General features: G+C 69.3%; 52 protein-coding genes and 1 pseudogene (1 of these 53 cut by a window edge). 23 read left to right on the top strand and 30 right to left on the bottom strand.

The window, feature by feature from the left end:
• Positions 1–1790, bottom strand: partial view of a glutamine--tRNA ligase/YqeY domain fusion protein gene (locus VES41_RS11565; protein ID WP_324816726.1) — the 5' portion only. The gene continues 16 nt to the left of window position 1, outside the view; the window shows 1790 of its 1806 coding nt (coding positions 1–1790); it begins with the start codon at positions 1788–1790; its stop codon lies beyond the left edge, outside the window.
• Positions 1791–1920: 130 nt separating this feature from the next.
• On the opposite strand from VES41_RS11565, the gene VES41_RS11560 reads away from it, so the two are divergent.
• Positions 1921–2301 carry a hypothetical protein gene (locus VES41_RS11560; RefSeq protein ID WP_324816724.1) on the top strand — a complete coding sequence of 127 codons (381 nt, stop codon included), beginning with the start codon at positions 1921–1923 and terminating at the stop codon, positions 2299–2301.
• A gap of 63 nt (positions 2302–2364) precedes the next feature.
• Here VES41_RS11560 and VES41_RS11555 read toward each other — a convergent pair whose 3' ends face one another.
• From VES41_RS11555 to VES41_RS11540, 4 genes are read right to left on the bottom strand one after another with little or no spacing between them, the layout of a single operon-like run.
• A complete protein-coding gene (locus VES41_RS11555; protein ID WP_324816723.1) occupies positions 2365–3222 on the bottom strand; it encodes a LytTR family DNA-binding domain-containing protein in 858 nt (285 codons plus the stop codon).
• A 31-nt stretch (positions 3223–3253) separates the two neighbouring features.
• On the bottom strand, positions 3254–4366 hold the full coding sequence (locus VES41_RS11550) for a sensor histidine kinase (RefSeq protein WP_324816721.1): 1113 nt from the start codon (positions 4364–4366) through the stop codon (positions 3254–3256).
• 46 nt (positions 4367–4412) lie between these two features.
• A complete protein-coding gene (locus VES41_RS11545; protein WP_324816719.1) occupies positions 4413–4724 on the bottom strand; it encodes a 2TM domain-containing protein in 312 nt (103 codons plus the stop codon).
• Between the two features lie 39 nt (positions 4725–4763).
• On the bottom strand, positions 4764–5339 hold the full coding sequence (locus VES41_RS11540; protein ID WP_324817023.1) for a DUF6622 family protein: 576 nt from the start codon (positions 5337–5339) through the stop codon (positions 4764–4766).
• A gap of 271 nt (positions 5340–5610) precedes the next feature.
• Here VES41_RS11540 and VES41_RS11535 point away from each other — a divergent pair, with 271 nt between their 5' ends.
• The 6 genes from VES41_RS11535 to VES41_RS11510 all read left to right on the top strand — a co-directional run bounded on the left by VES41_RS11535 (position 5611) and on the right by VES41_RS11510 (position 17125).
• Positions 5611–7125 (top strand): efflux RND transporter periplasmic adaptor subunit, encoded by a 1515-nt coding sequence (locus VES41_RS11535; RefSeq protein WP_324816718.1) that lies wholly within the window; start codon positions 5611–5613, stop codon positions 7123–7125.
• 46 nt (positions 7126–7171) lie between these two features.
• The gene (locus tag VES41_RS11530; protein ID WP_324816717.1) at positions 7172–10423 is read left to right on the top strand and encodes an efflux RND transporter permease subunit; all 3252 of its coding nucleotides are present in this window, start codon (positions 7172–7174) and stop codon (positions 10421–10423) included.
• A gap of 19 nt (positions 10424–10442) precedes the next feature.
• Positions 10443–13697, top strand: a complete 3255-nt coding sequence (locus tag VES41_RS11525) for an efflux RND transporter permease subunit (RefSeq protein ID WP_324816715.1) — start codon at positions 10443–10445, stop codon at positions 13695–13697.
• Positions 13698–13705: 8 nt separating this feature from the next.
• A complete protein-coding gene (locus VES41_RS11520) occupies positions 13706–15157 on the top strand; it encodes an efflux transporter outer membrane subunit (protein ID WP_324816714.1) in 1452 nt (483 codons plus the stop codon).
• Positions 15158–15226: 69 nt separating this feature from the next.
• Complete coding sequence (locus tag VES41_RS11515) at positions 15227–16051, top strand: undecaprenyl-diphosphate phosphatase (protein ID WP_324817020.1); 825 nt, start codon at positions 15227–15229, stop codon at positions 16049–16051.
• Positions 16052–16150: 99 nt separating this feature from the next.
• Positions 16151–17125 carry a porin gene (locus tag VES41_RS11510; RefSeq protein ID WP_324816713.1) on the top strand — a complete coding sequence of 325 codons (975 nt, stop codon included), beginning with the start codon at positions 16151–16153 and terminating at the stop codon, positions 17123–17125.
• Between the two features lie 22 nt (positions 17126–17147).
• Here the strand turns inward: VES41_RS11510 and VES41_RS11505 are convergent, their stop codons facing one another.
• The 12 genes from VES41_RS11505 to VES41_RS11450 form a co-directional block, all read right to left on the bottom strand.
• Entirely contained in the window at positions 17148–17948 is an 801-nt protein-coding gene (locus VES41_RS11505; protein ID WP_324816711.1) for an alpha/beta hydrolase, read from the bottom strand.
• 49 nt (positions 17949–17997) lie between these two features.
• Complete coding sequence (locus VES41_RS11500; RefSeq protein ID WP_324816710.1) at positions 17998–18825, bottom strand: proteasome-type protease; 828 nt, start codon at positions 18823–18825, stop codon at positions 17998–18000.
• Positions 18826–18847: 22 nt separating this feature from the next.
• Positions 18848–21526 carry a DNA mismatch repair protein MutS gene (mutS, locus tag VES41_RS11495; RefSeq protein ID WP_414719101.1) on the bottom strand — a complete coding sequence of 893 codons (2679 nt, stop codon included), beginning with the start codon at positions 21524–21526 and terminating at the stop codon, positions 18848–18850.
• Positions 21527–21570: 44 nt separating this feature from the next.
• Complete coding sequence (locus VES41_RS11490; protein ID WP_324816708.1) at positions 21571–23472, bottom strand: acyltransferase family protein; 1902 nt, start codon at positions 23470–23472, stop codon at positions 21571–21573.
• 67 nt (positions 23473–23539) lie between these two features.
• Positions 23540–24190: a flavin reductase family protein gene (locus VES41_RS11485; protein WP_324816706.1), complete on the bottom strand. Its 651-nt coding sequence runs from the start codon at positions 24188–24190 to the stop codon at positions 23540–23542.
• 138 nt (positions 24191–24328) lie between these two features.
• Positions 24329–24772: a GAF domain-containing protein gene (locus tag VES41_RS11480; protein WP_324816705.1), complete on the bottom strand. Its 444-nt coding sequence runs from the start codon at positions 24770–24772 to the stop codon at positions 24329–24331.
• A gap of 130 nt (positions 24773–24902) precedes the next feature.
• Positions 24903–25292: a hypothetical protein gene (locus VES41_RS11475; RefSeq protein WP_324816704.1), complete on the bottom strand. Its 390-nt coding sequence runs from the start codon at positions 25290–25292 to the stop codon at positions 24903–24905.
• Positions 25293–25351: 59 nt separating this feature from the next.
• Positions 25352–25714, bottom strand: coding sequence for a DUF1428 domain-containing protein (locus VES41_RS11470; protein ID WP_324816702.1), 363 nt, complete (start codon positions 25712–25714; stop codon positions 25352–25354).
• A gap of 73 nt (positions 25715–25787) precedes the next feature.
• Positions 25788–26093, bottom strand: coding sequence for a plasmid stabilization protein (locus tag VES41_RS11465; RefSeq protein WP_324816701.1), 306 nt, complete (start codon positions 26091–26093; stop codon positions 25788–25790).
• Positions 26094–26258: 165 nt separating this feature from the next.
• A complete protein-coding gene (locus VES41_RS11460; protein WP_324817017.1) occupies positions 26259–27335 on the bottom strand; it encodes a mechanosensitive ion channel family protein in 1077 nt (358 codons plus the stop codon).
• A gap of 5 nt (positions 27336–27340) precedes the next feature.
• Complete coding sequence (locus tag VES41_RS11455) at positions 27341–29569, bottom strand: FUSC family protein (RefSeq protein ID WP_324816699.1); 2229 nt, start codon at positions 29567–29569, stop codon at positions 27341–27343.
• Positions 29569–30627, bottom strand: coding sequence for an inositol monophosphatase family protein (locus VES41_RS11450; protein ID WP_324817015.1), 1059 nt, complete (start codon positions 30625–30627; stop codon positions 29569–29571). Before VES41_RS11450 ends, VES41_RS11455 begins: the two co-directional genes overlap by 1 nt.
• 111 nt (positions 30628–30738) lie before the next feature.
• Between VES41_RS11450 and VES41_RS11445 the strand changes: the two genes are divergently transcribed.
• Both VES41_RS11445 and cysE read left to right on the top strand, forming a co-directional pair.
• Complete coding sequence (locus VES41_RS11445) at positions 30739–31545, top strand: RNA methyltransferase (RefSeq protein WP_324816698.1); 807 nt, start codon at positions 30739–30741, stop codon at positions 31543–31545.
• Between the two features lie 38 nt (positions 31546–31583).
• Positions 31584–32360 (top strand): serine O-acetyltransferase, encoded by a 777-nt coding sequence (cysE, locus tag VES41_RS11440; protein WP_324817013.1) that lies wholly within the window; start codon positions 31584–31586, stop codon positions 32358–32360.
• Between the two features lie 21 nt (positions 32361–32381).
• Here the strand turns inward: cysE and VES41_RS11435 are convergent, their stop codons facing one another.
• Complete coding sequence (locus VES41_RS11435; protein WP_324816696.1) at positions 32382–32813, bottom strand: MarR family winged helix-turn-helix transcriptional regulator; 432 nt, start codon at positions 32811–32813, stop codon at positions 32382–32384.
• Between the two features lie 139 nt (positions 32814–32952).
• Here VES41_RS11435 and VES41_RS11430 point away from each other — a divergent pair, with 139 nt between their 5' ends.
• The 6 genes from VES41_RS11430 (at position 32953) to VES41_RS11405 (ending at position 39569) form a co-directional block, all read left to right on the top strand.
• The gene (locus tag VES41_RS11430) at positions 32953–34374 is read left to right on the top strand and encodes an FAD-binding oxidoreductase (protein WP_324816694.1); all 1422 of its coding nucleotides are present in this window, start codon (positions 32953–32955) and stop codon (positions 34372–34374) included.
• 22 nt (positions 34375–34396) lie between these two features.
• Positions 34397–35419 carry an ABC transporter substrate-binding protein gene (locus tag VES41_RS11425; protein WP_324816693.1) on the top strand — a complete coding sequence of 341 codons (1023 nt, stop codon included), beginning with the start codon at positions 34397–34399 and terminating at the stop codon, positions 35417–35419.
• Between the two features lie 60 nt (positions 35420–35479).
• Complete coding sequence (locus VES41_RS11420) at positions 35480–36823, top strand: cytosine deaminase (RefSeq protein ID WP_324816692.1); 1344 nt, start codon at positions 35480–35482, stop codon at positions 36821–36823.
• A gap of 136 nt (positions 36824–36959) precedes the next feature.
• Entirely contained in the window at positions 36960–37970 is a 1011-nt protein-coding gene (locus tag VES41_RS11415) for a porin (RefSeq protein WP_324816690.1), read from the top strand.
• Positions 37970–38944, top strand: coding sequence for a PDR/VanB family oxidoreductase (locus tag VES41_RS11410; RefSeq protein ID WP_324816689.1), 975 nt, complete (start codon positions 37970–37972; stop codon positions 38942–38944). Before VES41_RS11415 ends, VES41_RS11410 begins: the two co-directional genes overlap by 1 nt.
• Positions 38945–38993: 49 nt before the next feature.
• Positions 38994–39569, top strand: a complete 576-nt coding sequence (locus VES41_RS11405) for a hypothetical protein (protein WP_324816688.1) — start codon at positions 38994–38996, stop codon at positions 39567–39569.
• Between the two features lie 4 nt (positions 39570–39573).
• Here VES41_RS11405 and mog read toward each other — a convergent pair whose 3' ends face one another.
• On the bottom strand, positions 39574–40170 hold the full coding sequence (gene mog, locus VES41_RS11400) for a molybdopterin adenylyltransferase (protein WP_324816686.1): 597 nt from the start codon (positions 40168–40170) through the stop codon (positions 39574–39576).
• A gap of 26 nt (positions 40171–40196) precedes the next feature.
• Positions 40197–40850 (bottom strand): ribosome biogenesis factor YjgA, encoded by a 654-nt coding sequence (gene yjgA, locus VES41_RS11395; protein ID WP_324816684.1) that lies wholly within the window; start codon positions 40848–40850, stop codon positions 40197–40199.
• 84 nt (positions 40851–40934) lie between these two features.
• Here yjgA and pmbA point away from each other — a divergent pair, with 84 nt between their 5' ends.
• Positions 40935–42308: a metalloprotease PmbA gene (pmbA, locus tag VES41_RS11390; RefSeq protein ID WP_324816682.1), complete on the top strand. Its 1374-nt coding sequence runs from the start codon at positions 40935–40937 to the stop codon at positions 42306–42308.
• Positions 42309–42361: 53 nt separating this feature from the next.
• A complete protein-coding gene (locus VES41_RS11385) occupies positions 42362–42613 on the top strand; it encodes a helix-turn-helix transcriptional regulator (protein ID WP_324816680.1) in 252 nt (83 codons plus the stop codon).
• A 66-nt stretch (positions 42614–42679) separates the two neighbouring features.
• Here the strand turns inward: VES41_RS11385 and VES41_RS11380 are convergent, their stop codons facing one another.
• From VES41_RS11380 to rpsU, 3 genes are all read right to left on the bottom strand, one after another.
• Positions 42680–43150: an NUDIX domain-containing protein gene (locus VES41_RS11380; RefSeq protein ID WP_324816679.1), complete on the bottom strand. Its 471-nt coding sequence runs from the start codon at positions 43148–43150 to the stop codon at positions 42680–42682.
• A complete protein-coding gene (locus VES41_RS11375; protein WP_324816678.1) occupies positions 43150–43599 on the bottom strand; it encodes a GatB/YqeY domain-containing protein in 450 nt (149 codons plus the stop codon). The genes VES41_RS11380 and VES41_RS11375 overlap by 1 nt, the downstream gene beginning before the upstream one ends.
• Positions 43600–43706: 107 nt before the next feature.
• Positions 43707–43919 carry a 30S ribosomal protein S21 gene (gene rpsU / locus VES41_RS11370; protein ID WP_007833691.1) on the bottom strand — a complete coding sequence of 71 codons (213 nt, stop codon included), beginning with the start codon at positions 43917–43919 and terminating at the stop codon, positions 43707–43709.
• Between the two features lie 199 nt (positions 43920–44118).
• Here rpsU and VES41_RS11365 point away from each other — a divergent pair, with 199 nt between their 5' ends.
• Positions 44119–45219, top strand: a complete 1101-nt coding sequence (locus VES41_RS11365) for an MBL fold metallo-hydrolase (RefSeq protein WP_324816658.1) — start codon at positions 44119–44121, stop codon at positions 45217–45219.
• Positions 45220–45299: 80 nt separating this feature from the next.
• On the opposite strand, the gene VES41_RS11360 is transcribed toward VES41_RS11365, so the two are convergent.
• From VES41_RS11360 to VES41_RS24235, 4 genes and pseudogenes are all read right to left on the bottom strand, one after another.
• The gene (locus VES41_RS11360) at positions 45300–46505 is read right to left on the bottom strand and encodes an NAD(P)/FAD-dependent oxidoreductase (RefSeq protein ID WP_324816657.1); all 1206 of its coding nucleotides are present in this window, start codon (positions 46503–46505) and stop codon (positions 45300–45302) included.
• Entirely contained in the window at positions 46502–47326 is an 825-nt protein-coding gene (gene cobA / locus VES41_RS11355; RefSeq protein WP_324816655.1) for a uroporphyrinogen-III C-methyltransferase, read from the bottom strand. The genes VES41_RS11360 and cobA overlap by 4 nt, the downstream gene beginning before the upstream one ends.
• Positions 47323–48294: a DNA-binding protein YbiB gene (gene ybiB, locus VES41_RS11350; protein ID WP_324816653.1), complete on the bottom strand. Its 972-nt coding sequence runs from the start codon at positions 48292–48294 to the stop codon at positions 47323–47325. Before ybiB ends, cobA begins: the two co-directional genes overlap by 4 nt.
• A 35-nt stretch (positions 48295–48329) precedes the next feature.
• Positions 48330–48458, bottom strand: a pseudogene (locus VES41_RS24235) ((2Fe-2S)-binding protein); the annotation flags it as partial.
• A 114-nt stretch (positions 48459–48572) separates the two neighbouring features.
• Between VES41_RS24235 and tsaD the strand changes: the two are divergent.
• Complete coding sequence (gene tsaD, locus VES41_RS11345; protein ID WP_324816652.1) at positions 48573–49619, top strand: tRNA (adenosine(37)-N6)-threonylcarbamoyltransferase complex transferase subunit TsaD; 1047 nt, start codon at positions 48573–48575, stop codon at positions 49617–49619.
• On the opposite strand, the gene VES41_RS11340 is transcribed toward tsaD, so the two are convergent.
• Entirely contained in the window at positions 49570–50337 is a 768-nt protein-coding gene (locus tag VES41_RS11340) for an alpha/beta hydrolase (RefSeq protein WP_324816651.1), read from the bottom strand. The two genes, tsaD and VES41_RS11340, sit on opposite strands and share 50 nt — an antisense overlap.
• A gap of 322 nt (positions 50338–50659) precedes the next feature.
• On the bottom strand, positions 50660–51037 hold the full coding sequence (locus VES41_RS11335) for an Hsp20/alpha crystallin family protein (RefSeq protein ID WP_324816649.1): 378 nt from the start codon (positions 51035–51037) through the stop codon (positions 50660–50662).
• A gap of 127 nt (positions 51038–51164) precedes the next feature.
• Between VES41_RS11335 and VES41_RS11330 the strand changes: the two genes are divergently transcribed.
• Together VES41_RS11330 and VES41_RS11325 are read left to right on the top strand one after the other, a co-directional pair.
• On the top strand, positions 51165–52478 hold the full coding sequence (locus tag VES41_RS11330; protein WP_324817010.1) for a branched-chain amino acid ABC transporter substrate-binding protein: 1314 nt from the start codon (positions 51165–51167) through the stop codon (positions 52476–52478).
• 33 nt (positions 52479–52511) lie between these two features.
• Positions 52512–53669: a pyridoxal phosphate-dependent aminotransferase gene (locus VES41_RS11325; RefSeq protein ID WP_324816648.1), complete on the top strand. Its 1158-nt coding sequence runs from the start codon at positions 52512–52514 to the stop codon at positions 53667–53669.
• Between the two features lie 11 nt (positions 53670–53680).
• On the opposite strand, the gene VES41_RS11320 is transcribed toward VES41_RS11325, so the two are convergent.
• On the bottom strand, positions 53681–54244 hold the full coding sequence (locus VES41_RS11320) for an NAD(P)H-dependent oxidoreductase (RefSeq protein ID WP_324816645.1): 564 nt from the start codon (positions 54242–54244) through the stop codon (positions 53681–53683).
• Between the two features lie 117 nt (positions 54245–54361).
• Here VES41_RS11320 and soxR point away from each other — a divergent pair, with 117 nt between their 5' ends.
• Positions 54362–54835, top strand: a complete 474-nt coding sequence (gene soxR / locus VES41_RS11315; RefSeq protein ID WP_324816644.1) for a redox-sensitive transcriptional activator SoxR — start codon at positions 54362–54364, stop codon at positions 54833–54835.
• Positions 54836–54960: 125 nt separating this feature from the next.
• Positions 54961–55227, top strand: a complete 267-nt coding sequence (rpsO, locus tag VES41_RS11310; protein ID WP_324816643.1) for a 30S ribosomal protein S15 — start codon at positions 54961–54963, stop codon at positions 55225–55227.
• Positions 55228–55346 lie beyond the last annotated feature (119 nt).

The raw sequence follows: 55346 nt of genomic DNA, 5'->3' as shown, positions 1-55346 counted from the left end.
TCGCGCAGCGTGGCGGCGCGATTGAACACCAGCGGTTGGCCGTCCCGGCCGGCATGAGTGTCGAGCACGAAATAGCCGTGGCGCTCGAACTGGAAGGCCACGCCCGATCCGGCCTTCGCCAGCGCAGGCTCCGCGTAGCCGGCGCAGCGCGCCAGGCTGTTCGGGTTGAGCTCGTCCTTCAGTTCGCCGCCGCCCGGATGGGGCGCGGCGAACAGGCGCTCGTACAGGCGGACCTCGGCCGGCACGGCATCGGCCAGGGCCACCCAGGTGATGTTGCCCTTGACCTTGATGGCGTCCGCCCCGGGTGTGCCGCTCTTGGTGTCCGGCACCAGCTTCGCCTGCACTTCCACCAGGTGGCCGTTGGCGTCGCGCAAGGCGCCGGTGCACTCGATCACGTGGCCGTACTTGAGCCGGACCTTGTTGCCCGGGAACAGGCGGAAGAAGCCCTTGGGCGGCGTGTCTTCGTAGTCGGTCCGCTCGATCCAGATCTCGCGACCCAGCTTGAAGCGGCGAACGCCCATGTCCGGATGGTGCGGATGCACCGGCGCGCTGCAGGCGTCGAGCGCGTCGTCGCCGCCCATCAGTTCGCCCCAGTTGGTGATGTGCAGGCGTACCGGATCGAGCACGACCATCGCGCGCGGCGCGACCGGGTCGAGCGTGTCGCGCAGCGCGGCCTCGAGACTGACGTAGTCGATCCAGCCACCCACCTTGGTGACGCCCGATCGCTCGCAGAACAGCTTGAGCGCATCTGGCGTGTAGCCGCGCCGGCGCAGGCCGGCCAGGGTCGGCATGCGCGGGTCGTCCCAGCCGTCGACATGGCCTTCTTCCACCAGCTGGCGCAGCCGGCGCTTGCTGGTCACCACATGCGTGACATTCAGGCGCGCGAATTCGTGCTGGCGCGGCTGCGGCCGGGCGATCAGGCCGCCTTCGGCCAGGTGGTCCAGAAGCCAGTCGTAGAACGGCCGCTGGTCCTCGAATTCCAGCGTGCAGATGCTGTGCGTGATGTGCTCGAGCGCGTCCTCGATCGGATGCGCGAAGGTGTACATCGGGTAGATGCACCACTTGTCGCCGGTGTTGTGGTGCGTTGCCCGGCGGATGCGGTAGAGGGCCGGATCGCGCAGGTTGATGTTGGGGCTGGCCATGTCGATCCTGGCACGCAGCACGGCGGCGCCGTCGGCGAGCTTGCCGTCGCGCATCTCGCGAAAGCGCGCCAGGTTCTCGGCCGGCGTGCGGCTGCGGAAGCGGCTTTCCACGCCGGGCGTGCCGAAGTCGCCGCGGTTGGCCCGCATTTCGTCGGCGCTCTGCTCGTCGACGTAGGCCAGGCCGACGCCGATGAGGTATTCGGCCGCGCGGTACATGAAGTCGAAGTAGTCGCTCGCGAAGTACTGGTGCGAGTTGAGCGCACCCGGATGCGCCGGGTCGTCGGCGATCGAGGTGCCATAGCCCAGCCAGTGCACGGCTTCGCGGATGGCGTCGACGTATTCCTGCTCTTCCTTCTCGGGATTGGTGTCGTCGAAGCGCAGGTGGCACACGCCGCCGTATTGCTCGGCCAGCGAGAAATTCAGCCAGATGCTCTTGGCGTGGCCCAGGTGCAGGTAGCCATTGGGCTCGGGCGGGAAGCGCAGGCGCACGCGGGCCGGGTCGGGCATGCCTTGGGCGTGATGCGCGGCGTCGCCTGGCGAGCCGCCCCATTGACGATTGGAGAACGCGCCTCGGTCAAGGTCGCTTTCGATGACCTGGCGCAGGAAATTGCTGGGTTTGGCCGTTTCTTTGTCGGCAGCGGAATTCATTGTCGGATTCTAGAAGGCCGCGTCCCTTGTTACCTCTTCACACCAACTTCACGTTGCAGCGTGCACGGGATTTACACATGGCGCGTTCAATAGGAAACATGGGGTCTACGGGCCTCCAGGAGAAACCACCATGAAACTTTCTACTTCCTTCTTGAAGTGGTCGGCCGCCTCGCTGATCGCGGCCGGCGCGCTGGCTGCTGCCGGCACCGCATCGGCGGGCGTGGCCTGGTCCGTGGGCATCGGCGTGCCTGGTGTCGTCGTCGGTGCCGGGGCGCCCGGCTACTACGCACCGGCACCCGTCTACTATCCGCCCGCACCGGTCTACTATGCGCCGCCCCCGGTGGTGGTGCGCCCGGCGCCGGTCTACTACGGCGCGCCGCCCGTCTACTATCGTCCGGCGCCGGTCTACATCCGTGGCGGCGGGTATTACCGTGGCGGCGGTGGTTACTACCACGGTGGCGGCGGCCACTACCACGGCGGGGGTGGCCATCACGGCCGCGGCTACCGCTGAGCAACGCGGGCTCCGGTCCGCTCCGCAACGCCCCTCCTTGCGAGGGGCGTTTTGCTTGGGGCGTCACATGGCCCTGAACAGGTGCGCGTAGAGCCGGCTGACAGTGAGCTTTTCGGGCCGGCCCCGCAACTGGAGGAAGAGACGGCCCGATTCGTCGCGCTGCACCACCTCGATGGCATCGCTGCGCACGACCACGGCCCGGTGAACCTGCCAGAACGCCTGCGGATCGAGCTGCGGCAGCAACTGCTTGAGCGGCGTGCGGATCAGGTGCTCCTGCGTGGCCGTGAGCACGCGGACGTACTTGTCGGCGGCTTCGAAATACAGCACGTCCGCCACCGGCACCATGCGCACCGTCTGGCCGCCGGCGTCGCTCGCGGTGATGAACTTCAGCGGCGCCGAACCCGCAGCACCCGGCGCGACGCCGCCCGTGGCGCCGGCGGCGTCGATCACGCGGCGCCATTGGGTCAGCATGTGTTCCAGGGCGGCCTGTTCGCCGCCAGTCGCGCGCGCCGCTTCTGCATGAATGGCCGACTGGCTGCCCAGCGCCTGCTGCACCCGCGCGACCGTCTTGCGCAGCCGCTCGGCCTGGACCGGCTTGCGGACATAGTCGATGGCCTGCGCCTCGAACGCACGCACCGCGTACTCGTCATAGGCGGTGACGAACACCAGCTGCGGCATCGGGGCCTCGTCGACCGGCCAGCGATCGGCCAGCTCCATGGCCGCGCCCAGCCCGTCCAGCCCGGGCATGCGGATGTCCAGGAACAACACCTGCGGCAGCCGGTCCAGCGCCTCGCGCACGGCACTCTGGCCATCGGCCACGGTGGCCAGCACCTGCAGGTCCGGCCAGGCGGCCTGAAGTTCCATGCGCAGCGCCTGCGCCAGCAGGGGTTCGTCTTCGGCGATGAGGGCGGTGGCGTTCATGGGGCGATGCCTGGCATGGCCGGTGCGGTTGTCATGCGTTCTCCATGGGAATGTGGATCTGCGCCGCGGTGCCGCCTTCGGGGCGCGGCCGCAGGGTAAAGCGGGCGGCGGACCCGTAGACGGTGGTCAGCCGCTCCTGCACATGCGACAGGCCGAAGCCACCGTTCGCCACGTTGCCTGCGGCTTCCCACGGGATGGCGCCCGGCGTGCCTGCCGGCGCGTCTGCTGCAGGCAGGCCGATGCCGGTGTCGAGCACCTCCAGCAACAGGGCCGGTTTCGTGCATCCGTCGGCGCGTCCGATGGTGGCGCGCACCCGGATCTCGCCGCCCTCGATCTTGGGCTCCAGCCCGTGCCGGATGCTGTTCTCCACCAGGGGCTGCAGCAGCAGCGGCGGTATCTGCAGGTGCCGCGCCTCGGGCGGCAACTCGAGCGTGTAGCGCAGCCGCTCGCCCATGCGCACTTCCATCAGTGCCAGGTAGTCGCCCAGCCGCTCGAACTCGGCGTCCAGCGGATGCAACAGCACGCGGGCACCGGCGAGCGTTGCCCGCAGGTAGTTGTCGAGCCGGTCGAGCATGGCCACCGCGCGCGCCGGATCGAGACCGATCAGCACGCGCAGGTTGGCCAGGGTGTTGAACAGCATGTGCGGCTCGAGCTGCGATTCCAGCAGCTTCAGGCGCGCCTCGGAGGCGTCGCGCTCGGCGGCATTGACCCGTGCGGCCAGCGCGGCGCGGTGGCCGCGCGAGTAGAAGAAGTAGCTGCCGGCGATGCCTGCCGCGACGGTGATCAGCCACCCGATGCGCGACTCGCGGTCGATGCGCATCAGGGTCGCGTTGCCGTCGTTGAACAGCATGTCGCCCAGCGTGGAGCCGACGGCGAAACCGAGCACGATGCCAGCGGCGGTGAGTGCCACCCGGCGCCAGCCCTGGGGCCAGCCGCCCGGGTCGTCCGGCCGGCGCAGCGGGTAGCGGCCGAACTCGATGACGCCCCAGACGAGGCTGCCGATGAGCAGCGAGTAGCCCAGTTGCCGTCCGTAGCCCTTGTCGGGCCAGATCGCCGTGTTGATCGCCGCGATGGCAAAGCAGAACGCCACCACCTGGAGGTAGTGGCGCAGCACCTGGCGCCAGTCGATGCTGAAGGCTGTCATGGCGCCGATTGTGCGGGCATGCCGGGCGCGGTGAGCGGCGGGCGCCTCACCAGGGATCGCGCTGCCCCAGGCGCGACCGCTCCTGGTCGACCAGGCGTTGCAGCAGTGCGCCGCCCGGGGCCAGCAGCCAGACGGCGGCCGCGTGGATGGCCAGGCCCAGGCCCCAGCCGAGCAACGGGTAGATTGCCCAGTGCCGTCCGGTGGACAGCGACAGCACCACCAGGAAGGCGTTGACCGCCAGGAACACGGTGGCGTGCAGCAGCCAGCCCATCTTGGCGCGGGCGCGGCGGCGCGCCAGGCGGTCGAGGTCGGTATCCGGATCGCGAGACTGCGCGTACAGGCGGGTCGAGGTCTTCATGTCGGTTCTCCTTGGAGGTGGGAAGACAGCTGTGGCTGGTCAGTCGGCAGCCAGCGCCGGGGCCGGGGCATTGCCGCCCTGGGCGCCGAGCGCCAGGCGCCAGAGGCGCACGGCACGGCCCAGGAAGATGCCGCTGAAGGCGCCGTACAACAGGCCGACGGTCAGCGCCGGGATGTCCTGGTGAACCAGCGCGGGATGCATCACCGACAGCACGCCGACGACGTACTTGGTGAAGAAGATGCTCATCATCAGCACCAGCGGGACGGCGCTGCCGGGCATGTGGAACACGCGTGCCGCGCGTTCGAACCGCACGCCGGCGGGCAGCGGACGGCGCAGCACGAGCGCCGCGGCCGCCGCGGCCGCCAGGGGCCACGCCAGGAGCGCCAAGGGGCTGTGGCCGAAGGAGGAAAAGAGGCCGTACACGGACAGGCCGGTCATGGCCACCGGCATCACGGCCACGCGTCCCAGGCTGGCCTGGCCGGCGCGCAACTGGCGCCCGCCCAGCCACAGCAGCAGGGCGAAGAGGCCGAACACCCAGGTGGGCGTGTGCGAGAGAATCTGGATCAGCATGGAAGGCTCCTGTGCAAGGTTTTGGGGGAGGGAGGCGGCCCCGATGGCGCTGCCCTGAGCGAACTGTGGCGATGGCGGCCGGCCCGGGCCACCCGGATGCGACGAAATGCCGCCAGGCGGCGCGAAATGCGCCGGCACGGCATGGAACACAAAGGCTTTACCAGCCGTTTACGGACGGTAAGCGATCGCAGCTACGATTGCCGCGTCTACTCGACGACTGCTCGAAGCTGTCGCCGTCCGGTCTTGCGGCCGGCGCATCGGGCCCGGCGCACGCACAGCCGTGCCTGCACACAAGAACCCAAGCCAGCCATTGCCGATGTCCCAGCCGCCCAGCGCGTCACGCGAAGAATCCAACCCCGGCCCCGATGCCGGTGACGCCAGCGCGGTGCGCCGGCGCCGGCGGCGCGGCTGGGGGACCGCCATCGCCATTGTGCTGGCCGCGGCGCTGGTGGCCGGCAGCTGGTACCTGATCAAGCACCCCGCGAGCAGCCGCGGTGGTTTCGGTGGCCCGGGCGGGCCGGGCGGCTTCGGCGGCATGCCGACGGTCACCGTGGGCCATGCGGCGGTGCAGCGCATGCAGTTGCCGATCACGCTGGATGCGCTGGGCACGGTCACGCCGCTGGCCACCGTGACGCTCAAGCCGCAGGTCGGCGGCGTGCTCACCGAGGTGCTGTTCACCGAAGGCCAGCAGGTCAGGAAGGGCCAGTTGCTGGCCCGCATCGACCCGCGGCCCTACGAACAGGCGCTGGCGCAGGCACAAGGGACGCAGCAGCGCGACGAGGCGCAGTTGCAGGCGGCGCGCGTCACGCTGCAGCGCTACCGCACGCTGCTCGGCCAGGATTCCATTGCCCGCCAGGAGGTCGATACCCAGGCGGCGCTGGTCGGCCAGCTCGAAGGCACCATCATCACCGACAAGGCCAACGTGGCCAGCGCGCGCCTGAACCTGGAGTTCACCCGCATCGCGTCGCCCGTGGACGGTCGCATCGGGCTGCGCGCCGTCGACCCGGGCAACACGGTGGCAGCCAATGCCAGCACCGGCATCGCCGTCATCACGCAGATGAACCCGATCGACGTGCAGTTCGCCGTGCCGCAGGACCAGGTGCCGGCGATCCAGCGCCAGACCGGGGCCGGCGCGCAGATGCAGGTGGTGGCCATGGACCGTGGCCGCAGCGAGACGCTGGACACTGGCCGTTTCTCCACCCTGGACAACGTGGTCGACGTGAGCACCGGCACGGTCAAGGCCAAGGCGCGCTTCGACAATGCCGCGGCCACGCTGTTTCCCAACCAGTTCGTCAACGTGCGCATCACGCTGCGGGTGGTGGACGCGCTGGTCGTGCCGGTGACTGCCGTGCGCAACGGCCCGAAGGGTGCCTACGTCTACGTGATCGGCGAAGACCGCAAGGTGCAGATGCGCACCGTGCAGCGCGGCGAGACCACGGTCGAATGGGTGCAGCTGCGCACCGGCGTCAAGGAAGGCGACCTGGTCGTCACCGAGGGCGGAGACCGCCTGGACGATGGCACGCGTGTGCAGTTGCAGGGCGAGGCGCCGGCGCCGGGCGCTGCCAATGGCGGCAAGCGTGGCGGCCCGGCCGTGGCCGGCCAGCCGGCCGCGCGCAACGGCTCGGAAACGGCCGAGGCGCCGGCCCCGCGCCCGATCGCTCCGCCCACGGCCGAGCAGCGCCAGCGCATCCTGGATTCGGCCGGCGGCGACGCCGCGAAGCTGGCCGAGCGCAAGGCGTTCCTCGAGTCGATCGACCGGGGCGATCCGCAGGCCCTGGAGCGCTGGCAGCAGATGTCGCAGCGCCGCCGGCGCCAGGCGCCCAACCAATGACGCTGGCGGCCCGCATGCCTGCGAATCGCCGCCCGGAGTCCGCCCAGTGAGTCCCTCGCGTCCATTCATTCAGCGACCGGTGGCCACCGGCCTGCTCATGCTGGCCATCGTCCTGGCCGGCCTGGTGGGCCTGCGCCTGTTGCCGCTGTCGGCACTGCCGCAGGTCGACTATCCGACGATCCAGGTGCAGACGCTCTACCCCGGCGGCAGCCCGGAGGTAATGAGCCGTACCGTCAGTGCGCCGCTGGAGCGCCAGTTCGGGCAGATGTCCGGGCTCAACCGCATGAGCTCGATCAGCGCCGCCGGCGTGTCCATCGTCACGCTGCAGTTCGACCTCGACCAGACCCTCGACGTGGCCGAGCAGCAGGTGCAGGCGGCAATCAATGCCGGCGGTTCGTTCCTGCCGGCCGACCTGCCGGCGCCGCCGGTCTACGCCAAGGTCAATCCGGCCGATGCCCCGGTGCTGACGCTGGCGGTGCGTTCCGACACGATGCCGCTGACCGAGGTCCAGAACCTGGTCAACACGCGGCTGGCGCAGAAGATCAGCCAGGTCAGCGGCGTCGGCCTGGTCACGCTGGCCGGCGGCCAGCGGCCGGCGGTGCGCATCCAGGCCGACACCAACGCGCTGGCGTCGGCCGGCATCGGCATGGACACGTTGCGCAATGCGATCAGTGCCGCCAATGCCAACGGTGCCAAGGGCAGCTTCGACGGCCCGCTGCGCGCCTACACCATCAACGCCAACGACCAGCTCGTCACAGCGGCCGACTACAAGGGCCTGATCGTTGCCTGGAAGAACGGCGCGCCTGTGCGCCTGGCCGACGTCGCGCGCGTGGTCGACGGCGCCGAGAACACGCAGCTGGGTGCCTGGGCTTCCCTCAAGCCCGGAACCGACGATGCCAAGGCCGTGGCCGCGGCCGAACCGCCGCCGGGCCCCAAGGCGGCGAGCGCCCCCTCGGGGGGCAGCGAGGACACGTCAGTGCCGAGCGTGGGGGCCAACATCCACCCCGCGGTGATCGTCAACGTCCAGCGGCAGCCGGGCGCCAACGTGATCGCCACGGTCAACGCCATCCGGGCGCGCCTGCCCGAGCTGCAGGCCGCGTTGCCGGGTTCGCTGAAGGTGGAGGTCCTGTCGGATCGCACCACCGGCATCCGCGCCTCGGTGGAGCACGTGCAGATCGAGCTGGCCCTGGCGGTGCTGCTGGTGGTGCTGGTCATCTTCCTGTTCCTGCACAGCGTGCGCGCCACGCTGATCGCCAGCATCGCGGTGCCGATCTCGCTGATCGGCACCTGCGGCCTGATGTACCTGCTGGGCTATTCGCTCAACAACCTGAGCCTGATGGCGCTGACGATCGCGACCGGCTTCGTGGTGGACGACGCGATCGTCATGATCGAGAACATCGCGCGCTACATCGAGGAGGGCGAGGCGCCCTTCGCCGCCGCGCTGAAGGGGGCCGCGCAGATCGGCTTCACCATCATCTCGCTGACCGTGTCGCTGGTGGCGGTGCTGATCCCGCTGCTGTTCATGGAAGACGTGGTGGGGCGCCTGTTCCGCGAGTTCGCCGTCACGCTGGCGATCACCATCCTGATCTCGGCGGTGGTCTCGCTGACGCTGGTGCCGATGATGTCGGCGCGCTGGCTGCGCCACGAGGAAGTGTCCGGCCAGGGCCGCCTGGCGGTGGCGGTGCAGGGCTTCTTCGACAAGGTGGTGCGCCGCTACGACCAGCAGCTGCACTGGGTGTTGCGCCACCAGCCGCTGGTGCTGGTGGTGGCGGTCGGCACGCTGGCGCTCACGGCCTTGCTGTACGTCGCGATTCCCAAGGGACTGTTCCCGACCCAGGACACCGGCCAGTTGCGGGTGCGGGTGGAGGCGGCGCAGGACGTGTCGTACGCGCGCATGGCGCAGTTGCAGCAGCAGGTCGCCCAGGTCGTGATGGCCGACCCGGCCGTGCGCAGCATCAGCTCGGTGGTGGGGGTGGATGCGGCCAACAACACCATGCTCAACACCGGCAGCATGCAGCTGAACTTCGAGCGCGGCCACGGCAGCCAGCAGGCACTGATGGATCGGCTGCGCAGCGAGGTCACGCGCCAGGTGGCCGGCGTGCAGCTGTACATGCAGCCCACGCAGGACCTGACCATCGACGCCGAATCCGGCCCGACCGAGTTCCGCGTCTCGCTCGAAGGCGCAGACACCACCCAGGTCAACGAATGGGCCAACAAGCTCGTCGCCAGGCTGCAGGAGCCGAAGTTCGCGCCGTGGGTGCGCAATGCCACCACCGATGCCGGCGCGCAGGGGCTGGCCGCCTACGTGGACATCGAGCGCAGCACGGCGTCGCGCCTGTCGGTCACAGCCAGCTCGGTCGACGACGCGCTGTACAGCGCGTTCGGCCAGCGCATCGTCTCGACCATCTTCACCGAGACCAACCAGTACCGGGTCATCCTGGAGGCGCAGCGCAAGGGCCTCGACTCGGTGGACGGGCTGGGCAACCTGCAGCTCAAGACGGGCGGCGGTGCGGCGACGCCGCTGTCGGCCTTCGCCACCGTGCGCGAGCAACTGGCGCCGCTGCAAGTCACGCGGGTGGCGCAGTACCCGGCGGCCACCGTCGGCTTCGACACCGCGCCGGGCGCGGCGCTGGGGCGCTCGGTGGGCCAGATCCGCCAGGCGGCGCAGGACATCGGCGTGCCGGCGAGCATCACGCTGCGCTTCCTGGGCGCGGCCGGTGCCTACGAGAAATCGCTCACCAGCCAGCTTTGGCTGATCCTGGCGGCGGTGGTGTGCGTCTACATCGTGCTCGGCGTGCTCTACGAGAGCTACGTGCACCCGCTGACCATCCTCAGCACGCTGCCGTCGGCCGGCGTCGGCGCGCTGCTGGCGCTGTGGCTCACCGGCAATGACCTGGGCGTGATCGGGATCATCGGCATCATCCTGCTGATCGGCATCGTCAAGAAGAACGCGATCATGATGATCGACTTCGCCATCGACGCCGAGCGCAACGAGCACCTGCCGCCGCAGCAGGCCATCCACCAGGCGGCGCTGCTGCGCCTGCGGCCGATCCTGATGACCACCCTGGCCGCCCTCGGTGCCGCCATCCCGCTGATGCTGGGTTTCGGCGAAGGGGCGGAACTGCGCCGGCCGCTGGGCCTGGCCATCTTCGGCGGCCTGGTGCTGTCGCAGGCGCTCACGCTCTACACCACGCCGGTGGTGTACCTGGCCTTCGACCGGCTGGGGCGACGCGTCGGGCGCTGGCGGCGCGGTTCCTCCGGCAATGCCGAACCGGCGCTGGAGGATGCCCCGCGCTGAGGCGACGGGAGCCGCCGCCATGAACTTCTCGCGCCTGTTCGTGCTGCGACCGATCGCCACGGTGCTGCTCACCGTCGGCCTGGCGCTGGCCGGCATGATGGCCTTCTTCGTGCTGCCCGTGGCGCCGCTGCCGCAGGTGGACTATCCGACCATCTCGGTCAGCGCCAGCATCTCCGGCGCCAGCCCCAACACCATGGCCACCAGCGTGGCGACGCCGCTCGAGCGCTACCTGGGCGTGATCCCGGGCGTCAACGAGATGACGTCGAACAGCTCGAACGGCCAGACGCGCATCACGCTGCAGTTCGACCTTTCGCGCAACATCGACTCGGCCGCGCGCGAGGTGCAGGCGGCCATCAACGCGGCGCGGGTGGACCTGCCGGCCACGCTGCGCAGCAACCCGACCTACCGCAAGGTGAACCCGGCGGCGTCGCCGGTGATCATCCTGGCGCTGACCTCCAAGACGCGCACACCCGGGCAGGTCTACGACACGGTGTCCAACATCGTCAGCCAGCGGCTGTCGCAGGTCGAGGGCGTGGGCGAGGTGGAGATCGGGGGAGGCTCGCTGCCGGCGGTGCGGGTCGAGCTGGAGCCCTTCTCGCTCAACCGCATGGGCATCAGCACCGAGGACGTGCGCGCCGCCATCCAGGCCAACAACGCCAACCGGCCCAAGGGGGTGATCGAGAGCGACGAGCGCCGGCTGCAGATCTACACGCCGGCGCCCGGGCTGCGCGCCGCCGACTACCGCGACCTGGTGATCGCCTGGCGCAACAACGCGGCGGTGCACCTGTCGGACGTGGCGCGGGTCACGGACAGCGTGGAGAACACCCGCACGGTGGGCCTGTTCAACGGCGAGCCGGCGGTGATCGTCCTGGTGACCCAGCAGCCCGGCGCCAACATCATCGAGACCGTGGACGGCGTGCGCAACCTGCTGCCGGAACTGCGGGCCCAGCTGCCGGCGGATATCCAGGCGCATGTGGCTTCGGACCGCACCAACTCCATCCGCGCCTCGCTGCACGAGGTCGAGCTGACGTTGATGATCTCGGTGGCGCTGGTGGTGCTGGTGGTGGGGCTGTTCCTGCGTCGCGCGCGCGCAACCGTCATCCCGGCGGTGGCCACCGTGGTGTCGCTGATGGCCACCTTCGGCGTCATGCACCTGCTCGGCTTCTCGCTCAACAACCTGAGCCTGATGGCGCTGACCGTGGCCACCGGCTTCGTGGTGGACGACGCCATCGTGGTGCTGGAGAACACGCAGCGCCACATCGAAGCCGGCATGGGCCGCGTCGAGGCAGCGCTCAAGGGCGCGCGCGAGGTCGGCTTCACCGTGCTGTCGATCAGCCTGTCGCTGGTGGCGGTGTTCATTCCGCTGCTGTTCATGGGCGGGCAGGTGGGCCGGCTGTTCTCGGAGTTCGCCGTCACGCTGTCGGCGGCGGTGCTGATCTCGCTGGTCGTCTCGCTGACCACCACGCCCATGATGTGCGCCGCGCTCCTGCGTGCCGAGTCGCACTACCAGGCGCGTCCGCCCGGGCGACTGGCGGCGGCTGCCGAGCGCGGCTGGCAGTTCGTGCTGCGCACCTACGCCGGCAGCCTGGACTGGGCACTGGCGCACAAGGCGCTGGTGGTGGCCATCCTGCTGATCGTGCTGGGCCTGAACTACGCACTGTTCGCGGCCATTCCGAAGGGCTACTTTCCGCAGCAGGACAACGGCCAGATGATGGCGGGCATCCGCGCCGACCAGAGCATCTCGTCGACCGCGCTGACGGCCAAGCTCAAGCAGGCGGTGGACATCATCAACAAGGACCCTGCCGTGGACACCGTGGTGGGCTTCGGCGGCGGCTCGCGCGCCGGCGGCGGCTTCATGTTCGTCAACCTCAAGCCGGTCGGGCAACGCGACGAGAAGACGCAGCAGGTGATCGACCGGCTGCGTCCGCAGCTCAACAACATCACCGGCCTGAGGATCTTCCTCGGACCCGTGCAGGACCTGCGCATGGGCGGGCGGCGCAGCAACTCCACCTACCAGTACACGCTCAAGAGCGACAGTCTGTCCGACCTGCGAACCTGGTCGGCGAAGCTGACCGAGCGCATGGGCCAGTATTCGGAACTGACCGACGTGGACGGCGAGAGCTCGGACAACGGCGTGGAAACCTACGTGAAGGTGGACCGCGATGCAGCCGCGCGGCTGGGCGTCAGCTCGACCGCCATCAACAGCGCCATGTACAACGCCTTCGGCCAGCGCTCGGTCGCCACCATCTACAACGACCGAAACCAGTACTCGGTGATCATGGAGTGGGCGCCGCGCTTCCAGCCGTCGCCGGTGGTCTTGAGCGACCTTTGGGTGCCCTCGACCCTGAACGCCGCGAGCAGCGCCAGCGGCGCCAGCGTGCTGACGTCGGTCGAGCAGGACACCGACAGCAGCACCGGCACGTCGACCACCACTTCGGCCAACCCGGGCGCGCGCAGCTCGTCCGCCGGGCAGGCGCTGGCCACCGACACCACGCACATGGTGCCGCTGTCGGCCTTCGCGCAACTGGCCGAGCGGGCCGTGCCCAGCTCCATCAGCCACGACGACACCGAGCTTTCGAGCACCATCTCGTTCAACCTGCCCGAAGGCGTGAGCCTGCAGGATGCGCAGCGCGCGGTGAAGCAGGCCGAGGCCGACATCGCCATGCCGATCAATGTGCGCGGCAGCTTCGAGGGCACGGCGCGGGCCGCCAGCGAGACGGCCGGCCAGCAGGCGCTGCTGATCGTCGCGGCCATCGTGGTGATCTACATCGTGCTGGGCATCCTCTACGAAAGCCTCATCCACCCGATCACCGTGCTGACCACCTTGCCATCGGCCGGCGTGGGCGCGGTGCTGGCGCTGATGCTGCTGCGCATGGAGCTGTCGGTGATCGCCCTGATCGGCCTGTTCCTGCTGATCGGCATCGTCAAGAAGAACGCCATCCTGATCATCGACTTCGCGCTGGAGGCGCAGCGCTCGCGCGGCCTCGATGCCGCCGAGGCGGTGCGCGAGGCCTGCCTGCTGCGCCTGCGCCCGATCCTCATGACCACGCTGGCCGCCATGCTGGGCGCGCTGCCGCTGGCGATCGGCTTCGGCCTCGGCTCGGAACTGCGCCAGCCACTGGGCGTGGCGATCATCGGCGGGCTGCTGGCCTGCCAACTGCTCACCTTGCTGACCACGCCGGTGGTCTATGTTCTTCTCGACCGCCTGCGCCGGCGTACCGGCGACGAGCGCGCGCTCAGCCGTGCCGGCCAGGCCGACGCGCAGCAGGCCTGAATTTGCGTATGTTCCAGAACCAATCCCGTCCTCTCCTGTTCCCGCTGCTGCTGACGGCGGCATTGGCCGGATGCGCCGTCGGCCCGTCCTACCAGCGCCCCGACGCGCCGGTGTCGGCGGCCTGGAAGGAAATGCCCGTCGCCGCCGGCTGGGTACCGGCCACGCCCGCCGATGCCATGGCGCGTGGACAGTGGTGGCTTTTGTTCGACGATCCGCTGCTCGACCAGCTGGCCGACAAGGTGCAGGTGAACAACCAGAACATCGCCGCCGCCGCGGCTGCCTATGCGCAGGCGCAGGCGGCGGTACGCGAGCAGCGTGCGGCGCTGTTTCCGACGCTGGGCCTGTCGGCCAGCGCGCGACGCAGCGGCGAACGCGGCAACGGCAGTTCAAATGCCACCGGCAGCAACAGCGTGTCGCTCGGCGCGTCGTGGGAGCCGGACCTGTGGGGCCGGCTGCGCGAGTCGGTGGGCAGTGCCGAAGCCCAGGCCCAGGCCAGCGAGGCCGACCTCGCTGCCGCCCGCCTGTCCATGCTGGGCGAGCTTGCCACCGACTACTTCTCGCTGCGCGAGGCCGACGCCGAGCTGGCCGCGCTGTCCACCACCATCGACGGCTACGAGCGATCCCTCGCGATCGCGAGCAACCGCTACGAGGCCGGCATCGCCGCCCAGAGCGACGTGCTGCAGGCGCAGACGCTGTTGGCCAACACGCGCCAGCAGCGCGCCGCGCTGGTTCGCACGCGCGCGGCACTGGAGCATGCAATCGCGGTGCTCGTCGGCGTGCCGCCGGCGGAGTTCAGCCTGCCGACGGCCGATTGGAAGCCGGTGGTGCCGGACCTGCCGCCCGGCCTGCCGTCGGAGTTGCTGCAGCGCCGGCCCGACATCGCCGCCGCCGAGCGGGCGGTGTCGGCGGCCAACGCGCAGATCGGCATCGCGCGCTCGGCCTACTACCCGAGCTTCAGCTTCGATGCCTCGCTCGGCCGTTCCACGTCGCGTTTCTCAGACCTGTTCAACGCCTCGGACGCGCTCTGGTCGGTCGGCCTGTCGATGGCCCAGGTGGTGTTCGATGCCGGTGCCATCGGGGCACGTGTCGACCAGGCCAAGGCCTTGCACCAGGCGTCGGTGGCCAACTACCGCCAGACCGTGCTGGGTGCCTTCCAGGCGGTCGAGGACCAGCTGAGTGCGCGCGTCAGCCTGGCCGAGCAGCTCGGGCAGTCGCGCATCGCCTCGACGGCCGCCGACAAGACCGAGCAGCAGATCGGCAACCGCTACCGGGCCGGCCAGGTCGCCTACACCGAGGTCGTCGTGGCGCAGGCCTCGGCGTTGAATGCCCGGCGCAGTGTGCTGCAGCTGCAGGTCGCGCAGCAGGTCGCCGCGGTGGCGCTGATCCAGGCGCTGGGCGGCGGCTGGCAGGCGCAGTGGCTGGCGCCGCAGGCGGCCACGGAGGCCGCCGCGGCGCGCTGAGCGCATTGTCGGACAAGGCCCGACGCGGCCGGTGGCGATAATCCAGGCTCTTTCTCCAAGGAGCGCATGTTGGATCTGGTGTTGCTGGCCAAGGCCGCGGTGATGGGCATCGTCGAAGGCCTGACCGAATTTCTGCCCATATCGTCCACCGGTCACCTGATTCTCGCGGGCAGCCTGCTGGGCTTCGGCGGGGACAAGGCCAAGGTGTTCGAGATCGCCATCCAGACCGGCGCCATCTTCGCCGTGATCCTGGTGTACTGGAGCAAGATCCATTCGACCGTGGTGGCGCTGCCGCGCCAGGCCAAGGCCCGGCGCTTCGTGCTCAACGTGCTGATCGCCTTCTGCCCGGCGGTGGTGCTGGGCCTGGCATTCGGCAAGGCGATCCAGGCGCACCTGTTCACGCCCATCGTGGTGGCCACCACTTTCATCGTGGGCGGCTTCGTCATCCTGTGGGCGGAAAAGCGCCCGCCGGGTTCGGTGCGGGTGGAGAACGTCGACGACCTGACGCCCTGGGACGCGCTCAAGGTCGGCCTGGTGCAGTGTTTCGCGCTGGTGCCGGGCACCAGCCGCTCCGGGTCCACCATCATCGGCGGCATGCTGCTGGGCCTGTCGCGCAAGGCCGCGACCGACTTCTCCTTCTTCCTGGCCATGCCGACGCTGATCGGCGCGGGCATCTACAGCCTCTACAAGGAGCGCGCGCTTCTGTCGATGGCCGACCTGCCGCTGTTCGCCGTGGGCCTGCTGTTTTCATTCCTCAGCGCCTGGGTCTGCGTGCGCTGGCTGCTGCGCTACATCTCCTCGCACGACTTCGTACCCTTCGCGTGGTACCGGATCGTGTTCGGCCTGATCGTGTGGTTGACGGCCTGGAGCGGCGTGGTCGACTGGAGCCACTGACCCGCTTCGCCGGGCCGGGCGCGGCCGTGATGCGATGATCTACCCTCGTGACTGACGGCGCCGCCTACGAGCGCCAATGGAAACCAGAGGAGGAAATCAATGAAGCGTCACACCCTCGCCGCCGCCACGGCATTGCTCGGGGCCGCCGGCCCCGCGCTCGCCCAGTCGAGCGTCAACATCAGCGGCATGATCGACATCGGTGTCTACCGCGACACCAGCAAGACCTGGCAGGTCGGCCCCATTTCCCGCAGCAACATCGCGATCAGCGGGAAGGAAGACCTGGGCGGCGGGCTCGCCACCACGTTCAGGCTCAGCACCCGGTTCGAGACCGACACCGGCCAACTCGAGCAAACCGACAAGCCCTTCTTCCACGACGAGGCAACCGTCGGCCTGAAAGGCGCATTCGGCCACGTGCGCGTGGGTCGCATGCTCGACGCGATGTACAGCTTCGACTGGAAGTTCGACGCCTGGGGCAACTTCGACCGCATCGCCTCGCCGGCCTGGGACATCTGGCACTACAACTACCCGTCGGACCCGACCGCCAACGCCGGCACACCCGACTACGGCCGCATCAACAACGCGGTGATCTACGACTCGCCGGTGTACAGCGGCTTCTCGGTTCACCTGAGCACCGCGGCAAACGAGAACGTGCGCGGGCAGGGCCTCGAATCGCCCGAGCAGCCCTGGGGCGCCACGCTGCTGTACGAGGGCGACATGCTCGCCGCCATGGTGTCGAGCGAGCGCAACAGCCGCGGCGACGAGGACACCTTCGTCGGCTTGCGCGGCACGTTCGGCGACTTCAGCCTGTTCGGCGCCTACGACCGCAGCGAGTCGGGCCTGTCTGTGGCCAAGGTCTACACCGCCAGCGCCCAGTACGTGATCGACCGCATCACGCTGCGTGCCGGCTTCGGCCAGCTCGACCTGGACGAGGAACGTGCCGCCCAGCGCACCTACACGGCCAGCGTGGGCTACGCCTTTTCCAAGCGCACCAGCGTCTACCTGGACGTTGCGCGCAAGGACTACACGGACCGTGACGCCGACATGTTCGGCGTGGGCATCACCCACACCTTCTGACGGCGCGGGTCCGCGCCCGCGCTCAGAGCATGTTGCGAAGCGCCGCCTCGACGGCGGCGGCGGTGGCGATCGGTTTCTCCATGGGGAACAGGTGGCTGCCGTCCATCATGGTGATGCGCCCCTTCGTGACCTGCTGGGTCATGGCCAGGCCTACGCGTTTCATCTCGACCGACTGGCGTCCGCCGATGAAGGCGGCCTTGCACTTGAGCGGATGCCGGCGCAGCAGGCCGCCGAGATTGTGCGGCAGCGAGTCGTAGATGGCGGTTTCCACGTCGCGGTCGAAGCTCAGCAAACGGGTGTCCTCGTCGTCGAAGGTGCCATGCTCGATGTAGTCGCGCAGCACCTGCTCGTCCCACTTGGCGAAGGCCTTCTTGTTGCGGAAGTGCTCGAACACGGCCTCCCGGTGCTCCCAGCGGTTGCGCCGCTTGCGGCTGACGACGCCGGGCGACACGCTCTTCATGAGCGGCGTCCGCTTGACCAGTTCCAGGGCGCCGGCGCGCCAGCCGCCCAGCAGCGGCGAGTCGATGAGCACCACGCCGCAAGCCAGGTCCGGGTGGCGGGCCGCGCACATCAGGCTGAGGAAGCCGCCCAGCGAGTGACCGACAAGGAATACCGGGCCGCCGGCGAACTCGGCGCGCTCCTGCGCGAAATCGGCCAGTTGCTGCACCAGGTGCGGCCAGTTGTCGGTGACGGGGTACTTCGGATCGTGGCCGTACTTCTCGATCGCGTCGACGTCGAAGGCGCGGTTGCGCAGGCTGTCGAGCATGACGCGGTAGGTACTCGCCGGGAAGCTGTTCCCGTGAGAAAAGACAATGGGGGGCATGCGCATGCTGGGGCCGCGGCGCCGAAGGCGCGCGCGTTGTCTGCTGGCGTCAGATGAGTTTTTCGGAGGAGTTCGAGATCTTTCGCAGCGCGTTGTGGCGCGCCGCCGGCACGCGCAGCGGCGATGCCGCGGCGCTGCCGTCCCAGGCCGGGTCGTCCAGGCTGTCGAACGCCTCGCGCAGCTTCTCGCCCCAGGTGGTGTGAAGCATCCGGTAGTAGGGATTGTCGCCATCGACGCAGAACACCCGGTCGGTCTGCAAGGCGTCGGCCTCGTACACCACCAGGTCCAGCGGGAGGCCGACCGAGAGGTTGGACTTCATGGTGGAGTCCATCGACACCAGCGCGCACTTGGCGGCGGCGTCCAGCGGCGTGTTCGGCGTCAGCACGCGGTCCAGCACCGGCTTGCCGTACTTGGACTCGCCGACCTGGAAGTAGGGCGTCTCGGAAGTCGCCTCGATGAAGTTGCCGGCGGCATACACCATGAAAAGGCGCATGCCTTCGCCCCTGACCTGGCCGCCGAAGATGAAAGTGACGTTGAAGTCCAGCCCGGCCTGCTTGAGCGCCTCGCCGTCACGCTCGTACACGTGGCGCACCGCCGAGCCGAGCACGCGCGCGGCATCGAACATGCTGCGCGCGTTCCAGATCGTGATGGGCGGCGCGTCCTCGTGCTCGCGCAGTTCCTCGACCTGCAGCATCTCCCGCACCGACTGCGAAATGCTCAGGTTGCCGGCCGACAGCAGCACCATGAAGCGATCGTCAGGGCGCTCGTAGACGATCATCTTGCGAAACGTGCTGATGTGGTCGACGCCGGCATTGGTGCGCGAGTCCGACAGGAACACCAGTCCGGCGTTGATCTTGATGCCGACGCAATAGGTCATGTGAAGGTCCCGTGCACGCGGTTCAGTGTGGAATGGCTTGCGGCGCCGGCTGTTCGCGCTGGAGCAGCTTGCGCAGCGCATAGAGTGCCTCGAGCGCCTCGCGCGGGCTCATCGCGTCGGGATCGAGCGCGGCGAGCTGCGATTCTACGGCGCTGGCTGCCGGCGCCTCCTGCGCCGGCGGCGGCGCGAACAGGTCGACCTGGCGGCGCGACTCGTGCTGCTGCGCCTCCAGTGCGGAGAGCGCCTGGCGCGCGTGGTTCACCACAGCGGCCGGCATGCCGGCCAGCCGCGCCACCTGGATGCCGTAGCTGCGGCTCGCCGGGCCAGCCTGCACCTCGTGCAGGAACACGATGTCGCGGCCCGACTCGGTGGCGCTGACATGCATGTTGACCGCCTGGTGGTGCGTGGCCGGGAATTCGGTCAGCTCGAAATAGTGGGTCGCGAACAGCGTGAAGGCGCGCGAGCGGTCGTGCAGGTAGGCGGCGATGCCGGCCGCCAGCGCGAGGCCGTCGAAGGTGCTGGTGCCGCGCCCGATCTCGTCCATCAGCACCAGCGATTGCGAGGTGGCCGCGTGCAGGATCTGCGCCGCCTCGGTCATCTCCAGCATGAAGGTCGACTGGGCGTTGGCCAGGTCGTCGGCGGCGCCGATGCGGGTGTGGATGGCGTCGATCGGCCCGAGTCGGCAGGACTGCGCCGGCACGTACGAGCCGATGGAAGCGAGCAGCACGATGATGGCGATCTGCCGCATGTAGGTGGACTTGCCGCCCATGTTCGGGCCAGTGATCACCTGCATGCGCTGCTGCGGCGACAGGCGCGTGTCGTTCGCGATGAACGATCCGGCCGAGCGCTCGGCCAGCCGCGCCTCCACCACCGGGTGCCGGCCCTGCGCGATCTCGATGCAGGGATGGGCGGCGAACTCGGGCGCGTTCCAGCCCAGCGTGTGGGCCCGCTCGGCCAGCGCGCACAGCGCGTCCAGCGACGCCAGCGCGAGCGCCACGCCATTGAGGGTGGCCACGTGGACCTGCAGGGCGTCGAGCAGTTGCTCGTAGAGCCACTTCTCGCGGGCCAGCGCGCGCTCCTGCGCTGACAGCGCCTTGTCCTCGAAGGCCTTGAGTTCGGGCGTGATGAAGCGTTCGGCATTCTTGAGCGTCTGGCGGCGCCGGTAGTTCTCCGGTACCTTGCCCAGGGCGCCCTGCGAGACTTCGATGTAGAAGCCGTGCACGCGGTTGAACTGCACCCGCAGGTTGCCGATGCCGGTGCGCTCGCGCTCGCTGGTTTCGAGCGCCAGCAGGAAGGCGTCGCAGTTCTCGCTGATGGCGCGCAGCTCGTCGAGCTCGGCGTCATGGCCGGCGCCGATCACGCCGCCGTCACGCACCTGGGCCGCCGGGTCGGGCTTGAGCGCGGCGGCCAGCATTTCCGCGCAGCCGGCGGGCGGTTGCAGATTGGTGGCGATGCGCGCCAGCAGGCCGCCGGTCGACGAGGGCAGTGCCGGCGCCAGGGCCCGCGCCTTGTCCAGCGCGGCGCACAGCGCGACCAGTTCGCGCGGTTTGGCCTGGCGCAGTGCGATGCGCGCGGCGATCCGCTCGACGTCGCTCACGTTCCTGAGCTGCTCGCGCAGGGCGCGCCAGGCTGGGAGGTCGGCGGCGCCGCCCGGTGCCGACAGCGTGGCGATCGCGTCCAGGCGTTCGCGCGCCGCCGTGCGCTCGCGCCGAGGGGCCAGCAGCCAGCGCCGAAGCAGGCGGCTGCCCATGCCGCCCATGCAGGTGTCGAGCAGGGAGAACAGGGTGGGCGATGCCTCGCCGCGCAGCGTCTGCACCAGCTCGAGGTTGCGGCGAGTCGCGGCCGGCAACTCGATGAATTCGTCGTCCCGCTCGACCGCGAGGTGCTGGATATGCGACAGCGCGCGGCCCTGCGTGTGCTCGGCGTAGCCCAGCAAGGCAGAGGCGGCGCCGTGCGCCTGCGCCAGCCCGTCGGCCTGCCAGGCCGACAGCGAGGCCGCGCCCATCAGGCCGGCCAGGCGACGCTCGCCCAGGCCGGCGTCGAACTGCCAGGCCGGCCGCACGGTCAGCGTGAACGGCTGGTTGCCCGCCGTGCGCACCTCCTTAAGGCGCTGCTCGAAGGCCGGCGTGACGTCGGCGCCGTAGACCAGCTCGGTCGGCCCGACCCGGGTCAGCCAGGCCTCGAGGTCGTCGGTGGCGAACTCGGCCAGGTTGAGCTGCGCCGACGTGACGCTGAGCCAGGCCGCGCCGCAGACATTGCGCGGACCGGGGTGGACCGCCACCAGCAGCGCCTCGTTGCGATCGCCCAGCAGCTCGGCGTCGGTCAGCGTGCCGGGCGTGACCACCCGCATCACCTTGCGTTCCACCGGCCCCTTGCCCGCGCCGACTTCGCCGACCTGCTCGCAGATGGCGACCGATTCGCCCAGCTTGATCAGGCGCGCCAGGTAGGCGTCGACCGCGTGCACCGGCACGCCGGCCATGACCACCGGCTGGCCGGCCGACTGGCCGCGCTGCGTGAGGGTGATGTCGAGCAGCCGCACGGCCTTTTCGGCGTCGGCAAAGAACAGTTCGTAGAAGTCACCCATGCGGTAGAACAGCAGGGTGTCGGGGAAGTCGGCCTTGAGCTGCAGGTATTGCTGCATCATGGGCGTGTGGGCCGAAATCGTGGGGTCTGCAGGCTGTTGATTCGGCGCGCTCTTCATGCCCCGGATTATCGTGGACGGCTGCGCGGGGCCGCCGCCAGGGCTCATCGCCAGTTGGCGGTGGCGTCGAGGTACGAACGGGCGAACGCGCGGGCCGCGGTCGAGGTGGCGTGGTGTGCGTCCCAGTAGAGGCCGAAGCCGTCGCGCATGGCATCGCAGCTGACCGGGGTGCAGAAGTAGTCGGCGCGGTCGACGTAGACCACGTTGTCGTGACGACTGGCCACGGCCGCCAGGGCGGCGCTGATCTTCCGGGTTTGCGCGTCGAATTCCGACCGGGGAAGGCTGCAGGCGGACAGGTCGCCAGCCTGGATGCAACGCGGCACGCGGTCCTTCAGCGTGGGCGACGGACCCATCAGCAGGACGCGGCGCGCGATGCCGGAAGCCGCCGCCACGGTGGTGGCCACGCCCTGCAGGAGCTCGTCGCGGTAGGCGTAGCCGTCCCAGCGGGCCGTCATGATGAGGATGTCCGCCTTCCTGACCTGGGCGAAGGCGAGATCATTGAACTTGCGGCAGGTGTCGGATTCCAGCGGACGCGCGCGATTGACGTCGTAGCCGACGGCGGGCGGGCAGGCGTCGCGCGTCAGGTCCATCCACGGCATGTCTTCGCGCGATGCCAACGCCTGCGCGAACGGGCTCATCGCCCAGGCATGCGAGTCGCCCCAGATGATCACCGACGGCCGGTCGTCGACGCGCTCGCAACCCCTTTTCGGGAAAGAGGCGAGCTTGTCGATCGCATTGAAGTGGCAGCCATGCGGATCGCGTGGCCGGTCCCGGAGGACCACCTCGGACAGGCTGTGCGTCGCAAGCGAGGGCGGCGGCTCGACCAGCCTGGCCGTTGCCCAGGACATGCCGGACAGCGAGACGCACATCAGCAGCGAGGTGGTCACCAGGCGACGGTGGGAAATGGCCGGGTCGGGGCGGCGAAGTGGCGTTTCGATCAGGTGGTAGCCCAGCCACGCGAGGCCGACGGCGGCGACGCACAGGCCGGCCAGGGCGGTCGGCGGCACGGTGCCCGTGTGCATGGAGCGCCCAATCGCGAGCAATGGCCAATGCCAGAGGTACAGCGAATACGAAATGAGGCCGAGGAACACGGCGGGCCGCGACCGCAGGACCTCGCCGACCACCCCAAGCGGACTGCGCAGGTGCGTCGCCCGGATGAGAAGGGCGCAGCCCAGGGCCGCCAGCACGACGTTGACGGCCGCGAATCCCTGCGTCGGCGCAAGGATGGCAATGACAATCAGCGCCATTCCTGCCCAGGCGGCGCTGGCGCCATGTCCTCGCGGCCCGCCATTTCCGGCCCCGAGCGCGATCAGGCCACCTGCGGCCAGTTCCCAGAACCGGGTCGGCATGAGATAGAAGGCGGCGTGCGGGGAGATGATGCACATCGCGACGGCCAGTGACGCCGACGCGACGGCCACGGCCAGGACCACCGGGACGATCCTGCCCGGGCGCGTTCGCAGCAGCAGCGCCAGCATGAGCGGCCAGAGCAGGTAGAACTGTTCCTCGACCCCGAGCGACCACAGGTGCAGCAATGCCAGCCTTTCCGTGGTCGGGTCGAAATAGCCCCCGGTCGTTGCCTGGAAGTAGGCGTTGGCCGCGAAAAGGAGGGCGGCCGCGGCCGAGGCGGCTGTCTCGTGGAGCGCATCGCTGTCGAGCAGCAGCCACACCGCGACGAGCGTGCACAGCACCACGGTCACGAGCATCGGCAGGATCCGCCGCGCCCGGCGCGCATAGAAGGCGCAGATGTCCAGCGTCCCGGTGGCTTGCCACTCGGTGTGGAGCAGCCTGGTGATCAGGTAGCCGGAGATGACAAGGAAGATATCCACGCCCACGAACCCGCCGGGCAGAAAGCCGGGGAAGGCGTGGTAGATGACAACCGACAACACCGCCAGCGCGCGCAGGCCGTCCATTTCCGGGATATAGGCCTGGCGGTGGACGGTGCGCATGGGTGGGTCGGGGTCTGCCTTCGTCTATGGTATCAATTTGTTACGAAACTTGCTTGGCCGCCCCGCCTCAATCGAGCGAATCGATGCTGTTGACCTCGGCGGCCGTCTGCATCGAGAAGCGGTCGCGCGTGCGCACGTAGAAGCTCGCGCCGAAGCGCGCCACCGGGAAGTAGTGCTGCAGGTGCACGCGGTAGCGTTCCAAGTCGATCAGGCCTTCGCGCGCATGCAGCCACCGCACCTCGCCGATGAAGATATGCCGGCTGGCGGTCTCCAGCTTCTCGGAAAGATGGCACTCGAATGCCACCGGCGCCTCGGCGATGCGCGGTGGGCGGACCGTCCGCGAAGGGGCCGCGGTGAGGCCGACCGCGTCCAGCTCGCTCTGGCTGGCCGGCAGCTTGTCGCCGCAGCGATGCATCTGCTCGGCCATGGGCTCGTCGGCGATCTGCACCACGAACTCGCCGTTGGCCAGGATGTTGGCGGCGGTGTCCTTGAGCAGTTCGTCCTGCAGCTTGTTGATGCTGATCATCAGGATGGGCGGGTCCTCGCCCAGCATGTTGAACATGGAGAAAGGGGCTGCGTTGACCACGCCCTGCGCGTTGACGGTGGTGACCAGCGCGATCGGCCGCGGCACGATCAGGCTGGCCATCAGCTTGTAGCGCTGATAGGCGGAAATGGCGGAGAAGTCGATCTCGGTGGTGGGGGGCAACTGCGTGGGCATGATGGGACGACTCGAGGGCGGCCGGTGATTTGTCAACGATGTCGAATTGACATTGTGCACAATCCGGTCAGGCCGTCTTGCACGCGAGCAAGTGCCGTGCCGCCAGGCAGGCGGAGGTCCAACTCAAGGAGCGCGCAGTCAGACCGCGATGCCGTGCGCGTAGGCGCCGTCGATCATCCGGGCGGCCACCCTGGCCGACATCTGGAGGCGCCGCACGTCCCGGTCGTCCAACTGCCCTTCGTCGCTGGTACGGAAGAAGCACAGCATGCCGAAGACGTGGCCGTCGGCCAGGCGGATCGGCACGCCGATGCCGGCGCCCTGGCTCGGACGCGGCGCCAGCACGCACCCGTCGGCCGATTGCGCTTCTTCCTCGCTCGCGCGTGCGACGAAGGCGGCGCGAATGCTCAGGTGCTCCTCGAGCAGCCGCAGCAGTTCGGAAATGGTCTGCTCGGCCATGGCCACCCCATCCAGCAGCCCGTGCGCCAGCGATTCGCCGCCATTGGACGGCGTGCCTGCCAGGCGCTTGGACGCGGCAATGCTGAGCCGCAGCCGGGGCGCCATCCAATTGCTGTCGAGGTCCATCTGCTTGCTTGCCTTGGGTCGTTCGGCGTGGGAGCGTGCTCAGATTGCCCGGCCACGTGAACTCCCGTTTGTGCCCGACCCTGGCGGCGCCGTCTTCCTCAAAGAGAGGGATGGCGCCTCAGCGGCCTGCTCAGGGGCGCAACTGCCACTGGCCGCCGCTGGCGGACCGGCAGAAGGTATAGACACCCTCGTCCTTCGTGAGCTTGTAGGCGTTGGCGATGCGCAGGCGCCGGCATTCGCGGGCCGGCTTGCCTGCGCCGGCTGATGCCGGCTGCACGCCCTCGGGCGTGACCGTGCCGGATGCGCCGGTCTTGTCGTTCTTCCAGGTCTGTACGGGCCCGTCGGGCGGGCCGGACAAGGCGCTGTCCACGCTTTGGCGCAGCAGCTTGAAATCGGCCTGGCCGAATTTGGCGGCCGGGCTGTTCTTGAGAAAGAGCAGGTCGGCGCCGTAAGCGCCGCTGGACGCGGCGAAGGCAAGCGGCGCTGCCAGGGCAGCAGCGAAGAAATGCTTCTTGAACATGTTTGGGAAACTCCGACAGGTGCGGGCCCATTGTGCCCGCCCGCACGGTCGGTGGCCGGTCAGAGGTCGACCAACACGTCGAAGCCGCCGTAGATCATGCGCTTGACGTCGAAAGGCACGTCCGCGTCCGGCTTCATCATGTCGGCCATGCGCGGGTCTTTCATCACCTTGTCATTGATGGTGTCGCGCGCGGCGCGCGATTCGTAGACGATCCACGAGAAGAACACCACTTCCCCGTCCTGCAGGTCCACGGCCTGCGGAAACGAGGTCAGCTGACCGGGCTTGACATCCTCGGCGACGCACTCACGGAACTGCAGCGCGCCGTGCTCGCGCCAGATCTTGCCCGCGTCCTGCGCCATCTTGCGATAGGCGTCGATCTTTGCGCGGGGAACAGGGACCACGAATCCGTCGACATAAGGCATGGGTGTCTCCTGAATCAAACGACATGGGACCGCGTCGGCGCGCGGGCTCCGAGCAGGACCCCGCGTCGACGCTCTAGGCCGCCGCGCGCCTGCGGCGGGTAGCGGCAGCCTTGCGCGCAGACGCCGACCGCTCGGCGGCCGGACGGTTGGCAGAAGCCCGTCCGCCGATGTGCCCGCCCTTGCGCGACGCCGTGTGGGTGTCGGCCTTGCCCCGGCCGCTCCCGCTCTTGTTGCCGCCGCCGCTTTCCTTGTTGACGGTGGCCCAGGCACGGCGTTCGGCTTCGTTCTCCGAGACGCCGCGTGACTCGTAGCCTTCCTCGATGTGGCGGGCCTTGCGCTTCTGCTTGTCCGAGTAGGCCGACTTCTCGCCTCTAGGCATGCTCATTCTCCTTCGGTGACGGCTGCCTGCGCAACCGAGGCGGCACCGTGTCGCCCGAATTCATGCTGCGCCGTCGCTACAAGCCGGCCTGTAGGAACAGGTCCGCGATGGCCGTCGGCACGTCGCCGATGCGGGACGCGATCCGTTCCGCGTCTGAGGGCTGCTTCAGCCGGCCGCCGTCGCCGCGCCGGGGGGCGGCTCGCCGTCGCGCGCGATGCGCAGCTGCGGCAGGCTGGCAGGATATTCACGCTGCATGAAGTCGATCAGTGCCTCGCGGATACGGCAGCGCAGGTCGAACGCCTTGCCCGAGTCGACGGCCGTGGCCAGCACTCGCAACTGCATGGTGCGCTCGGTCGTGTCGGTGACCTGCAGGCCGAAGGTGCGTCCGTCCCATTCCGGCGCGGCCCGCACGACGCGTTCGAGTTCGGCGCGCAACGGTGCGATCGGCATGCTGAAGTCCACGTAGAAGAACACCGAACCCAGCAGCTGCGAGCTGCTGCGCGTCCAGTTCTGGAACGGCTTCTCGATGAAATACGACAGCGGCAGGATCAGGCTCCGGTCGTCCCAGATGCGCACCACCACGAAGCTGCCGGTGATCTCCTCGACCCGGCCCCACTCGCCCTCGACGACCAGCACGTCGTCGAGCCGGATCGGCTGCGCCAGTGCCAGCTGGAGACCGGCCACCAGGTTGCCGAACATCGGCTTCGCGGCAAGGCCGACCACCAGGCCGAACACGCCGGCCGACGCAAGCAGGCTGGCGCCGGCCTGGCGCGCGCCCGGGAAGGTCATCAGCGCCATGGCCAGGCCGATGACGACCGCCGCCGACATGGCGATGCGCGACAGCACCCGCGCCTGGGTGTGGATGCGCCGCGCCTGCAGGTTGTCGGTCACGTTGGCCGGGTGCGCATCCAGGAAGCCCTGCGTGAACCCGCGGATCGCCCGTGCCGCCAGCCAGGTGCCGAAGATGATCACCAGCAGGCCGGTGAGATGGCGCACGGCGTTGATGCCGGGCAGGTCGTTCGGTGCTGCCTGCCAGACCAGCTCGGCCGCGATCATGGGCAGCAGCCAGCGCGCCGGCGGGCGACCTTGCTCCACCATGCCATGCACGCCGGGCAGCCCACGGGTCAGGCGCAGCAGCAGCAGGCTGAGGATGCGGTGCGCAACGAGCGTCGCCAGCACGGCGGCGACGGCGGCCAGCACGGGCGCGGACCAGGCATGGGAGAGCAGCAGTTCGCGGTTCATGGCATTCACGGCGTGGCGTTGTCGAGCGCCTGCAGGATGCGTGCCGCATCCACGCGCAATTGCATGGCAATGCGGCTGGCGATGTCGAGCCTGCGCAGCAGCCAGGGGCTGATGTCCTGCTCGAACGGGTCCGGCAGCGTCACCGGCCCGCCGGAGCTCGGGCTGGCCGGCATGCCTTCGGGTGGCGGCGACAACGAGGCATCGGCAGGGCGCGTCGACAGCAGTTGCTCGATGTGCTCGGCGGCATGGGCCAGCGGCCCTTCGATCTGCGCCGGCGTCAGGCGGTCACGGCGCAGCACCAGCATCGACTTGACGGCGCTCAGTTGCGCCAACAGTTGATAGCTGTGTGCCTGCAGGTGTTCCAGCGGCCCCAGGGGCGGGCGCACGGCGCGCGGCTCCGACAGCGAACGCTGCGTCGCCTGCACCAGCGCCGACAGTGAGTCGTAGGCCTCGCGCCGGGCCAGGCGCCACGCCAGCTCGGGACTGTCGTCGGCTGCCTGCAGCTGGCCCAGGCCGAGCGCCAGCTTGGCATGGCGCGCCTGGGCGCGCATGGTGCGCATCACGAGTGCCGGCAGCTGGCTGCGTTCCCAGGACGGCAGCACGTAGCAGAAGGCCCAGGCCAGGGCGGCGCCGATGAGCGTGTCGGCGACGCGCTCGAACAGGGCCAGCGACGTCGACAGTCCGGCGTTGAGGATGTGCGCCTGCACCAGCCCGAGCACGGTGGCGGCCACCGCGGTGACCAGATAGCGCCGGATGGCGAAGGCATGGGCGATTGCCTGCGCGCCGGTCAGGCACAGCAGCAGCTCGAGCGCCGACGGGTGCGAAGCCAGCAGCGCCGTGGCCAGTACGCAGCCGAGCAGGGTGCCGGCCACGCGATGGTTGCGCCGCTCGAGCGTCTGCGAGAGGCTGCCGCGCAGCACCACGGTGATGGTCAGCAGGATCCAGTAGTCGTGCGAACCCCAGCTCTGCGCCACCGCGATGGCATAGCCCGCACCGATGGCCAGCGCCGCGCGGATGGCATGGCGCAGCGGCGGCGCGTCCCAGCGCCACACGGCCAGGAACGGGGCGAGCGACCACCGCGTCGGGCTGACGAACATCTTCCAGCCGGTGCGAACGGCCGCCAGGTCGGGCTCGATGTCGCGCCGTGCCAGGCGGGTCATGCGCAGCACGTCGTCGTTGAGGTGCCCGATGCGGTTGGCGATGCCGCGGGCCAGCAGGGCAGGGGTCGGACCCATGCCGGCGCTGTTCGGGCCGCTGTCCTGTGGCAGCCGGATGTCCGCCAGCAGCGGGCGCCGGTCGAGCGGGGCGTGTGGGCGCCGGCCCAGCAGCAGGGCGTCGGCGAGGGCAGCGGTCTCGCCGGCCAGCTCGTGCAGGATCATGCGCAGCTCGCCGATCACCCGCGCGCCAGCGGGATGCACGCGCAGCGCTTCCAGGTCGAGTTCGCTGGCCACCAGGTGGTCGCGCATCTCCAGCGCCACCATCAGCATGGCGGCCAGCCGCTGGCGCCGCTCGGTGCGTGGCGACTCGAGCACGATGTCGCGCGCGGCCTGCAACTGGTCGGTCAGCGCGGCCTGGTCGCGAAGCAGCTGGCCGAGCACCGGCGCCTGGAGTTCACGCACGTCGTCGGTGTCGTCCGGCGCATCGAATTGCCGGGCCTGGGTGCGCATGAGCGCGGCCACCGACAACAGCACGTCGGCCATGAGCTGGACACGGTAGCGCGCGTTCAGCGCGGCGTTCACGATGGTCGCCCACAGCACGTAGAGCATGCCGCCCAGGCCGAAATACAGCGTGGTCCACATCGCCTGTTGCGCGCTTGCAGGCGGCGGCGTGGCCATGGCGAAGATCATGGAGAACATGACCGCGATGGCGATCGGGATGCCGCGCTTGCCCCAGGCCATGCCGAGGAAGGCCAGGAAGGTGGCCGGCACCAGCAGCAGCCCCAGCGCCAGCGGGCGGCTGTGGAGCATCTGCACCGCGAAGAACAGCGGCAGCCCGATCAGCGGTGCCGGCAGCATCTGGCGGAATTTGCCGCGCCGGGGCGCGGCCAGGTCGGGCGGCGTGGCGACGATCACGCCGACCGACACCGCCGCGCCTGCCGCGGTGCCCAGCAGGAGGTGCGCCGCCGCGGTGATCAGCGCCAGCCCGAGTGCGACCGAGATGCCGTTGGCGACATAGTGGGACATCGCCACGCGCATCGCCGCGCGGGCACGCGCTGCGGCGAGGGGCGAGCGCATCACCGGCCGGGCTTGTCGTCCGTGGGTCGGGAGGCGGCGCGCACGCGCAGGGGCTTGCGCACGGCCTCGGGCGGCGTCGGGTTGGACGCGTCGGGCGTGTCGGCCGCTTCCGATTCGCCGGGTTGCTGCAGCGAGACGGTGCTGCGGGCGTAGATGTCGCCGTCGCCGGCATCGGCAGTGCCGGCCTGGCGTGCGGCATCCCGGCTCACGGCGCGCGCGCGCTCGGAGGCGTCGAGCTTGTCGTCCACGCCGGCGAACTTGGAATACTTGGCCAGCAGCGGCACCAGTTGGCCGTACACGCGCGGTGCGCCGGCCAGGCATTCGCGCTGCTCGAGGAAGTCCGGCTCACCGGTGAAGTTGCCGATCAGGCCGCCGGCCTCGGTCACCAGCAGCGAACCGGCCGCCACGTCCCAGATGTTCAGGCCGGTCTCGAAGAAGGCATCGGAGAAGCCGGCCGCCACGTAGGCCAGGTCCAGCGCGGCCGCGCCGGGACGGCGCAGGCCGGCGGCGCGCGGCATCAGGTCGGCCATGATGGCCAGGTACTGCTTGAAGTTGTCGCCGGTGCGGAACGGAAAGCCGGTGGAGATCAGGCACTCGTTCAGGCGGGTGCGCTTGCTCACCCGGATGCGGCGGTCGTTGAGGAACGCGCCGCGGCCGCGGGTGGCGGTGAACAGGTCGTTGCGCGACGGGTCGTAGATGACGGCCTGCTCGACCTTGCCCTTGATCGCCAGGGCGATGGAGACGCAGTAGACCGGAAAGCCGTGGATGAAGTTCGTGGTGCCGTCCAACGGGTCGATGATCCAGACGAAGTCGGAATCCTTGGCGCCATGCTCGCGGCCGGATTCCTCGGCCAGGATGCCGTGGCCGGGGTAGGCTTCCAGGAGGGTCTGGATGATGGCTGCCTCGCTGGCGTGGTCGACTTCGGTGACGAAGTCGTTGACCTGCTTTTGCGAGACCCGCACCGCCTCGACGTCGAGCGCGGCGCGATTGATGATGGCGCCGGCGGCGCGAGCGGCCTTGACGGCCACGTTGAGCATGGGGTGCTGGTTGGGCGACATGGATTTTGCGAAGAACCGATCGGCGGAAGAGGCCTGAAAGCGCCCGGCGATGCGGGCGGCGACAATCTGCTCCATTTTACCCGGCCCCTGTCCGCGTCGGCGGCACCGTTCATGAAGACCCGTTTCATCCTCATCCAGACCAGCCATGCCGGCAACGTGGGCGCGGCGGCGCGCGCCATGCGCACCATGGCATTCGACGACCTGGTGCTGGTGGCGCCGCGCTGGCCGAACGTGCTGCGGCGCGAAGAGACGCTGCAGCGCGCCAGCGGCGCACTGGACGTGTTGGCCAGGGCGCGCATCGTCGAGACGCTGGACGAGGCGCTCGACGGCATCACGCACATGTGCGCCACCGCCATGGTGCCGCGCGACTTCGGCCCCCCCACGCGCTCGCCGCGCGAGCACCTGGGGCCGCTGGCGGCCGGTCCGGAACAGCACGTGGCCTTCCTGTTCGGCTCCGAGCGCTTCGGCATGCGCAACGAGGACGTCTACCGCTGCCACGTCGCGCTGTCCATTCCCACGGCACCGGATTTCGGCTCGCTCAACCTGGGCGCCGCGATCCAGGTGATTGCCTACGAATGGCGCCAGGCGCTCGGCGGCTTCGGCGTGCGCGAGGCCGCAGCGACCGCGCAGGCGGCCGATGCGCAGGCCGTGGCCGGCATGTTGGCGCACTGGGAGCGGTCGCTGGTCGAGATCGGCTTTCTCGACCCTGCCGCGCCCAAGAAGCTGATGCCGCGGCTGGCGCAGCTTTTCAATCGCGCGCAGCCGACGACCGAGGAGATCCACATCCTGCGCGGCATTGCCAAGATGATGGTGCACCCGCAGCCGCCGCGCGCGGCCGCGGCAGGCGGCGCGGCCGTCCAGACGCCTGCCACGGATCCGGAGGCCCCGTCGCCGGCAGGCGATCCGGGGCGGCGATAGACTGGCCGGCCCATAAGCTCATCACCGGCCGTTCCATGATGTTCCAACGCCTGCGCTCCGACATCCGCTGCATTCTCGAGCGCGATCCGGCGGCCCGCTCGGCCTGGGACGTGCTCACCCTATATCCCGGCCTGCATGCGGTCATGCTGCATCGCCCGGCGCACTGGTGCTGGCAGCACGGATTGCGCTGGGCGGCCGGCTTCATCGCCCGCTTCTCGCGCTGGTTCACCGGCATCGAGATCCACCCGGCGGCGAAGGTCGGCAACGGCGTCTTCTTCGACCACGCCATGGGCGTGGTGGTGGGCGAGACGGCCGAGATCGGCGACGGCTGCACCATCTACCAGGGCGTCACGCTGGGTGGCACCTCGCTTTACAAGGGAACCAAGCGGCATCCGACGCTTGGCCGCAACGTGGTGGTGGGCGCGGGCGCCAAGGTGCTGGGCGGCTTCACGGTGGGCGATGGTGCGCGCATCGGGTCCAACGCCGTGGTGACGCGACCGGTGCCGGCGGGCGCCACGGCGGTCGGCATTCCGGCGCGGATCGTTCCCGGGGCCGGCACCGGCGAAGCGCCGGCCCAGGGGGCAGGCGCGTTTGCCGCCTACGGCGTGACGCAGGGCGACGATCCGCTGTCGCTGGCCATGCGCAGCCTGATCGACAGCGCCTCTTCGCAGGACCACCAGATCACGCTGCTGTGGCAGGCCATCGAGAAGCTGGCCCAGGAGCGCGAGCGCGGCTCCGGCGACTGCGTGCCCGGCGATGCGGCACGCCAGGCCTGCTTCGAGGCCGCGAAGGTCGCGGAACTGGTCGGCAAATAGGCCCGGCGCCGGCTCCGGCGCTCAGGTCCCCATTTCGATCAGACGCGTGCGCATCGTGCGCAGCGTGCGCCGCAATTCGTCCAGGTCCTCAGGCGAGTTGGCGCGGGTGATGTCGTCCGTTACCGCGTCGACCACGACCTTCGCCTTGTCGAATACGGCCTGGCCGGATGGGGTGATCGTGCTCACGACATTCCGGCGGTCGTGCGCCATGACGGTGCGCTTGACCCAGTCGCGCGCCTCCATTCCGTGCAGGATATGCGTGATGCGGGTGCGCTCGAACGCTGTCCATTGCGAAAGCTCCTGCATCGTCAGACCGCCTTTGCGCAGCAACGCGCTCAATACGCGGTACTCGGTTGGCAGCATGTCGAGGGGTTTGAGCGCCTCTTGAAGCAGACGATTCCTGCGCTCCACGACCTGCGTGCAAAGGAAAAAAATGTGGTCTTCCAGTTCCATGTCGGATGCATGCGTTTGTTGTTAGGTGAAGATTCACCTTAATATTCAGTGAAACTTCACGTGTTGGCACGGGAGTTGCGATGGAGTGCCGGGACGAGACTCTTCGCATTCCCGCACACCAAGAAACGTGGATTTTCACATGAATGACATTCCCAGCTTCCTCGCCCATCTGGGCGACGTGCCGGTCGTGACCGACACGGATACCGTGCGCCGCCGCAGCCGCGACATGTCCACCACCTTCAGCCCCATCATCCGGCGGGACGCGGAGGGCAAGTTCGCCGACCTGATCGTGCAGCCGCGCGACATGCGCGACGTCATAGCCGTCGCGCGTGCCGCGGCGCTGGCGCGAATGCCGCTGATGATGCGCGGCGGCGGCACCTGCAACCTGGGCCAGGGCGTGCCGCTGCGCGGCGGAGCCATCGTCGACATGACGGGGTTGTCGGGCATCGTCTGGTCACGCGACGCGATGGTGCGGGTGCAAGCGGGCGCGCGCCTGCTGGCCATCGACGAGGTGCTGCGGCCCTCCGGCTGGGAGCTGCGCATGCATTCGTCCACCCGCCGCGCCGCCACCATCGGCGGCTACATCGGCGGCGGACACGCGGGCATCGGCAGTTGCGGCTACGGCATCCTGCGCGATCGCGGCAACATCCTGGGCCTGCAAGTCGTGAGCATCGAGGAGACGCCGCGCGTCGTCGAACTGCGCGGCGACGACGTCAACCTCGTGCACCACGCCTACGGCACCAACGGCATCATCTGCGAGGTCGAGCTGCCGCTGGCACCGGCCTGGCCGTGGATGGAGGTGGTGGCCAACTTTCCCAGCTTCATGGCCGCCGCGCGGGCCGCCTATGCGCTGGCCAGTGCCGATGGCATCGTCAAGAAGCTCATCTCGATCGACGACGTGCCGAACTGGGAGTACATGCGCGCCATGGCGCCGTTGGGGCGGCCGGGCTGGAGCATGGTGCGCTGCATGGTGGCCGCACCGGGACTGGAGGCGCTGCGCGGCCTGGTGGCCGAGCACGGCGGCCAGATCGCCAGCGAGGCGCGCGAAGGGCAGGGTCCGTACCACGCGCCGCTGTGGGAGTTCGGCTGGGGCCATGCGCGCCTGCAGGTGAACAAGACGCGCCCGGAGATCGTCAACAACATCGGTCTGTACCTGGACCCGGATCTGCTCGCGGCGGTCGAGCGCAGCCACCGGCGTTTCCGCGATGTCGGCGGCATGCATCTCGAATCGAAGCGCTACAACGGGCAGATCGCCTTCCAGGGCTCGCCCTACTACGCCTATCGCGACGAGGCGCAGGTGGCGGAGGTCATCAGAGGCATGGCCGAGGACGGCGCGATGGTGGCCAACAACCACACCTACTTCGTGCGCGGCAACGGCATGAAGGCCGTCGACGCGCGCGACGCCGATTTCAAGCGCCAGATGGACCCGCACGGCCTGATGAACCCCGGCAAGTTCGACGCCGAAGCCGAGTGCGATGCACCGGCCGGCAGCGGCGTCCGGTTGCCCGCCACGGGCTGGAAGTACGCGACGGGCACACACGACAGCAGCGCCACCGCCTGAAACCACACACCGAGAGAAACCCATGAGCACTACTTCTCCAGGCGCGGTGTCGCGCCGCACACTCCTGCGTAGCGCCTGCGCCGCCATTGCCCTGCCGATGGTTGCCGGGAACCTGCATGCCCAGTCGAAACCGACGCGGGTGGTCTACCAGACCGGCTGGTTGCCCCAGCCGGACAAGGGCGGGCTGTACCAGGCCCAGGCGGCAGGCATCTATGCGAAGCACGGGCTGGAGGTCGAGTTGCGCCCGGGCGGTCCGCAGCTCAACACCATGCAGATCTTCCTGGCCGGACAGGCCGACTTCGTCGATTCGGACAGCATGCGAGTGCTGCACTTCGTCAAGGAGAAGCTGCCCGGCGTGGCGGTCGCGGCCTTCGGCCAGAAGCCACTGAACGTGCTGCTGTCCCACCCGGGCGTCGGCAACGACACGCTGGCGGCGCTCAAGGACAAGCCGATGCTGGTGTCGACCGCCGGGCGCCAGACCTATTTCCAGTGGCTCAAGGCGCGCTTCGGCTTTGTCGATGGTCAGGTCCGGCCCTACACCTACAGCATGGCGCCGTTCCTGGTCGACAAGGCCGTGAGCATGGAAGGCTTCGTCACCAGCGAGCCGTACGAGGCTCGGCGCGCCGGCATACAGCCGGTGGTGCATTTCCTGGCCGACTACGGCTACGACAACTACAGCAACGTGATGCTCGCCTCGCGCGCCATGGTGGCCGAAAAGCCGGAGGTGGTGCAGCGCTTCGTGAATGCGACCATCGAGGGCTGGCACAGCTATCTATACGGCGATCCGTCGCCGGGCAACGAGGCGATCCGCCGCGGCAACCCAGACATGAGCGATGAAAAGATCGCCTACGCCCGCGAGCAGTTCAAGCAGCGCGGCATCTTCGAGTCGGCGGACGTGCAGCGCGGAGGAATCGGCGCCATGAGCGACGAACGCTGGAAGGCCATCTACGACGGCATGGCCGGTGCCGGCGCGGTGGCGACCGGGCTGGACGTGCGCCGGGGCTACACGCTCCAGTTCGTCAACCGGCGGGTGGGGACGGCGTGACTGCTGGGCTCTTGTGGCTGCGCCATTGGCACGACAGCGCAGTGCGCCGGCAGAACTGACATGGCACGCCACTTCATGATGCCGCCGCCGGCACCGCGCTACGCCTTGCGCCATGCGACCGTCCCGGCGTGCCTGGTCGCCGGTGCGCCGCTGCCGTCCGCGCCCGATGCCGAGGGCCTTTGCGCGGCGGACCTGCTGATCGACGGCGGCCGCATCGCCGCCGTGCAGCCGCCCGGCACGCTGCATGCCGATCTGGGGCCAGACCTGCGCCGAGGCATGGTGCTGCCCGGCCTGGTGGACTGCCACACGCATCTGGACAAGGGCCACATCTGGCCGCGCAGCCCCAACCCTGTGGGCGACCTGCCCGCGGCGGCGCATGCCACCCAGGTCGACCGCCTGGCCAACTGGTCGGCCGAAGACGTGCGCCGACGCATGGAGTTCGGCCTGGCGACCGCCTGGGCCCACGGCGTGGTGGCGGTCCGTACGCATCTGGACTCGCTCGGGCCGCAGGCGCGGATCTCGTTTCCGGTGTTCCGCGAACTGCGGCGCGAGTGGGCGGGTCGCATCGAGCTGCAGGCCAGTTCCATCGTGCCGCTGGACGTCTTCCTGACCGACGAGGCGACGGCACTGGCGGACATCGTGGCCGAGTCGCAGGGTCAACTGGGCTGCGTCACGCGCTTCCGGCAGCAGCCCAACGTGCCGCTGCCGCCCGACTTCGACATCGCGATGCGTCGGTTGTTCCGGCTCGCGGCCGAACGCGGGCTCGACGTCGACCTGCACGTGGACGAGACGGGCGACCCCGAGGTCCACACGCTGGCCCGCGTGGCGTGGCTGGCCCGGCGCGAGGGCTTCGCCGGCCGCATCCTGTGCGGTCACTGCTGCTCGCTGGCCGTGCAGCCCGAGGCCAAGTCCGCCGCCACGCTGCGCGCCTGCCGCGAGGCAGGCATCGACATCGTCAGCCTGCCGACGGTCAACATGTACCTGCAGGACCGCCGGGCCGGCCGGACGCCGCGCTGGCGCGGCGTGACCCTGCTTCATGAGATGCGCGCGCACGGTCTGCGCGTGGCCGTGGCCGGCGACAACTGCCGCGATCCCTTCCATGCCTATGGGGACCACGACATGCTCGACACCTTTTCGCAATCGGTGAAGGTCGCGCAGCTGGACCGGCCGGTGGGCGACTGGATCGCCAGCGCCTGTGCCACGCCGGCCGACATCATGGGCCTGCCCGACACGGGTCGCCTGAAGGTGGGCGCGCCGGCGGACCTGCTGGTGCTGCCCGCGCGCGACTGGAGCGAGCTGTTGTCACGCCATCAGGGCGACCGAACGGTGCTGCGCCACGGCCAGCCCATCGACACCACGCCGCCCGACTTCCGCGATCTGGACGACCTGATGACCACCGCGTAGCCGGCCGCCGGCGCGACGCTCGCCGCTTCCCCGATTCCCGCCACCGACTTTTCCGTGCGCTGCATGGAAGGGGCCGGTGTTGCCTGCCGACGCCGGCACGGGCCTTCCTTTTCCTCAACCCGCCTCCATGACACCCATGAACATTCGACACGCATCCTTGCCGCTGGCCGTCGCGCTGGCCCTCCTGGCCGGTCCGGCCGCGCATGCGCAGAGCAGCACCAGCAGCGCGCAGATCTACGGCACCGTCGACGCCGCGGTGGGCTCCTTCAAGGCCAGCGGCGGCGCCCGCACGACGCAACTGGCCTCGGGCAACCTGACCACCAACTACCTGGGCTACCGGTCGCGCGAGGACCTGGGCGGCGGCCTGTACGCCAGCATGACGCTGGAGTCGTACTTCCGCGGCGACACCGGCGACGCCGGCCGCTACGCCGGCGATGCCTTCTTCTCGCGTGCCGCTAACGTCGGCCTGGGTGGCGGCTTCGGCCTGCTGCGCCTGGGCAGGGTGGGCACGCCGCTGTTCACCAACACGCTGGTCTACAACCCGCTTGCCGCCTCCTTCGGCTTCTCGCCGGTGATCCGCAACATCTTCGGCGCTGCCGCCCGGGTGGCGGGCGACTCGGGCTGGAACAACGCGGTGGCCTACAACACCCCGACCTGGGGCGGCTTCAGCGGCAGCCTGATGTACGCGCTGGCAGAGGCGGCCGAGGGTGCCAACGCCAGTGGCGCGCTGCAGTACAGCGCCGGCGCCTTCTCCATCGGCGTCGTCGGCCAGCAGGTGAAGGTGCCGTTCAAGAGCGGCGAGGAGAACACCTGGCAGCTCGGCAGTTCCTACGACTTCGGCCTGCTCAAGCTGTTTGGCCAGTACACCGACGTGCGCGAGACGCAGACCCAGACCACGTCGGCCGGCACGCACGACGAGATCGCTCAGGTGGGCGTTTCCGTGCCCGTCGGCGCGGGCGCGGTGCTGGCCTCCTGGAGCGAAAGCCGTACCAGCGGAAGCGCGCGCTTCGACCGCAGCTTCGCGACGCTGGGCTACGACTACAGGCTGTCGCGCCGCACCGACCTGTATGCCATGTGGATGGTCGACAAGCTGAGCGGCAACGACGCCGCCAGCTCGGTTGCATTCGGCGTGCGGCACGCCTTCTGATGGCGGGGCGCGAACTGCTCCTGGTGCGAGTGGCGGCGCGGCGCGAGGAGGCAGCCGGCATCGTCGGCCTCGACCTCGCTGCAAAGGAGGCGGGCGAGCGGCTGCCCGCTTTCGAGGCGGGCGCGCACATCGAACTGCATCTGCCCGGTGGGCTGGTGCGCGCCTATTCGTTATGCAACCCGAACGACGCCGGCCGCCACTACAGCATCGCGGTGCTGTGCGGTGCCGACAGCCGCGGCGGCGCGCGCGCCGTGCACGCGCTACAGCCCGGGGCCTCGCTGGAGATCGGCGCGCCACGCAACCACTTTGCGTTGGACGACTCGGCGGTGCCGCTGCTGCTGCTGGCCGGCGGCATCGGCATCACGCCGATCGTGGCGATGGCCGAGGCCCTGCACCGGCGCGGCCGACCGTTCGCGCTGCACTACTGCATCGCGTCGCGCGAGCGGGCCGCCTTCGTGCAGGCCCTGGCGCGTGCGCCGTACGCGGAGCGGGTCGTGCTGCATGACGCCAGCCGCGGCGATCGGGCCAACCTGCCCGCACTGCTGCGCCGCCAGGCGGAAGGAACCCATGCCTGCGTGTGCGGGCCGGATCGGCTGCTGGGCGGCGCGCTGGACGCAGCAGCCGCGGCGGGGTGGGCGCCCGGGCGGCTGCGCTTCGAACGCTTCGGCGCGCCCGCTGCAGCGGCTGCTTCGGCCGCGAGCGCGGATGACTTCGAAGTACAGGTCGGACGCGGCGGTCCGGTGGTGCACGTGCCGGCTTGCCAGCCGATCACCGTGGCGTTGCAGCGGGCCGGCATCTGCATTCCGGTGTCCTGCGAGCAGGGTGTGTGCGGCACCTGCCTGACCCGGGTCCTCGAAGGCGAGCCGGAGCATCGCGACCACCACCTGTCGGCGCACGAGCAGGCGCAAGGCTTGATGCTGCCGTGCTGTTCGCGCGCACGTACCCGGCGCCTGGTGCTGGACCTTCAGGCCTGAGCAGGGGGTGGGGCGCCTTTGCTAATCTGCGCGGATGTCTTCGACGCCCATGATCGACCCAAACCTGTTCATCCATGTCAAGGTGGCGATCGGCATGGTCGTCAGCCTGGCCATTGCCACCGTGCTGGCCGGGCTCGCGCGTTTCGTGCAGCACCCGGCGCGTCATCGGCCCGATGCCGTCCATCTCATGTGGGCGCTGTCGATGCTGCTGGCCATGCTGCACTTCTGGTGGTGGGAGTACCGGCTTTCGGCGCTGGACTGGCGCTTCGAGCTGTATCTCTTCGTGATGGGCTTCGCCATCCTGTATTTCCTGATGTGCGCGCTGCTGTTCCCGGCCGACATTGCCGAGTACGCCGGCTGGGGCGACTACTTCATCTCGCGGCGGCGCTGGTTCTTCGCGCTGCTGGCGCTGTCCATCGTGTTCGACGCGGTGGACAGCCTGCTCAAGGGCCGCGGGTACTTCGCCGCTTTCGGCATCGAGTATCCGATCCGGATTGCGGCCTATCTGGCGCTGGCCGGCGTCGCCGCCTGGACGCCCAACCGGCGCTTCCACCTGATGCTGGCGGCAGCCAACCTGGCCTACCAGGTGTCCTGGATCCTGCGCAGCTTCGACACGCTGCGCTGAGCGGCTAGCCGAAGCTGCGGATGGCCGCCTTGGGCCGCCAGACCTTGCACACCTCGTCATTGCCTTCGAGATACGGGCCGCCGATCAGGTCGATGCAGTAGGGCACGGCGGCGAAGATGCCCGGCACCACCTGCTGGCCCTGCGCGTCCTTCAGGCCTTCGAGCGTCTCGGCAATCGACTTGGGCTGGCCGGGCAGGTTGATGACAAGGCACTTGCCGCGGATCACCGCCACCTGGCGCGACAGGATGGCCGTCGGCACGAAGTGAAGGCTGATCTGGCGCATCTGCTCGCCGAAGCCGGGCATGACCTTGTCGGCCACCGCGAGCGTGGCCTCCGGCGTGACGTCGCGCGGCGCCGGGCCGGTGCCTCCGGTCGTCAGCACGAGCGCGCAGCCGGCGATGTCCACCAGCTCGGTCAGTGCCGTGCGGATCTGTGCCTCGTCGTCGGGAATCAGCCGCTCCTCGAAGGCCAGCGGGTTCTTCAGCGCGCGGCCCATCCAGTCGCGCAGGGCGGGCAGGCCCTTGTCTTCGTAGACGCCGCCGGAGGCGCGGTCGCTGATGGAGACGATACCGATGCGTACGGGGTCGTATGGATTGCTCATGGCTCGGTGGTTCGAAAAGGAAGGAATCAGGCGTCGCGCTGCCGCGCCTCCTCGTTGGCGGCTTCGCCGACGTCGTCGGCCCCATGGACGGCCAGGTGCTGTCGCACCAGCTGGAACAGCTCGCGGTAGGCGCGGCCCTGGCGCGGTGCCTCGCCGGGCGGGCCGCCCTTCAGGTCCTTGCGCGCCTGCCGCACCAGGGCGCGCAACTGCTGCGCGTCGGTGGCCGGGTGGGTCTCGATCCAGCCGCCGACGGCGTCGTCGTCGGCGATCAGGCGGTCGCGCCAGTGCTCGGCCTGGTGCAGGGCTGCGGTGGCCTCGGCGCTGGGGCGGTCCTGCGCGTCGAGCGCGGCCTGGATGGCGTCGATGGTGTCGACCGGCTGCAGCCGCATCAGCTTGCCGATGAATTGCATCTGACGGCGCCTGCCCTCGAAGTTGGTGATGTGGCGTGCCTGCTCGACGGCGGTGACCAGGCGCTCGTCCAGGCCCAGCGCATCGAAGGCGCCGCCGCGCAGGTCGAGCAGGGCCTCGCCCAGCGCCTGGAGGCGGGCGCTTTCGCGCTTGAGGTCGGTCTTGCTGGTTTCCTGGCCTTTGAGTTCGCGCTTGAGTTCGGCATCGAGTTCGCTGCCTTCGGCCACGAAGTGGCCTCGCACGAAGTAGCCTTTCTTGGGTTTGCGGGGCATGGCTTTTGAATAGGCTGGTCGGGCGTCGGTGCACGGCGCGCCCAGGCGCGGTCCGTGCGGACGCAAAGTATGATTGTCCCTCACATGGCACCTACATCCTCACCGCGCGTCGAGAGCGGCTTCGCCTACAGCCGCGAACACTTCGAACACCTCGTCGACACCGCGCTCGCGCACGCCCGCAAGATCGGTGCCACCAATGCCGGTGCCGAAGCCTCCGAAGGCTGCGGGCTGTCCGTCTCTGTCCGCAAGGGCGAACTGGAAAACGTCGAGCGCAACCGCGACAAGTCGCTGGGCGTGACGGTCTACGCCGGCAACCGCCGCGGCAACGCCAGCACCTCCGATTTCTCCGACAACGCCATCCGGCAGACGGTGCAGGCGGCTTACGACATCGCCCGCTTCACAGCCGAGGACCCCGTTGCCGGCCTGCCCGACGAGGCCGACGTCGAACAGCGTCCGCCCGAACTCGACCTGTTCCACCCCTGGGCCGTGACCAGCGAGGAGGCCGCGCGCCTGGCGCAGGAATGCGAAGCGGCGGCGCTGTCGACCGACCGGCGCATCACCAACAGCGAAGGTGCCGGCGTGTCGGCGCAGCAAAGCCACTTCTTCAGCGCCCACACGCACGGTTTTCGGGGCGGCTACGCCAGTTCGCGCCACTCGATCTCGGTGGCCCCGATCGCCGGCCGCGGCAAGGACATGCAACGCGACGCCTGGTACAGCTCGATGCGTTCTGCGGACGAACTGGCCAGCCCGCAGGCGGTGGGCCGCTATGCCGCCGAGCGGGCGCTCAGCCGCCTGGGTTCGCGCAAGATCCGGACCACCGAATGCCCTGTGCTGTTCGAGTCGCCGCTGGCGGCCGGCCTGCTCGGCGGGCTGGTACAGGCGACCAGCGGCGGCGCGCTCTACCGGCGCAGCACATTCCTGCTGGATTCGCTCGGCAAGCCGGTGCTGGCGGACCACATCAGCGTCGACGAAGACCCGCACCAGCCGCGCGGCAAGGGCAGCTCGCCGTTCGACGACGAGGGCGTGCGCACGCGGGCGCGCAAGGTGGTCGACGCGGGCCGGCTGCAGGGCTACTTCCTGTCGACCTACTCGGCGCGCAAGCTGGGCATGAAGACCACCGGCAACGCCGGCGGCTCGCACAACCTGCGGCTGTCGTCCTCGCGCACGCGGCCGGGCGACGACCTCGACGCCATGCTCGAGAAGCTGGGCACCGGCCTGTTCGTCATCGAGCTGATGGGCCAGGGCGTGAACTACGTGACCGGCGACTATTCGCGCGGCTGCAGCGGCTTCTGGGTGGAGAAGGGCCGCATCGCCTTCCCGGTGCAGGAGATCACCATCGCCGGCAACCTGAAGGACATGTTCATGGGCATCGAGGCCGTGGGAGCCGACGAGTACACCTTCGGCGCGAAGACCACCGGCTCGATCCTCATCAACCGGATGAAGGTCGCCGGCAGCTGACGGCAAGCCCGGCCAAGGCGGCGAGGTTCAGACAAGACCTTTGCGAGTACCTCATGGCCAGATCCTCTCCAGTGCTCACGGCCGCAGCCCTGGGACGCGCGTTGCAGTCGGCCCGCAGGGCGGCGGGCCTGACCCAGGCGCAACTGGGTGCCCGCGTCGGCCTCAGCCAGGCCAGGCTTTCCGCGCTGGAGCGCCAGCCCGGGGCTTTCAGCTTCGAACAGTTGCTGTCGATCTGCTCGAGCCTCGGCCTCGAACTCAGCATCGGGCCGAGCGACGCCGGCACCACGCCAGACTCCGACAGGTGATCATTGGCTGGGCGCGGCAATCGGACACATCGGGCTGGAGGCCGCCGCGCGCCACGGCCTGAATGTTCAGCGCGCAGCGAGCGCCGCGCGGACCCGCTCGATCGCCTGCCGGTAGGGCGTGATGAAGCCCTCGGGTGCTTCGTCGGCGCCGAGCCAGCGAAACTGGAACACCAGGCCTTCCTCTTCGGGGCTGCCGACCGCGACATGGTCGAAACGGTCGGGCAGGGGAGCCTCGGCGCGCATCAGGAAGAGGTGCCACAACTGTGGATGGCTGTGCGCATTGCCCTCGACGCCGGCCGGGCAGTGGCGCTCCAGCGTACCGAGGGCCTCGAGCGGGCCGGTATGGCGGATGCCCGATTCCTCCAGCAACTCGCGGCGCACGGCATCCTGCGGGGACTCGCCCGGCTCGACGGTGCCCTTGGGCAGCTGCATGTTCCCGTCGCCCGGATGAAAGAACACGAGCAGGCGCCCGCCTCCGTCGACCAGGCAGGCGCAGGCCTTGAGGACGACGTCCGCGTCGTCGCCGCTGCTGCTCATCAGGCGCCGGCCAGCGCCGCCTTGACGGCCGCGTTGACCGCGCCCATGTCGGCCTTGCCGCCCAGGCGGGCCTTGGCCGCGCCCATCACCTTGCCCATGTCGCCCGGACCCTTGGCGCCGAGCTCGGCGACGATCGCCTTGACCTCGGCGGCGATCTCGTCGGCGCCCATGCGCTGCGGCAGGTAGACGTCCAGGACCTTGATCTCGGCGGCTTCCTTGTCGGCCAGGTCTTGGCGCCCGCCCTGGACGAAGGCGGCCACCGAGTCCTTGCGCTGCTTGACCATGCGATCGATGACGGCCACCACCATGGCGTCGTCCAGTTCGATGCGCTCGTCCACTTCCTTCTGCTTGATCGCAGCCATCAGCAGGCGGATGGTCGCCAGCCGCTCGCCGTCCTTGGCGCGCATGGCGCCCTTCATGTCTTCGGTGATGCGTTCCTTGAGGCTCATGGTGTGTTCCCGGGTAACAGAATGACAAGAGCCGCGGCAGGTTTCCCCGGCGCGGCTCGAAGGCATCGCGGCATGGCTGTGGGGCCGATGCCGGAAGCGGCAGTCTCTTAGTAGAGCTTCTTGGGCAGCTGCATGCTGCGAACGCGCTTGTAGTGGCGCTTGACGGCCGCGGCCTTCTTGCGCTTGCGCTCGGCAGTCGGCTTCTCGTAGAACTCGCGGGCGCGCAGGTCGGTCAGCAGGCCCAGCTTTTCGATGGTGCGCTTGAAGCGGCGCAGTGCCACGTCGAAGGGCTCGTTTTCTTTAACGCGGATGGTGGTCATTTAGCTCGTTGATGCTCTGGTGTGGCCTGGCAAGATCGGAACCCGGCGCTTAAGTTTCCTCAACCGTGAATTCCAGGAAATATCCGGAAATTCGCTTATCGTGTAGGCCGTTGAGGCGTGGCCGAAAATTTAGCCTGCGATTATAGCAAGTGTTTTCCGGTCTTGAAAAGCCGCCGCCCGCGCGACCCAAGGAGTGCCCATGAAACGACGACTTGCCTGCGGCTGCCTGCTGCCGCTGTTCAGTGCGTTGCTGCCCGGCCAGGCCGGGGCGGAATCGCCCGATCCGGCAGGGCAGCGGGCGGCGGCCTCTCCGCAGTACGAGGCCGCGGCAGGCCGGTTTCGTAATCCGGACAACCCGCAGGCACGGGCCAGTGCCTCGGGTTGGGCGATCTGGTCGCGCTTCCTGCTCGCCAAAAAGGAAGGCACGGTGCCGATCGACCCGATCCCGGTGCGGCCGCTGGACCGCACCTCGCTCGACGCCCTGGACAATGCCTCCAGCCACGTGATCCGCCTCGGGCATTCGTCGCACATGCTCAAGCTGCAGGGCCAGTGGTGGCTGATCGACCCGGTGTTCGGCGAACGCGCCTCGCCCTTCTCCTGGGCGGGGCCCAAGCGCTTCCATCCGCCGCCGTTGCCCCTGGAGCAGGTGCCGCCGATCGAGGGCCTGATTCTGTCGCACGACCACTACGACCATCTGGACGTGCACACCATCGAGGCCCTGAAGGACCGCGTGCGCCGCTACTACGTGCCGCTCGGCGTGGGCCGGCGCCTGCGCGAATGGGGCATCCCGGCCGATCGCATCGAGGAGTTCGACTGGTGGGAGGAGCGCAGGGCGGGGCCGGTGACCCTGACCGCCGCGCCCTCGCAGCACTTTTCCGGCCGCACCCTGTGGGACCGCGACAGTACGCTGTGGGCCTCCTGGTCGGTGCAAAGCGGCGGCATGCACATCTTCTACTCGGGCGATTCGGGCTACTTTCCCGGGTTCAAGGAAATCGCCGCGCGCCTGCCGCCCATCGACATCGCGCTGATGGAGAACGGCGCCTACGACGACTACTGGCCGGCCGTGCACATGAGCCCCGAGGAAACCGTGCAGGCTTTCCAGGACCTGGGCGCGCGCACCCTCTACCTGGTACACAACAGCACCTTCGACCTCGCTTTCCACACCTGGCACGACCCGCTCGAGCGCGTCGCGGCCCTGGCCGAGGCCCGCAACATCGACCTGGCCACCCCCGAGATCGGCGAAGTCCTGACCGTCGGCAAGCCCCGCCAGAACCACCGCTGGTGGGAAGGCCTGCGCTAGCCAGTCAAGCGAGACGGGCACCTTCCAAAGGCAAGCGAAGGCCATTCGCGAGCACGCAGTGCGCGTAGCCTGGGGGCGAGCTACAGGTCCTTCGCGCAGGCGGCAGCGCTGGCCCACGCCCACTGGAAGTTGTAGCCGCCCAGCCAGCCGGTAACGTCGACCACCTCGCCGATGAAGTACAGCCCCGGCTGCCGGCTCGACTCCATGGTCTGCGAAGACAGTTCGCGCGTGTCCACGCCGCCGGCGGTCACTTCGGCCTTGCGGTAGCCCTCGGTGCCGGTGGGCGTGATCTGCCAGCGGCCGATGCGTTCGGCCAGCTGGACCAGCGCCCGGTCGGCCACCTCGTTGATGGGACGGGCCAGGCCGGCGTCCTGCGCCACCCATGCGTCCGCCAGGCGCGCGGGCATCCATTGCGACAGTTCGTTGGCGACCTGCTTGCGCGAACGTGCCTTGGCCTCGCGCAGGCGCGCCTCCTTCTCGACTTCGGGTGCGAAGTCGATCACCAGCGGCGTGCCGGCCTGCCAATAGCTGGAGATCTGCAGCACCGCCGGCCCGGACAGGCCGCGGTGGGTGAACAGCAGGTCTTCGTGGAAGCCGGCGCGCGACTTGCCGCTGCCGGTGGAAATGCCGACCGGCAGGGCCAGGCCGGCCAGTTGCGCGTACGGCGTCCAGGTGTCGCCGCCGAAGGTCAGCGGCACCAGCGCCGGCCGCGGCTCGACCACGCGCAGGCCGAACTGCGCCGCCAGCCGAAAGCCGAAATCGCTGGCGCCGATCTGCGGGATCGACAGTCCGCCGGTGGCGATCACCAGCCGCGGCGCGCGCAGCATGCCGCGCGACGTTTCGACCCGGTAGACGCCGTCTTCATGGCGAACCGATTGCACGCTGCACGGCTGCCAGTGCGTGACGCCGCCGGCCGCGCATTCGGCCAGAAGCATGTCGATGAGCTGCTGGGACGGGCCGTCGCAGAACAGCTGCCCCTTGTGCTTCTCATGCCAGGCGATGCCGTGGCGGTCCACCAGCGCAATGAAATGCTGCGGCGTGAATCGGGCCAGTGCGGAGCGGCAGAAATGCGGATTGCCGCCGATGAAGTGCCGCTGGGGCGCACGCGGGTCCAGGTCGCGGTTGGTGAAGTTGGCGCGACCGCCGCCCGAGATGCGGATCTTCTCGGCGATGCGCGGGGCGTGGTCGAGCACAAGCACCTTGCGGCCGCGCTGCCCGGCCTGCGCGGCGCAGAACAGGCCGGCCGCTCCCGCGCCGACGACGATGGCGTCGAAGTCGGCGCTCAAGCGGCGCGGGACGCGCGGGCGTCGGCTTTCAGCGGAACCGGCATCGCGTCGTGCTGCTGCAGCGCGGCCATGCCGTGCAGCACGTCCCCGACCACGATCACCGCCGGGCTGCCCAGGCCCGCGTCCGACAGGATCTCCTGCAGGCGTGCCAGCGTGCCCGACACGTGGCGCTGCGTGCGCAGCGTGGCGTGCTGCACCACCGCCACCGGCGTGTCGCCGGGCAGGCCGGCCAGCAACCCGTGCTGGATCTGCGCGGCGCCGGCCACGCCCATGTAGATGACCAGCGTCAGGCGGGCGGTGCGCGCGGCCTCGGCCAGTGCCGGCCAGTCGGTCGCCGGCCCTTCGGCAGCACCTGCCTTCGCATGACCCGTGACGAAGACGACGCCCTGGGCCCGGTCGCGATGCGTCAGCGGAACCTTCAGCGCGGTGACGGCCGCCAGTCCGGCGGTGATGCCGTTGACGACCTGGGCCTCGATGCCGGCCGCGCGCAAGTGCTCGACCTCCTCGCCGCCACGGCCGAAGATGAACGGGTCGCCGCCCTTGAGGCGCACCACGTGCTCGCCTTCGAGCACCGCGGCGATCATGAGTTTCTCGATGAACGCCTGCGGCGTGCTCTTGCAGCCGCCGCGCTTGCCGACGTGGATGATGCGCGCGCCCGGCCGTGCGTGGGCCAGGATGTCGTCGTTGACCAGGTCGTCCACCAGCAGCACGGTCGCCGCGCCGATCGCCTTGACAGCCTTGAGCGTGAGCAGTTCGGGATCGCCCGGGCCGGCGCCGACCAGGGTGCAACTGCCCGAAAGGGAGGAGGGGGAGGTATTCATGGGCTCATGGCGGCGGAGGCCGCCGCTGCGGGACTGGGCGTGCCGGCGCTGGCCGGGCGGGACGCGATCAGGCGGCACAGGCGTTCGACCTGCGCCACCTGGCGCGCAATGGCTTCGGGCACCGGCAGGCGGCCGTCCAGCACGTCGCGGGTATAGGCAGCGGTGCTGGCGGCGTCGATCGCCTCGGGCAGGCCGGGCACCTGATCCAGGGTGCCGGGAGCCTGCGCCTGCAACTCGATGCGTTCTCCCCGCACGTAGCCGTCCACCTGCGCGATGCGGCGCGGGTCGGCGGCGCTTTCACCTTCCAGCCCGCGCGAGAGCAGGGCATTCATGCCCAGCAGCCCGAAGGTCTGGACCATGGATTCGAGGTACGCCGGATGCGTGTAGCTGCTGAGCACCACGCTGTCGCCGGCGACCGGCTGCATGAGCTTGACCACGCTATGGCCCGGATTGCGAAGACCGACCACCTGGCGCACCGCCAGCAGGCGCTTCAGGCCGGGGTTGAGCAGGCCGGTGTCGATGTGGGCCACCTCGCCGGCGCGCAGCGCGCGCACCTGGCCCAGCGGCGCGACGCCGAGCAGTTCGAGCACCGCGCCGGCGGTCACCCGGCGCGCCTCGGTCTGCGTGCCGTGCAGCAGCACCGGATGTCCTTCGCGGGCCAGCAGCAGCGCGAGCAGCGGCGTCAGCACCGGGAGCTTGCGTGCCCCGTTGTAGCTTGGAATGACGATGGCCGCACGCCCGGCCGACCCCAGCCGCGCCATCCGCGCATGAGTGGCATCGAGGAAGCCGGCCATCTCCGCGGGTGTTTCGCCCTTGATGCGCATGGCCAGGCAGAAGGCGCCGATCTCCAGGTCGGTCACCGTGCCGTCGAGCACCTGGGCGAACAGGTCCTGCGACTGCGCACGGTCGAGCGGGCGCGCGCCGCGCGCGCCGCGTCCGATTTCCTTGATGTAGTGGCTGATACCCATGATGGTGCTGGCTGCGTCCGATTGTCCCGCAACCCTTATGCCAGATCGGCCAGGTGCTTATGCCCCGGCGTGGCATGCGGACTTGCGCCCGGGCCGGCGTCGCGGGCGCGCAGCATGCGGCGCAACTCGGGCACGCAGGAGCCGCATTGGGTGCCGCAGCGCAGGAGGCATCGAACTCAAGTCGGACTTCATCGCGCAGATGGGGAACTTGGTTGTGACACAAGGACATGGAGCAAGTCCCGTGCCCTGGTCCGGGGCGCCGCCTACACTTGCCGCCCATGTTGGTGCTGGGAATCGAATCGTCCTGTGACGAAACCGGGGTGGCGTTGGTGGACGTGCAGGGCCAGGCCCTGCCGCGCCTGCTGGGGCATGGGCTGCACAGCCAGATCGCGATGCACCAGGCCTACGGCGGCGTGGTGCCGGAGTTGGCCAGCCGCGACCACATCCGCCGCGTGCTCCCGCTGGCGCAATCGGTGCTCGAACAGGCCGGCCGAGGCCTGGACGAGATCGACGTGGTGGGCTACACGCGCGGGCCGGGCCTGGCCGGCGCGCTGCTGGTCGGGGCCGGCGTGGCCTGCGCGCTGGGGGCGGCCCTGGGCAAGCCGGTCCTGGGCGTGCACCACCTGGAGGGGCACCTGCTGTCGCCCTTCCTCAGCCAGGATGCGCCTGAATTCCCGTTCGTCGCGCTGCTGGTCTCGGGCGGCCATACGCAGTTGATGGAGGTCGAGGGCGTGGGCCGCTACGCCATCCTGGGCGAGACCATCGACGACGCCGCCGGCGAGGCTTTCGACAAGAGCGCGAAGCTGCTCGGCCTGCCTTATCCCGGCGGCCCGTGGCTGGCCAGGCTGGCGTTGCAGGGCGATGCGCAAGCCTTCAAGCTGCCGCGGCCCTTGCTGCACAGCGGCGACCTCGATTTCTCCTTCGCCGGCCTCAAGACCGCCGTGCTGACGCAGGTGCGGCGCCTCGGGGACGACCTGGAGGCGCGCAAGCACGACCTGGCCGCGTCCACCCAGGCGGCGATCGTCGAAGTGCTGCTGAAGAAGTCGATGGCTGCACTCGAGCGCACCGGCCTCAAGCGCCTGGTGGTGGCCGGCGGCGTGGGCGCCAACCGCAGCCTGCGGGAGCAGCTCGACGCGGCATGTGCGCGCCGTGGCGTGCGCGTGCACTACCCGGAGCTGGACCTGTGCACGGACAACGGCGCGATGATCGCCATGGCCGCGGCCATGCGGATCCAGTCGGGGCTGGAAGCCGCAGCGCCGCGCTACGCGTTCGACGTCAAGCCAAGGTGGCCGCTCGACGCGTTGCCGGCCGGCGCGGCGATCTAGGCGCGAGCGGGCCGATCGGACCGACCGGAATGCCTTCGGGCATGCCATCGGCCAGGCTGGGGCGGCGCTGGGCGGCGCTCGCCGAGACGGTCGCCATCGACGGCAGCGGCAGCACGTCCAGCATCTTGGTCCAGAGCTTGGACCACTGGGGCCAGTCATGGCCGCCTTCGGTGGTGAACACACGGTCGGACGGCAGTGCATCGGCGAGCAACTGGTGGTTCGGGGCGAACCGGTCGTCGAGCCCGAAGCCCAGGTACAGCGGCGGCAGGTGGCTGGCAGCCTTGCCGCCGTCGGCGTACTGCTGCAGCCAGGGCCACAGCTTGCGGTCGACCTCTTCGTCCGGCAGCGGGCCTTGCGGCGCCTTCCAGGCGCGCAGGCCGCCGGCCTTGCGTATTTCGTTGCCCAGCGGGCGTCGGCCCAAGTACGGTGCCAGCGTCACGATGCCGTCCACGATGCCGGGGCGGGCCAGTTCGTGGATCAGGGCGCCGAAGCCGCCGATCGAGATGCCCACCAGCCACAACGTCTTGTAGCCGCGTGCACGCTGCGGGGTGAGAACGTCGGTATCGAGCCGTTCTATGAATGTCTGGTCGTAGTAGTACGACACGTCGGCATGGACCAGCATCACGTCGGCCGCGAGATCGCGCTCACGCACGGCATCGACAAAGCCTTCCCGCTCGAAGTCTTCGGGCGCCAGGTAGGCCCCGGGCAGGAACACCATAAGTGTGTCGGAACGTGAGTTTTGTCTCACAGGAATGAGTTGCGTGTCCATTTGATTCATAGGTGACAACTTTCTCCGGCAGTTTTCGAGGTGCTGTCACGTCTCTTCTTGGGGACGCTCACTCTTGAAGGCGAAACAATCCTGCCTCAAACGTGACAAATGCCACGCTAATTGTGAGTGCGTTGTGCTGAAACTAAAAGCAATAAAAAGTTTCCAAGGCATGTTTGTGCAACGAAAAAAGCCCGCCGGCAGATGCCGGCGGGCTTTCTTGCGTGGGGCGCGGCCCCCGGGCGGGGGCGGGCTGGCGCGGGCTCGAACGGTCTCAGTTGATGGCGAGCTGGCTCACATTGCGCTCGGGCAGCTTCTTGCCGAGCTTGAGGCTCAGCACGCCGTTCTCGAGCTTGGCCTCGCTGGTTGCGACGTCCACCTCCAGGGGCAGTTCGTAGGCGGCCTTGAACTGGCGCTTGGCGTCTGCCTTGCTCTCGATACGAACGACAGCACCTTCGATGGCGATGCCGAGGTCCTCACGGGCCAGGCCCGGGACGTCGAGCGTCAGGGTCCAGCTTTTCTCGTCCTGCTCGAACTGGAAGCTACGCTGCGGCGCAGGCGCGAAGGCTTCATTGAAGAAGCGCTCGAAGCTGCGATCGAAAGTGCGCGGCGAGAAGGCACGGCTGCGGACGACGGTGGGTGCGAAGAACATGTTGAACTCCTATGCAAGTTGGATTGGCACATCGGGCCGCGGGTGCGTCCCTTACACTGCGCGGCCCTTCAACCATGAGTGCCGCCATGCACCCAACCTGGGAATGCGCGCGGTGCTTTTCAAGTCGATGTGCACTGGTTTTATTTCGCGACGCGGCCTCTTGAAATCGGGTCTCGCGACGCTATGTGCCTCGGCCGGCGCTGCCGGCCTGGCCGCCTCGCCGGCGGCGACGAACCTCTCGGCGGCAAGTCAGGCCGAGCCAATCAGGCTGGCGCTGGTGGAGAGTCTCAGCGGCGCCTTCGCCAACACCGGCGAAGCCGTGTGGCGCAACCTGCTGTGGGCAGTCGAGCGCGTGAACGAGCGCGGCGGTGTCGATGTCGGAGGGCGCATGCGTGCGCTCGCGCTGGAGCGCTATGACAGCAAGGGCCAGAACGAGGAAGCCCTGTCGGCGCTGCGCTCGGCCCTGGACGACGGCGCGCGCATCGTGCTGCAGGGCAATTCGTCGGCCATCGCGGCGGCGCTGATCGACGCGATCGAGAAGAACAACCAGCGCGATCCGAAGCGCCAGGCCGTCTTTCTCAACTACGCGGCGGTCGATCCGGCACTCACCAACGAGCGCTGCAGCTTCTGGCACTTTCGCTTCGACGCCCATGCCGACATGCGCATGTCGGCGCTGATGCAGGTGATTCGCGAAGACCACGCGTTGCAGCGGGTCTACCTCATCGGCCAGGACTACAGCTTCGGCCAGTCGGTGCTGCGTGAGGCGCGCCGGCAGTTGGGCGAAGTGCGTCCCGACGTGACGATCGTCGGCGATGAATTGCACCCGATGGGCCGGGTGAAGGACTTCGCGCCGTACGCCAGCAAGATCATGGCCAGCGGCGCGCAGGCGGTGATCACCGGCAACTGGGGCAACGACCTGACGCTGCTGGTCAAGGCCGCCCGCGAGACGGGCTTCACCGGCAAGTTCTATACGTTCTACGGCAATGCGCTTGGCGCGCCGGCGGCCATCGGCGATGCCGGCATCGGTCGCGTGATGGCGGTGGCGGACTGGCTGCCGAACGTGCAGACGCCGCAGTCGCAGGCGTTCTACCAGGCGTTCCGGGCGCGCTTTCCCAAGCCCGCTGACGACTATGTGCACATGCGCATGCAACTCATGATCGAGGCGCTGGCGCAGGCCCTGGCGCGCGCCGGCAGCACCGAGGCGCTGCCGCTGGCGCGCGCGCTCGAGCAGGCCGACGTCACCCTCGCAGGCCAGCGCGGCTTCATGCGGGCGGCGGACCACCAGTTCCAGCAATCGCTGGTGGTCGGCCAGATGGATCGGCAGGGCACGCCGGGCGTGCAGTTCGACGTGGAAGGGTCGGGCTACGGCTTCCGCGTGATCCGTAGCCTGACGCCCGAGCAGGCACAGTTGCCGACCACCTGCCGCATGACGCGGCCCTGAGCATCCACACCCATCCCACGGAATCGGAAAGACATGCGTCAAACCATTGAGAATCTGGAAGCCTCGCGCATCCGCGAGGTGGCCAATGCCGGCATCGGGCGCGACAACGTGCTGGCCTTCTGGTTCGGCGAGAGCGACGAGGTCACGCCGGATTTCATCCGCCAGGCCGCCATCGACTCGCTCGAGCGTGGCGAGACCTTCTACGCCCACAACCTCGGCCTGCCCGCATTGCGCGAGGCCGTCGCGGCCTACATGAGCGGCCTGCACCCGCGCATCGATGCGGGCCGCATCGCCATCACCTCCGGCGGCGTCAGCGCGCTGATGCTGGCGGTGCAGGCGCTGGTCGACGCCGGCGACGAGGTGGTCGCCATCACCCCCGTGTGGCCCAACCTCACGGCGCAGCCGGCCATCATGGGAGCGCGCGTGCGCTGCGTGCCCCTGGTGCCGCGCGGCGGCGAATGGGCGCTGGACCTGGACGCGGTCTGGGCCGCCGTCACGCCGCAGACGCGGCTGCTGATCGTCAACGCGCCGAATAACCCGACCGGGTGGACCCTCGGCCGCGCCGAGCAGGAGGCGCTGCTGGCGCATTGCCGCACGACCGGCACATGGATCCTGGCCGACGAGGTCTATGAACGCCTCTATTACGAGCCGACCGCCAACGGCTGTGCGCCCAGCTTCCTGGATGTGGCCGCGCCCGAGGACAGGCTGGTGGTGGTGCACAGCTTCAGCAAGAGCTTTCTCATGACAGGCTGGCGCCTGGGCTGGCTGGTGCTGCCACCGTCGCTGGTCGATGGCGTGGGCAAGCTGATCGAGTTCAACACTTCGTGTGCCAGCGTCTTCACGCAGCGCGCCGGCATCGTGGCCCTGGAACGCACGCAGGAGGTCACGCCGCGCGTCGTGGCCCACCTGCGCGAATGCCGCGACACGCTTGTGCCGTTGCTGCAGCAGATACCCGGGGTGCGCGTGGCGCCGGCGCGCGGCGGCATGTACGCGTTTTTCCAGGTCGAAGGCTTCGGCGACTCGTTGACGCTGGCCAAGCGTCTCGTGGCCGAGGCCGGCCTGGGCCTGGCGCCGGGTTCTGCCTTCGGGTCGGAAGGCGAGGGCTGGCTGCGCTGGTGCTTTGCGTCCAGGGACCTGGCGCGCCTGCGCGAAGGCGCGGCACGGCTGAAGGCCTGGCTGGCCGCGCAATGACGGCTGGCTGATCAGGCCACCGCGTCCGGCACGGCGCGCGCCTCCCGCAGCGCCCGGCCCCACCAGGCAAGATGGTCGAACAGCGCTTCCCGGCTGCGCGCGAGCTCTTCATAGGCCTCTAGCGGTGCGCCGTGGCGGCTGGCCTGCCGGAAGCACTCGCCGCTGATGTGCACGGCGGGCCGCAGCGGCGCCATTTCCAGTTCCACCGCCACGTTGCGCAGCTGTTCGATCGCACGCGCCGCGCCGAGCCCCCCGTAGCCGACGAACCCGATCGGCTTGCGGGCCCATTCCTCGCGCGCCATGTCGAAGGCGTTCTTCAGCGCCGCCGGCGGTCCGTGGTTGTATTCGGCCACGGTGGCGACATAGCCGTCGAAGCGGGCGAGCTGGCGCTGCCAGCCGGCGGCGATGGCCTGCGCCCCCGGCTCGCCCAGCAACGGGAGCGCCAGTCGGCGCAGGTCCAGGGTTTCCAGCCGCAGGTCGGTCCGGCGCGCGGCGGCGTGGGCAATCCAGCGGGCGGGCAGGTCGGCAAAGCGCTCGGCGCGGGTGCTGCCGACGATGAGGGCTATTCGAAGCATGGTTCTCCTTGATTTCGCTGAGGACATGGGAAGGAAGGAGACGCAGCCTAAAATCTCAACTTAAGTTGAGGTCAAGGGCGGCGCAGGGTCGCCCCGACGGACGCTGGGGGTATTTCGATGCAGGATGGCCACGGCACCGGCGACCGGATCGCCGGCGAACTGAGCGTGGGGGAACTGGCCGAGCGCAGCGGGGTGGCCGTCTCGACGCTGCACTTCTACGAGCGTGCCGGCCTGATCGGCAGCCGGCGTACCGCCGGCAACCAGCGTCGCTACGGGCGCGACGTGCTTCGCCGCGTGGCCATCATCCGGGTGGCCCAGCGCGTGGGAATTCCGCTGGCGGAGGTCGGCGACGCACTGGCGGCGCTGCCGCCCGGCAGGGCGCCGACGCGGCAGGACTGGGAAGTGTTGTCCTCCCGCTGGCACGCGGTGCTGGACGCGCGCATCCGCCAACTCGAGCAACTGCGCGATTCGCTCGGGGACTGCATCGGCTGCGGCTGCCTGTCCATCGACCGCTGCATGCTGCGCAACCCCGGCGACGCGCTCGGCCGGGCGATGGGGCCGGGCGCCCACAGGCTGGCGCCCAGGCCCTGACCGGGCCGGTTGGCCGCCCCGGTATATAATTGCCGGGCTTTGCCTCTCGCAAAGTCACACGGCGTGCGCAGTTCCAGCGCGCGTTCGCAAGTCAAACACACTCGGAACAAAGAAAGTCAAACCAAATGATCAATTTCGCCGCCAAGGCCGAGATCGTCAAGGACAACGCACGTGCTGCCAACGACACCGGCAGCCCCGAAGTGCAGGTCGCCATTCTCACGGCTCGCATCAACGAGCTGACGCCCCACTTCAAGACGCACGCCAAGGATCACCATGGCCGCCGCGGTCTGCTGCGCATGGTGAGCCGCCGCCGCAAGCTGCTGGACTACCTCAAGTCCAAGGACGCCGACCGCTACACCGCGCTGATCGCCAAGCTGGGTCTGCGCAAATAAGCGCCATTCGCATGCCGCAACGCCTGAGTTAGCCCGCTAGCTCAGGCGTTTTTTACTTCGGAGCTGCACCACAGAGCGAAGCTGTGTCATTCCAACGGGATCCGCCAGGGGCGGGTGGC

This window comes from Variovorax sp., assembly GCF_035634955.1.
GTDB lineage: Bacteria > Pseudomonadota > Gammaproteobacteria > Burkholderiales > Burkholderiaceae_C > Variovorax.
The sequence above is the reverse complement of the archived record's forward strand: the minus strand, read 5'-3'. Positions and strand labels throughout refer to the sequence as shown.

Excerpts from the sequence above, each read along its gene's own strand:
- VES41_RS11340 (WP_324816651.1), bottom strand. The coding sequence starts at position 50,337 with ATGGTGTTCCTGCCCGGGGCCTACCTGGCGCCCGAAGACTTCGAGCGG.
- VES41_RS11445 (WP_324816698.1), top strand. The coding sequence starts at position 30,739 with ATGAAGACCCGTTTCATCCTCATCCAGACCAGCCATGCCGGCAACGTG.
- VES41_RS11365 (WP_324816658.1), top strand. The coding sequence starts at position 44,119 with ATGAAACGACGACTTGCCTGCGGCTGCCTGCTGCCGCTGTTCAGTGCG.
- VES41_RS11475 (WP_324816704.1), bottom strand. The coding sequence starts at position 25,292 with ATGTTCAAGAAGCATTTCTTCGCTGCTGCCCTGGCAGCGCCGCTTGCC.
- VES41_RS11550 (WP_324816721.1), bottom strand. The coding sequence starts at position 4,366 with ATGACAGCCTTCAGCATCGACTGGCGCCAGGTGCTGCGCCACTACCTC.
- VES41_RS11410 (WP_324816689.1), top strand. The coding sequence starts at position 37,970 with ATGGCGGGGCGCGAACTGCTCCTGGTGCGAGTGGCGGCGCGGCGCGAG.
- VES41_RS11320 (WP_324816645.1), bottom strand. The coding sequence starts at position 54,244 with ATGCTTCGAATAGCCCTCATCGTCGGCAGCACCCGCGCCGAGCGCTTT.
- VES41_RS11545 (WP_324816719.1), bottom strand. The coding sequence starts at position 4,724 with ATGAAGACCTCGACCCGCCTGTACGCGCAGTCTCGCGATCCGGATACC.
- VES41_RS11470 (WP_324816702.1), bottom strand. The coding sequence starts at position 25,714 with ATGCCTTATGTCGACGGATTCGTGGTCCCTGTTCCCCGCGCAAAGATC.
- VES41_RS11560 (WP_324816724.1), top strand. The coding sequence starts at position 1,921 with ATGAAACTTTCTACTTCCTTCTTGAAGTGGTCGGCCGCCTCGCTGATC.
- cobA (WP_324816655.1), bottom strand. The coding sequence starts at position 47,326 with ATGAATACCTCCCCCTCCTCCCTTTCGGGCAGTTGCACCCTGGTCGGC.
- VES41_RS11455 (WP_324816699.1), bottom strand. The coding sequence starts at position 29,569 with ATGCGCTCGCCCCTCGCCGCAGCGCGTGCCCGCGCGGCGATGCGCGTG.
- VES41_RS11425 (WP_324816693.1), top strand. The coding sequence starts at position 34,397 with ATGAGCACTACTTCTCCAGGCGCGGTGTCGCGCCGCACACTCCTGCGT.
- VES41_RS11490 (WP_324816708.1), bottom strand. The coding sequence starts at position 23,472 with ATGCGCACCGTCCACCGCCAGGCCTATATCCCGGAAATGGACGGCCTG.
- VES41_RS11450 (WP_324817015.1), bottom strand. The coding sequence starts at position 30,627 with ATGTCGCCCAACCAGCACCCCATGCTCAACGTGGCCGTCAAGGCCGCT.
- VES41_RS11480 (WP_324816705.1), bottom strand. The coding sequence starts at position 24,772 with ATGGACCTCGACAGCAATTGGATGGCGCCCCGGCTGCGGCTCAGCATT.
- VES41_RS11510 (WP_324816713.1), top strand. The coding sequence starts at position 16,151 with ATGAAGCGTCACACCCTCGCCGCCGCCACGGCATTGCTCGGGGCCGCC.
- mutS (WP_414719101.1), bottom strand. The coding sequence starts at position 21,526 with ATGAAGAGCGCGCCGAATCAACAGCCTGCAGACCCCACGATTTCGGCC.
- VES41_RS11555 (WP_324816723.1), bottom strand. The coding sequence starts at position 3,222 with ATGAACGCCACCGCCCTCATCGCCGAAGACGAACCCCTGCTGGCGCAG.
- VES41_RS11525 (WP_324816715.1), top strand. The coding sequence starts at position 10,443 with ATGAACTTCTCGCGCCTGTTCGTGCTGCGACCGATCGCCACGGTGCTG.
- VES41_RS11430 (WP_324816694.1), top strand. The coding sequence starts at position 32,953 with ATGAATGACATTCCCAGCTTCCTCGCCCATCTGGGCGACGTGCCGGTC.
- VES41_RS11520 (WP_324816714.1), top strand. The coding sequence starts at position 13,706 with ATGTTCCAGAACCAATCCCGTCCTCTCCTGTTCCCGCTGCTGCTGACG.
- tsaD (WP_324816652.1), top strand. The coding sequence starts at position 48,573 with ATGTTGGTGCTGGGAATCGAATCGTCCTGTGACGAAACCGGGGTGGCG.
- VES41_RS11385 (WP_324816680.1), top strand. The coding sequence starts at position 42,362 with ATGGCCAGATCCTCTCCAGTGCTCACGGCCGCAGCCCTGGGACGCGCG.
- pmbA (WP_324816682.1), top strand. The coding sequence starts at position 40,935 with ATGGCACCTACATCCTCACCGCGCGTCGAGAGCGGCTTCGCCTACAGC.
- VES41_RS11500 (WP_324816710.1), bottom strand. The coding sequence starts at position 18,825 with ATGACCTATTGCGTCGGCATCAAGATCAACGCCGGACTGGTGTTCCTG.
- VES41_RS11485 (WP_324816706.1), bottom strand. The coding sequence starts at position 24,190 with ATGCCCACGCAGTTGCCCCCCACCACCGAGATCGACTTCTCCGCCATT.
- yjgA (WP_324816684.1), bottom strand. The coding sequence starts at position 40,850 with ATGCCCCGCAAACCCAAGAAAGGCTACTTCGTGCGAGGCCACTTCGTG.
- VES41_RS11465 (WP_324816701.1), bottom strand. The coding sequence starts at position 26,093 with ATGCCTAGAGGCGAGAAGTCGGCCTACTCGGACAAGCAGAAGCGCAAG.
- VES41_RS11435 (WP_324816696.1), bottom strand. The coding sequence starts at position 32,813 with ATGGAACTGGAAGACCACATTTTTTTCCTTTGCACGCAGGTCGTGGAG.
- VES41_RS11415 (WP_324816690.1), top strand. The coding sequence starts at position 36,960 with ATGAACATTCGACACGCATCCTTGCCGCTGGCCGTCGCGCTGGCCCTC.
- VES41_RS11535 (WP_324816718.1), top strand. The coding sequence starts at position 5,611 with ATGTCCCAGCCGCCCAGCGCGTCACGCGAAGAATCCAACCCCGGCCCC.
- VES41_RS11460 (WP_324817017.1), bottom strand. The coding sequence starts at position 27,335 with ATGAACCGCGAACTGCTGCTCTCCCATGCCTGGTCCGCGCCCGTGCTG.
- VES41_RS11375 (WP_324816678.1), bottom strand. The coding sequence starts at position 43,599 with ATGAGCCTCAAGGAACGCATCACCGAAGACATGAAGGGCGCCATGCGC.
- rpsU (WP_007833691.1), bottom strand. The coding sequence starts at position 43,919 with ATGACCACCATCCGCGTTAAAGAAAACGAGCCCTTCGACGTGGCACTG.
- VES41_RS11380 (WP_324816679.1), bottom strand. The coding sequence starts at position 43,150 with ATGAGCAGCAGCGGCGACGACGCGGACGTCGTCCTCAAGGCCTGCGCC.
- VES41_RS11420 (WP_324816692.1), top strand. The coding sequence starts at position 35,480 with ATGGCACGCCACTTCATGATGCCGCCGCCGGCACCGCGCTACGCCTTG.
- VES41_RS11335 (WP_324816649.1), bottom strand. The coding sequence starts at position 51,037 with ATGTTCTTCGCACCCACCGTCGTCCGCAGCCGTGCCTTCTCGCCGCGC.
- rpsO (WP_324816643.1), top strand. The coding sequence starts at position 54,961 with ATGATCAATTTCGCCGCCAAGGCCGAGATCGTCAAGGACAACGCACGT.
- soxR (WP_324816644.1), top strand. The coding sequence starts at position 54,362 with ATGCAGGATGGCCACGGCACCGGCGACCGGATCGCCGGCGAACTGAGC.
- ybiB (WP_324816653.1), bottom strand. The coding sequence starts at position 48,294 with ATGGGTATCAGCCACTACATCAAGGAAATCGGACGCGGCGCGCGCGGC.
- VES41_RS11325 (WP_324816648.1), top strand. The coding sequence starts at position 52,512 with ATGCGTCAAACCATTGAGAATCTGGAAGCCTCGCGCATCCGCGAGGTG.
- VES41_RS11405 (WP_324816688.1), top strand. The coding sequence starts at position 38,994 with ATGATCGACCCAAACCTGTTCATCCATGTCAAGGTGGCGATCGGCATG.
- cysE (WP_324817013.1), top strand. The coding sequence starts at position 31,584 with ATGTTCCAACGCCTGCGCTCCGACATCCGCTGCATTCTCGAGCGCGAT.
- VES41_RS11505 (WP_324816711.1), bottom strand. The coding sequence starts at position 17,948 with ATGCCCCCCATTGTCTTTTCTCACGGGAACAGCTTCCCGGCGAGTACC.
- mog (WP_324816686.1), bottom strand. The coding sequence starts at position 40,170 with ATGAGCAATCCATACGACCCCGTACGCATCGGTATCGTCTCCATCAGC.
- VES41_RS11330 (WP_324817010.1), top strand. The coding sequence starts at position 51,165 with ATGTGCACTGGTTTTATTTCGCGACGCGGCCTCTTGAAATCGGGTCTC.